Origin of the sequence: Pelagibius sp. (assembly GCF_028289705.1) — a bacterium.
In the GTDB taxonomy this organism is placed as follows: Bacteria; Pseudomonadota; Alphaproteobacteria; order Kiloniellales; family Kiloniellaceae; genus Pelagibius.
In genome coordinates, this window is the sequence record NZ_JANQOI010000086.1 from 1 (window position 1) to 56060 (window position 56060).

The following is a 56060-nucleotide window of genomic DNA, read 5'->3' on the forward strand; positions in this document are numbered from 1 at the left end:
GCTTGAGCATGTCCTTCCTCGTCGCTCCTAACCGCGGGCCAAATGCGCTCGGACCATGACGGCGAAATGAATGTCAACAGGCCCTAGTCGACAAGCGAAGAGCTGGCGGGCAGCTCGGTTCCCCAGTCACGCTGCCATTTGACCAGCACGCGGCGTGCCGTCTCCGGCGCCGTGCGGTCGTACATGCTGAGGATGGCGGCAATGCGATCGGGATCGCCGTCCGCATCGCCGCCGCGCAGATGGTCGGTAAGCAAAAAGATGGCACCGAAGAGCAGCTTGTCGACGCCCACCGCCCGGCAGGCGATGGCCAGATCCTCACCACCGCCACCGTAGACGACGCGCTGAAGCTGCGGGCTGCGCAGGTCCGTGAGTTCGCTGAACAGCAGCTCGAAGAGCGGCAGATTGCCCTTGCGCAGGGCCTTGACGATGGGATGGGCTGCCGTGCTTTCCTCGTTGCCGAGGGCTGCCGCCTGCACCGCCGCGGCGGTCTGCTCCAGGCTCGGCTCCTCCCCGCCCTCCCCAAGGCGCCCATTGGAGGCAGCAGCCTCGCTCCACTCACCCGGGGTCGTCGCAGCGCCGTTCCGCGCAGCGGCGGAGTCACTCTTTGCCGTGTCCGGTTCTTCGGCGCCTTGGTCGGCGCCGTTCTTGGCCTCGACGTCGATGACCGGCGACTCTGAGGTTTGTCCTTCCTCGGCACCCGGCCCCGGCAGCGGCGGGTTCAGCAGCAGCGGCGGCGGTGCGACCCGGGGCGGCCCCGCGGGCTGTTCATAGACCACCACCTGCCGTTCGCGGCGCCAGGCCCAGAGGATCAGCGTCAGCAGGAACATCAGACCGATGGCCGACATCATATAGAGCTGCCGCTCTTCGATTCGCGACACCGCCGGCGCGATCGAGGAAACCGGGTCACTCCGCGCTTCCGCCAACTGGGTCTCAAGCACCCGCGTCTCAGCCTCGCGAGCGTCCAGCGCGCCGCCGAGTTGATCCACCTGTGCCTGCAGCTCTGCGACCTGATCCTGGGCATCACCCAGTTCGCTCACCTGCGCCTGAAGCGTGGCAACTTGTTCCTCGGCCGCGTCCAGCGCGCTGACCTGCGCCTGCAGCGCGGCGACCTGCTGCTGAGCTTGGTCCAGCTCGCTCACTTGGTCCTGGAGTTCGGCCACCCGTGCCCGGGCCGCATCCAGCTCGCTCACCTGGGCCTGCAGTGCGGCAACCTGCTGTTGGGCCTCTTCCAGTTCGCTGACCTGGGTCTGCAACTCGGCAACCCGCGCCCGTGCCACATCCAACTCGCTGACCTGGGCCTGCAACTCGGTTACCCGCTGCTGCGCGGCGTCGAACTCGCCGACCTGAGCCTGCAGCGCGGCAACCTGCTCCTGGGCCGCATCCAACTCGACGACCTGGGCCTGCAGCGCGGCCACCTGGTCCTGCGCCGCGTCCAACTCGCTGACCTGGGCCTGCAGTGCGGCAACCTGTTCCTGCGCCGCGTCCAGCTCGCTGACCTGGGCCTGCAGTGCGGCAACCTGGTCCTGGGCCGCATCCAACTCGACGACCTGGGCCTGCAGCGCGGCCACCTGGTCCTGCGCCGCGTCCAACTCGCTGACCTGGGCCTGCAAGGCGGCGACCTGTTCCTGCGCCGCGTCCAACTCGAAGACCTGGGCCTGCAAGGCGGTGACCTGTTCCTGCGCCGCGTCCAGCTCGACGACCTGGGCCTGTAGCGCGGCGACCCGCGCCTGGGCTTCATCCAGTTCGCTGACCTGGGCCTGCAGTTCGGCAACGCGGGCCTGGGCGTCGTCGAGCTCGCTGACCTGCGCCCTCAGAATGGCAACCTCCCGTTCCGCCTCGTCCAGCGCCTCGACCCGTTCCTGCAAGGCCGCCACTTCCCGCTCGACCGGCTCAAGCTCGCTCACCCTGGCCGACAGCGCCGCGACCTGTTCCTCGGCGGCGCTCAGCGCGCGGTCGCGCTTGGCAAGTTCGGCTCTCGGGTCCGGCTGCTCGAGCGCCTCCTTCACCCTGGCAGCGAAGGCACGAAACTCCGCGGTCTCGGAGGGGCCGGGCCCCAGGTCCGGCTGCAGAAGCAGGGCCTGAAGCGGCAGCTGGTTGGTGACGGAACTCTGCAGCGCGCGCTGGGCCTCGAAGGCGGCGGCCTGCTCGACCAGGGCGGCCAGAGTCGGCCCGGCCGCGCTGGTTGCCGGGGCCGCCGGTTGGACCGCTGGCGGCGTGCGCGCCGCGAGCAGGCGATTGGCCGCCTGCTCCACGGAGTTGGGTTGCTGGCGCCGGCGAAGCTGGGACACCCGCAAGCTGGGATCCAACATCAGCCAGCCGCGCGTGACCGCAAATCCGTCGACCAAGGCGACGTAGCTAGACCAGTCACTGCGCAGGGTTTCGGCCGGAACCGCGCCGACGCGCTCGGCAAAGCCCTGACGCAGCGCGCGGACCTCCGTGAAGGTCCGCATCTGCCGCCGCGCCCAGTCATGGCGCCGCCCTGGGTCGCCCTCGGCGATGCGCCGCATGGAAAAGCTCAGATAGCTGTCTTTCAGGAAGAAGTAGCGGGCCAACTCGGGCCGGCTGGGCGCGCTGCCTGCCAGCGGACCGAGGGTGCCGGAGCGCCTGAGATGTTCGTCGAACCAGGGCCAGTCCTGCTGGTTGTTGATCTGCGACAAAGCCTGAATGAGCAACGGCAGCAGCAGGTCGCTCTGCAAGGTCTCGTTCTGCGCCCGCGTCCGCGCCGAGCGGATCAGGTTCGGCAGCCACGCCCCGTCGAGGTTCTTGTCCAGTTCGACCCGGTCTTCCGCCGTCTTCCAGGCGGAGCCTTCCGGCAGGTCGACGACCCGGAGGGCCCCCCGGCCCAGCAAGCCGGCCAACTGATCGGCAATGCCCAGGTAGTTTCCCTGCAGCCCGGTCCACTGCTCGCTGGCGAAGCTGTTGCGGTCCCGCTCGGCGATTTCGCCGTAGAAAGCGGCGAGGCCGCGAAGCTCGGCGATGGCCGCCCGCAGATCGCCGGCCCCCAGAGCATCGGCACGTTGCTGCGTCGACTGGGCGAAGGCCATGGAGGGCAGGGCAAGAGCGAGCAGGACGGCGAGCAGGCCCCCTGCCAAGGCACAACCGATCCGTGCCGCCGCGGCATTAGCAGACATCAGACAACGGCTCGATCGCGCCGACCCCATCGCACCTTGCACAGCCATCTTTTGACGGCAACTTTATCGGTTGTTCCCTCCGCTCGCCCCGGTCGGCGCCAGAATCCATCGCCGGGCGGGCCGCCTCATGCCCGCCAAACTATCGCATTTCCGCCGCTGCGGGTAGTGTCAGGGACGGGCGAAGCCGGATCAGCCGTCGCTTTCTATCGGCTGTTGAACGCCAAGGAAACTGCGCAACACAGCCGGTTCGGTCCGCGCCAGCAGCTCCGCAGTCGCACCCTCTGCGAGAACCCGGCCATCATGCAGAAAGGCGGTCCTGGCGGCGATGCGCAGCGCGTCCTGGGGGTTGTGGCTGACCAGGACCACCGTCAGCCCGTGCTCAATTCTCAGTTGATCGACGAGATCCAGCATGCCGAGGCGCAGGCCCGGGTCGAGAGCCGAGAAAGGCTCGTCCAACAGCAGCAGGGGCCGGCGCCGCACCAGGCTGCGGGCCAGGGCGACCCTTTGCCGCTGTCCGCCCGAGAGCTGCGCCGGCAGGCGCTGCTCGAGGCCCGCGAGCCCGACTCGCTGCAGCGCCTGGAGGACGGCATCGCGCTGGTCCGGGCGCAGGCGCAGGCCGGGATCGAGACCGAGACCGACATTCTGAAAGACCGTGAGGTGGGCGAAGAGGTTGTGCTCCTGAAACAGGCTGGTGACCGGGCGCTCGGCAGGGCTCAGCGCCGTCACCTCGCGGCCGTCGATGGCGATTCGTCCGGCAGTGGGCGTTTCGAATCCGGCGATCAGACTCAGCAGCGTGGATTTGCCCGCGCCGCTGGGCCCCAGCAACGCAAGGCATTCGCCGCGCGGGACGGTGAGGTCGAAGACCATGGTCATGTCTTCGTACTGAAAGCTCAGGTTCGAAACCTCAAGCACGGCCCTGCGCCCCATATCCCTGCGCCCCGTATCCCTGCGCCCCGTGTCGCGGCCACAGGCGGGCGCGCCCGAGGCCGTACTCGATGGTTAGGAACAGCAGCAGGCAGAGCAGCGACAGGACCGCCGCGATCACCGCTGCCTCAGCCATGCGGAACCCGCCCATGGCCTGATAGAGCAGCAGCGGCAGGGTGGTGAGATCCTGGCTGCCGAAGAGGGCGATGACCCCCAGATCCCCCAGGGACAGCGTCGCCGCCACCGCCAGCGCCAGGGCGACCGGGCGGCGCAGGTTGGGCCATTCGACGAGGCGCAGGCGGCTCCAGCCGGCGATGCCCAGGCTCTGGCAGAGCCGGTCGTGTTTTTGCGCTTCCTCCATCATCGGCCCTCCCAGGAAGCGCACCACGAAGGGCAGCGCCATCAGCGCGTTCACTAGGATCACCAGCGGCAGGCCCAGGGCGAAGACATCGGTGAAGGGGCGCAGCAGGACGAAAAGCCCGGTGGCCAGCACGAAGGGCGGCACCACCAGAATGAGCGAGGCGGAGAGCTCGAGCCGCGCGGCCGCCTGCGCGCGCAGCAGGCGGTGACGCAGAATCCTGCTGCTGACCAGCAGCGCGGCGCCCAGCAGCAGCGCCAGGCTGGCGGCGGAGAGTGCGATGATCAGCGACTGGCCGAGCGCCCGCCAGAGCCGCGGGTCTGTCAAAACCTCCGTCGCCTTTGGATTGAACCCGGCGACCGCCACCGCCGCCAGCGGCAGGACCACCAAGAACACAGCAAAGCCGATGACGGCGGCATCGCCGAGCCGTCCGGCCCAGCCGGCACGGTCCGGGCGTTCGTAGACCCGGCCCTCGGTCAGGGTCAGGCTTGCGGGCAGCGAGAGGCGCAGCAGCGCCAGGACGATGCCGCCGCAGAGCAGAAGCTGCACCAGCGCCAGGGCGACGGCGCGGCCGAGGTCGAAGTCGAAGCGCAGGGCCTGGTAGACGGCGACCTCCAGGGTCGTCGCCCGCGGCCCACCGCCGAGGGTCAGCACCACGGCAAAGGAGGTGAAGCAGAGCATGAAGACGAGGCCCGCCACCCCCGGCAGCACGCCGCGCATGGCCGGCCATTCGATGAGCCGGAAGATGTCGCGGGAGCGCAGACCGTACTGGCTGGCCACCCGCCAGCTTTCCGGCGGCACGCTCTCCAGGGCCTGCAAGAGCACCCGGGCGATGAAGGGCATGTTGAAGAAGCAGTGGCCGATGAGGATGCCGCCCAGGCCGTAGAGATAGTGGGTGCCGGAGAAGCCCATCAGTTCCAGGCCGTCGTTCAGCCAGCCGCGGCGGCCATGCACCGCGACGATGCCGAAGATGGCGACGATCACCGGCACCACCAGGGAGAGCGAAAAGAGCCGCAGCAGCAGGCCGCGTCCGGGAAACTGCCGCCGCGCCAAGGCACGGGCCAGCGGAATCGCCAGCCCCGCCGACAGCAGGGTGGAAAGAGCGGCCTGCCAGAGCGTGAACCAGGCCACCCGCCAGAGGTAGGCCTCCCCCAGGTTGTCGGCCAGGTTCAGGCTTCCGGCGGTGATCCCCAGCGCCGCCAGGGCGCCGCCTACCAGCAACAGCACCAGGCCCAGAGCGAGACTCGCCGGCAGCCACCAGGGCATGGTCCGTCTCGGCCTGTGCCGGGTCTATCGCAAACGGGTCAGCGGCTGACGGCCTGCAGCCATTCCTCGATCCAGGCCTTGCGGTTGTCGGCCACCTCTTGGGGGCGGAACAGCAGCGGGCGGGTGGGATCGACCAGCTTGTCGTAGTCCGCCGGCAGGCCCTCGGGCAGATCGATCACGGGATACATCCAGTTGCCGGTGGGAATCGCCTCTTGGAAGCCCGGACCGATCATGAAGGCGAGGAAGCGGCGGGCCAGTTCCGGCTCGCGCGCCGCCTTGGTCACCGCCGCCACCTCGACCTGCATGTAATGCCCCTCCTCGAAGGCGGCGGCCTGGTAGCGTTCGGTCTCCTCGGCGATCATGTGATAGGCCGGCGAGGTGGTGTAGCTCAGCACCAGCGGCGCCTCGCCCTCCAGGAACAGGCCATAGGCCTCGCTCCAGCCTTTGGTGGTGGTCACGGTCTTGCGCGCCAGCTTCTCCCAGGCCTCCGGCGCCCGCTCGCCGTAGACCGCCCGCACCCAGAGCATCAGCCCCAGGCCCGGAGTCGAGGTGCGGGGGTCCTGGACGATGATCTTCAGATCGTCCGGCGCCTCGACCAATTCCTTCAGGCTCGCCGGCGGCGCCTCCAGCGCCTCGGTGTCGTAGACGAAGGCGAAGTAGCCGTAGTCGAACGGCAGGAAGGTGTCGTCGGTCCAGTCGATGGGCAGCGTCAGCCCCTCGGTGGCGACCCCGTGGGGCGCCAGCAGGTCAGTCGCCGCCGCCTCGGCCATGAGGTTGAGGTCGAGCCCCAGGATGACGTCGGCCTTGCTGGAGGCGCCCTCCAGACGCAGGCGGCTCAGGATGCCGCCGGAGTGGTCGATGGCCACGAAGTCGAGCATACAGTCGCAGTCCGCCTCGAAAGCCTCCTTGATGCGCGGGCCCGGCCCCCAGTCGGAGGTGAAGGCGTTGTAGGTATAGACCGTCAGGCGCTTCTTCTCCTCGGCGGCCTCCGCCGGCGGGGACAGAACGGCCGCCAGCCCGAGGGCGAAGGCGGCGAGAGTCGTGAGGTGGCGCATGTCATCGCTCCATAACGCTATGGGGCGGCTGGTTTTGAGGTGGGGTCTTGGCTGGGGAGCCGTCCGCTCAAATCCCTCCGCCGGCATTACCCGGATCAGGTTCATCGGGTTGCCGGGCGGTCAGCCGCGCCGGTCTCTCAGCCCCTTATCGGGCACCCCGTTGAGTTCTACCTGAGACTAGGCTGCGCCTCCCGCCTTTGCAAGACCACGCTTGGCGCACTGGCCACGGCCGGCCTGTCGGTTGTATCCAGCCGACCAGCATCCATATTTCGATAAGCAGCGAAACATAGATCGGCGTTGCTGTGCTCTAACGGGGCCGCGAACAAATGGGAGCCCTGGCCATGATCACCTGCTTCATCCGCTACGAGATCGACCCTTTCAAGAAGGAACAGTTCGAGGCCTACGCCCGCACCTGGGGCCAGGCCATTCCGCGCTGCGGCGCCAACCTCATCGGCTACTTCGCCCCCCACGAGGGCTCCGCCACCACCGCTTACGGGGTCTACAGCATCGCCAGCCTGGCAGACTACGAGGCCTACCGCGCGCGGCTGCAGGCCGACCCCCTGGGCCAGGAGAACTATCGCTTCGCCCGCGAGGAGCGCTTCATCCGCCGCGAGGAGCGCATCTTCCTGCGCCTCGCCTCAGCCCCCCACGCCGAGCCGGGCTGAGTGGTCCTCACCCTTTTTCCGATCTGGCCCTTGCCCGGCGGACCGGCGGAGGGCATCTGGGGAGCAGCCGCGCCAGACGAGCCCGCTTCACCATGCCCGACGACCCGAACCCTACCGACCTGCCCCTGGGAGCCCCACTGCCCGGTTGGACAGCGCGCCCGCGCCCGCCGCGCAGCCCCATGGAGGGCCGGACCTGCCGCATCGAGCCGCTGGACCCCGCCGTCCACGGCGCCGACCTCTTCGAGGCTTATCGGGCGGACCGTCAGGGGCGGGTCTGGACCTACCTGCCCGCCGGGCCCTTCGCCACCATGGAGGACTTCCACGCCTGGCTGACCGAGACCTGCCTGGGCGACGACCCCTTCTTCCACGCGGTGATCGACCGGCAAAGCGGCAAGGCCCTGGGGGTCGCCAGCTACCTGCGCATCGAGCCGGCGGTGGGGGTGATCGAGGTGGGCTACATCACCTTCTCCCCCGCCCTGCAGCGCACGGTGATGTCCACCGAGGCCATGTATCTGATGATGCGCCGGGTCTTCGACGAGCTGGGCTATCGCCGCTATGAGTGGAAGTGCAACGCCCTCAATGCCCCCTCCTGCACCGCTGCCGAGCGCCTGGGCTTCACCTTCGAGGGCATCTTCCGCCAGGCCACCATCTCCAAGGGCCGCAACCGCGACACCGCCTGGTACTCCATCCTCGACAAGGAATGGCCCCGGGCCAATGCCGCCTTCGAAGCCTGGCTGGACCCGGCCAACTTCGACGCCGAGGGCCGGCAGATCAGATCGCTGGCGGCGATCCGGATGGCGCTGAACCCCTGAAGGTAGACGTGCCACCGGTGTTTCTTCGCGTTCCCGGTAAGCCACAGCAAATCAGAAGCTGTGGGAGCGTTTCACGGCATGACTTCTCGCAAGCGCGAACAACAGCATTCTCAACGATGTTGTGGGAATTACAACACTCTGTGCTTTGACAGATCGAGAGCCTTAATGCCTAAACGCCTCCAAGTGATTTCATCCAAAAGGTGCCTTCATCCAACCAGTTACGGTCTGCTTGAATGCCAATGTCTCAAGTTGATACGGTTGCTGGCGATCTTCAATCGCTGCGCGTATAGTGCAGTGCTATGCACTCATCTCCGATCCGAGTCGCCAGATGCCTGTCCCACTAGCAGATCTCAATAAGTTAGACTCAAACACATTTGAGCACATGGTCAATATGCTTGCCCTAAAGGTCCTGGGGTCCGGTCACACTGGGTTTGGGCCGGGCGCCGATGGTGGACGCGATGGATACTTCGAGGGAGATGCGCCTTACCCGAGTTCAACGGAAAGATGGTCCGGACGATGGTATATTCAATCCAAGTTCCGAAGCTCCTCAACAGGAGGCTCGCCTCAGAAGTGGTTGATCGCGAAGATCAAAGAAGAGATCGCGGAGTTCAAGAAGGAATCGACTGACCGACAATGGCCTGATGTTTGGATCTTCGCAACAAACATAGACCCTTCGGGAAAGCCAGAAACAGGCGCATTCGATCAGGCAAGAAAGCTGGTACGCGAAGCGCAGCCGAGGCTTGCGCATCGATTCGCAATTTGGGGGGGCCGCAAGATTTTGGATCTATTGGCTCTACATCCTGAGGTCGCGCAACACTATGGTGAATTCCTGACAGCCGGTGACGTGCTCTCACGACTTATGAGTGAGATGAAAGATAGCTATGCTGAGATAGAGAGCATTATTCGTTATCTCGTTGTCACCCAACTAGAGGAACAGCAGTACACAAAACTCGAGCAGGCCGGCTCAACCACAGACACGCGGCCCGGAATTCAAAAGCTCTTTACGGACCTTCCCTTCGTTGATTCAAGTAGTGGCGAGAGGGGAATGGCCGCAGCCAACCTCGCCAAGGCTAGTGCTCAACTGCATCGCGTTGACACCAGCACCGTCGCCGGCGACAGATGGCATACATGGAATGTCGCACCTCGACGAGCAAGGGTTTGGTTTGTGAAGGGCGGTCCAGGTAACGGGAAGTCAACGCTAACTCAATATATCTCCCAAATACAGCGCGCCAGCTTAGTCCGCACCGGAAAGGTGGCACGAGTAGGGCGTAGGCATCGCGAGATCGCTAAGGACGTATGTAAGCACGCGGAACAGGGCGGTCTGCTCCCACTAGCCGCCCGGATACCGGTAACGGTCGAGTTAAAAGAATTTGCGCAATGGTATAGTCGACGAACCGACGACGATTCGAAACGCCTAGTTGCCTTTGTCGCACACGACGTCTCGATCGGAATGGCGCAAGACGTTCCTGTTGGTAGATTGAGGCGAGCATTTGAGACATCAAGGTGGATGTTCGTATTCGATGGCTTGGACGAGGTTCCCGGTGACGTCAAAGATGTAGTCGCTTCTGAGGTTACACATTTCATAAATGACTTCTTAATTGATTGCAATTCTGACGCATTTGTTATTTGTACTTCTCGGCCGCAAGGATACTCAGGCCAATTCGCTGCACTTGAAGCATCACAGGTCACTCTTACGCGGTTGTCCCCAAATGAAGCTCTGACGTGTGCCGAACCATTGCTTCGTTTCGACAGATCAGAATCAGAGGCTAGAGTCTATATTGAGAGACTTTCCAAAGCTCTGAAGTCTCCCGTAATGCAGGAGATTATGACAACTCCTCTCCAAGCGCACATCATGGCCGTCGTTGTCAGAAACGGGGAGAAGCCTCCTGAGCGAAAGTGGCAGCTGTTTGAGAACTTTTATCAAACGATCAAGCGCAGAGAGGCAAATCGCGACTTGCCCAACCAAGCGATTGCGACACTACTTAGCGAAGAGGATCATCTACTCAGAGCACTTCATAATCGTCTTGGATTTTCCCTACATGAAAGAGCTGAGCTAAGCGCTAACGCGGTGACTTCGCTAACCCGAAGTGAGTTTCGTATTCTCGTACGTGAAGTCGTCGAATCGCTGAAAGAGCGTGACATCGAATCCCTCGTTCGGACCCTTGACGAGGCCACAACCCAGCGGCTCGTCTTGGTGAACACCCCGGAGTCCGGAGAGAAAATTCGCTTCGATATCCGACCGCTGCAGGAATTCTTCGCCTCTGAATATCTATGCGATGTTGATGATCCCCAAGAATTGGGAGAACGCCTTCGCGTCCTAGCTGCCGACTCACATTGGAGGGAAGTATTACACTTCTTGTTTAGTGGATTGGTAGAAAAAAGGCGCAATGCTGAACTGACCATTGGGGTATCGGCACTACGGGACCTCGACAACGGTAACGGGGATTCCCTCCTTCGTCCATTCTTCAGACGCCTTGCAGTTGGAGCAATAGTTGCCGCGCGACTTCTACAAGAAGGTGTTCTTGAGCAAGACAAGCGCGTCCGCGCCAAATTTCGGGATGTGATAGGATCACTTTTTGCGTGTCCAGAGATTCTGAATTTGGTTGAGGATTTTACTGCACCGTCATCCAAAGCTTGGTTTGAGGAGCTATTATTCTCCGCAATCAGCGAAAACTCGCATACTGAAAACATAGGGACTGTAATTCTCGCTACCCAAATTATTCCTGACGGCCATCCTCGGACAGATGAAATAACTTCGTTTGTCGTCAATTCTCCCAAACCCTACCAGTCATTCTTCTTTTCAATCCAAGAAGATCGCACTTACAGATATCGACATGTAAGCACAAAAAACAAAACTGAAATAAAAGAACCTTGGAAGTGGTTTGTCACTTGTGCGCTGAAGGTTCTTATCGATCCACATTGGCTCGAGCTGAGCCCTGCCGGTCTTCGTGGCGCTCTCTTTGTTCTCGAAAAAGGACAGAAACATTTAGATGAAGTAGTAAGCAGCATTGGCATTGACCAAGATACCTCTGAAATATTACGAAAATTTATCGGTATCGGCAGAAGGACCCATCGCTTGAATGCCGAACATGAAGTTCATTCTGGTGTTCTTACAGTACGACACTATGACCTTGAGAAGGATGTCGAATGGAATCAAATTCTTGACAAAGTTATGCTGAGGTTTGAATTCACTACCGGTATACTTCGCGCAATATATCTGGCAACCAAGGTATTGCGCACAAAAGAACGGCGAGATGAAAGAGCTCTGCAGGAATTTCTTGGTGAGAGTCCGTACATTCTAAGAATCCTGTCTATTAGATTGTCATCATACTTTTGTTTTTCCCAACAGCCGCAATCAGCAGAGATTAAACTTAATAGGGGAAAGCCGTTTCTGAAAAACGTACTCATTCGAGAGAGAGTGCCAGATGGAGATGATTGGTCAATGGTGCTCTTAGAGTACCCAGGTGTGGCATTGAGTGTTATCGCGGGAGACCTTGGTGTTCTCAATTCATATGAGAATCTTGAAAGATATATCTCATCCAATGATTCTTCGATTAAGCTTAGCGCATTTACCGGGGAGGTCATTCTTCAGAAACCTGGAGCATGGAGTTTTCTTTTTAATCTTCCAGAGATCGGAGATCGTTTCCGAAAAGAGACAATTGAAGCCGCGATGAACGGCAGGAAAATTCCTTACGATATTCCAGCATTAGAAATTCGCCCATTTGATGTTGTTTTTCCAGGAGATATGCCACTTTTACCATATCTGATTGTAGTCTTTACGTACTGGGCAAATGCGCGAGGTCGACAAAGGGTGATCGGAGAAGAAAAACGTTCGAGCGTTAATCTTATCAGATCGCGTATGAGGGATTTTAAGATAAAGATTGACGATGTGAGAAAGTTCCGATTATCTAAAGACATACCAATCGGCCAACGGGCGGCGGCTAACGTTTTCTATCTTGCTACGAGATTAGAGAAGGATAGTGCGTCAGATAAGGATTTTTCGGAGATTCCACAATTCTATTGCCCGACGGAGTCAGCTTGGTATCCCTATGCGATTGCAACGTTGCTAAGAGAATCTGTGGCGGAGAATTTCTATCCGTCGCTTGCAGCGGTAGCATCACTTCTTGAGCTCTCAAAGACAGATTTGGAGGCAAGAACTGCTTTGAGCGAAGTGTTTTCGGATTGGAGGCAAGTGGCGCGTGCGCCAGTTTATAACTCAGAGCAGCACATGTGGATTCGAGAATAACTAAATGTGTCGCGTGGCGTGATCTGAGTGTTAACTCAAGGGTCATTTTGATGTCTGCTTTCCCAGCGCGGCTTGACGAACCGAGGTCCCCGAGGACGCTGGTCTCTCAGAGGCCAGCAAGCGGTGGTAAACGCTTCCATCTGGCGCTATCCGCGCATAGGCAATGTCATCCCGGACCGAACCTTCAATACAGTTCGGCCGCGGAGTCATGCAGCGAAGCGATCAACCAGCAGGCTGCGGTTGACGGCTCATGGAGGCCAGAGCCGACGTTCGGCTTGACCGGGGTACCGATGGAGATGAGCAGCAGTACCCACACCTTGGAGAGGCTGGCTAGGGTATAGAAGGTCTTGGCGTCGTTGATCTTCGCCTCCTTCTCCGACCCCTCGGGCAGCTTTTCACCGAGGACCTCCATGAACCAGCCGCGCAGCGCTTGCCCATGCGCCCTTGCCCAGACCCCCGGCGTGCCCATCGACAAATGACCCCTGCCCGGCTATAAGGCGCGCCGTTGTGGCGGGGTGTGCGGCTTTGGCCGGCCCCCGCGGAACTCTCGATTTCGAGCATGACCGACCTGACCGAAGCCGTCGCGCGGCGGCGCACCTTTGCCATCATCTCCCACCCCGACGCGGGCAAGACCACGCTGACGGAAAAGCTGCTGCTGTTCGGCGGGGCGATCCAGATGGCCGGCGCGGTCAAGGCCCGCGGCGAGCAGCGGCGTGCCCATTCCGACTGGATGAGGGTGGAGCGCGAGCGCGGCATCTCCGTCGCCTCCTCGGTGATGACCTACGACTACGCCGGCAAGACCTTCAACCTGCTGGACACGCCGGGCCACGAGGACTTCTCCGAAGACACCTACCGCACCCTGACCGCGGTCGACTCCGCCGTCATGGTGCTCGACGCCGCCAAGGGCATCGAGGCCCAGACCCTGAAGCTCTTCGAGGTTTGTCGTCTCAGGGACATGCCCATCATCACCTTCGTCAACAAGCTGGACCGGGAGGGCCGCGATCCCTTCGAGCTGATCGACGAGGTGGAACAGCGCCTCGCCCTCGACGTGGTGCCCGCCTCCTGGCCCATCGGCATGGGCCGCTCCTTCCTCGGCTGCTACGACCTGCTGCGCGACCGCCTGCTGCTGGTGGAGCGCAGCCGCGACAAGAAGGGCGCCGAAGGGGAGTCCTGCTCCGGCCTCGACGATCCCAAGCTGGACGCCATGCTGCCGGCCGATGCCGTGGCCAAGCTGCGCGAGGAGGTGGAGATGGTCCGCGGGCTCTGCCCGGAGTTCGACATGAAGGCCTACCGCGAAGGCACCATGACGCCGGTCTACTTCGGCTCGGCGCTCAACAACTTCGGGGTCCGCGAGTTGCTGCAGGGGGTGGCGGACATGGCCCCTGCCCCCCGCTCCCAGCCCGCGGTGAACCGTGAGGTGGAGCCGACGGAAAACAAGATCAGCGGCTTCGTGTTCAAGATTCAGGCGAACATGGACCCCAACCACCGCGACCGCATCGCCTTCCTGCGGCTCTGCTCCGGCCACTTCAAGCGCGGGGTCAAGCTGAAGCATTCGCGCAGCGGCAAGACTATCAACGTGCACAACCCCGTGCTCTTCCTGGCCCGCGACCGCGAGCTGGCGGAGGAGGCCTGGCCCGGCGACATCATCGGCATCCCCAACCACGGCAACCTGGGCATCGGCGATGCGCTCACCGAGGGCGAGGAGTTGAAGTTCACCGGCATCCCCTCCTTCGCCCCGGAATACCTGCAGACCGTGCGCCCGATCGATCCGATGCGGGCCAAGCACCTGGGCCGGGCGCTGCAGCAGTTGGCCGAGGAAGGCGCGGCGCGGGTCTTCAAACCCACCATCGGCGCCGACTGGATCGTCGGCGTCGTCGGGCCGCTGCAGTTCGACGTCCTGGCCGACCGCATCCGCACCGAATACGAGATCCCCGTGCGCTTCGAGCCCACCACGCTGCACACCGCACGCTGGGTCGAAGCCGACGATCCGCAGAAACTGAAGCGCTTCACGGACTCGAACCAGGGTGCCACCGGCACCGACCATACCGGCGCGCCGGTGTTCCTGGCGCGCAACGCCTGGCACCTGGACCGCGCCGCCGAAGACCACCCCGATCTGCGCTTCCTCAAGACGAAAGAGCAGATCTGATGGAGGCCCGGCCTTGAGCGATTGGCAGGCCGACGGACGCCTGCCGGCCGAGCTGTGGATCAAGGCGCACCTGCGGCGCTGTTTCGCCGAGGGCATGCCCGCCACGGTCATTCACCGCGGTGAAAAGAACAGCGGCACCCTGATCCTGAAGATCAACCAACTGGAGGCCGGCTGCCGGGTGCTGAACCAGACCCGCGACCTCGACGGCGCGCTGGCCTGGATCGCCGCCCTGGACGGCGCGCTGGTGGAAGAGAGCGCCGCCGATGCCTACATTGAGCGGGCCGTGAGCCGCGACCCCGACGTCTGGGTCGTGGAAATCGAAGACCGCGACGGCCGCCACCCCTTCGAGGGCAAAATCCTCTAAACCCGCAGTCCGGGAGCCATCCGCCATGTCCAACCGCTCCATCACCCTGACCGACGCCCTCTACGACTATCTGCTGGCCAACTCCCTGCGCGAGCCGGAGGTCATGCGCCGGCTGCGGGAGGAAACCGCGAAGGTCCCCGGCGCGATGATGCAGATCGCCCCGGAACAGGGCCAGTTCATGGCGCTTCTGGTGCGCCTGATGGGTGCCAGGCGCTGCATCGAGGTGGGCACCTTCACCGGCTACAGCGCCCTGGCTGTCGCCCTCGTCCTGCCGGAGGACGGCCGCATCGTCGCCTGCGACGTGAACGAAGAAACGACCGCGGTGGGGCGCCGCTACTGGCAGGAGGCCGGGGTCGCCGACAGGATCGACCTGCGGCTCGCCCCGGCGGCCGAGACCCTGCAGCAGATGGTCGACGCGGGAGAGCGCCAGAGCTACGACTTCGTCTTCATCGACGCCGACAAGACCAACTACGACAGCTATTACGAGCTTTCCCTGGAGCTATTGCGACCCGGCGGCCTCATTGTCGTCGACAACGTGCTCTGGGGCGGCGCGGTGGCCGACCGGACCAAAGATGATGCGGACACCCGCGCGATTCGCGCCCTCAACGAAAAAGTGGCAAGTGACAAACGGGTGAATTGTTCGCTGCTGCCCGTCGGCGACGGTCTAATGCTTGCAATTAAACAAAATTGTCAAGGTTCGTAATCAAACGTTATGCAATGGCGTTAACGATCACTTAAGTGAAAGTTAAGCCCATCTTCATTCGCGCGTGAAAAACTTGTCACATCGGCGAAGAGGGTTTCGCTGAACGGCAATTGAAGATGAGGCCAACCATGTGGAAGATCTTAGCGCTCAGTGCGGGACTCGCTCTCGTCAGCACTAGCGGCGCCGCGGCGCAGCCTCAGTGCGATCAGCGTGACTCGGTACTGAAAATCCTTCAGCAGAAGTACAAGGAATCTCCTGTCGCGCTGGGCGTGACGCACAATGGCGGACTGGTCGAGGTGCTGAGCACCGGCAATGGTACGACCTGGTCCATCATCGTCACCACCCCGCAGGGCATGAGCTGCCTGGTTGCGGCCGGCGAAGGCTGGCGCGCGATGGAGCAGGTTGCCGCCGATCCGGAGGCCTAAGTCAGGTTCTCAGGAAACTGGGCCAGGAAACTGGGCATTGTATTTGAGGTCGGTGCTCTCAGGATCCTGACTTGAACGCAGGGTGTATGACCCGGTCGCCGGGTTTGATGGAGAGACGCGATGACGTCCCTGCGTTCAGCTCCAAAACCGCGCTGACGGCTTGTCCGGAAGCGATCGCCTGCAACGACTGGGGTACGCTGCGCTCGTGAATGCGCACAATGACGCCGCCCTGGTCGATGAAGAGCATGTCCAGCGGAATGAACGTGTTCTTCATCCACATCGCACGCTCTCTGGACCCTTCGAATAAGAACAGCATGCCCGCCGTCGCCGCCATGCTGCGCCTGAACATCAGGCCCTGAGCGCGCTGCTCGGGTGAGACCGCAAGCTCAACCTCGAAAATGTGCCGATCACCCGCCGCAGTTTCGATGGCGATCTCGTCCTTGTCGAAGGTGACGAGGCGGCCGGACGACTGGGCCTGCGCCTGCCCCGGCACTACGACGGCAAGGACTGCGGCGAACAGAAGGGCCAGGAGCGAAGGTCTGCGCATGGACCGAAGCTTTAGCCCCAGGCGGATCGCCAAACAAGAGACATAAATCGCCCGGGCTCCGCTCAAGCGGCCATCACCGCTTCGGCGATCGCCCGCACCTCCTCGCGCAGCGGCCCCTCGCGCGGCGGGTCCGCCAGGGTGGTGAACCAGGTCTCCGGCGGGTTGCGGCCCTGACGGTGCCGCCAAGACAGACCGCGCAGGACGGCCTCGGCCTCGGGCGGCAGGCGCTCGGGGATCTCCAGACCATTGAGCGTCGCCCAGACCCCGGCCCAGGCGCGGCCCACGGACCAGGGATTGTAGCCCCCGCCCCCCAGAACCAGCAGCCTCGGCGCGCAGTCGCGCACCGCCGACACCACCCGCCAGAGCGCCCGGTTGGAGAGCGACAGTTTGCTCATGGGGTCGTCCGCCAGGCCGTCGACCCCGCATTGCAGCACCAGGGCCTGCGGCGCGAAGCCGTCGATCAGCGGCAGGACAGCCTGGTCCATGAGAAAGGCCAGTTCGCTGTCATTGAAGCCGGGCGGCACCGGCAGGTTGCGGGCAAAGCCGCCGGCGCGGTCGGCGACGCTGCCCGGCACGATCCGATTCTCCGACGCAGCCGGAGTCATCGGCCAGCGCATGTCCTCGTGGATCGAGAGGGTCAGGACCCTGGGGTCGTCGTGAAAGGCGGCCTGCACGCCGTCGCCGTGGTGCGCGTCGACATCCAGGTAGACGATCCGGGAGAGCCCGGCATCGAGCATGGCGAGGATGCCGAGGACCGGATCGTTGAAATAGCAGAAACCGCTGGCGTGGTCCGGGCGCCCGTGATGGGTGCCGCCGGCAGGGCTGTGGACGATGCCCGCTTGCGCAAGCAACTGCCCCGCCAGGATCGAAGCGCCGCAGGCCGTCGCCGGACGGCGAAAGACCTCCGGATAGATGGGGTTGCCGTTGCGGCCGATGTTGAAACGTTTCTGCTCGTCCTCGCTCAGGCGTAGCTGGCGCTCGGCCTTCTGAACCGCGGCGATGTAAGCGGGCGCGTGGAAGCGCGCCAGCGCCTGCGGTGTCGCCAGAGGGCTGTCGATGTAGGCTTCGTCCGGCAGCCACTGCAGTGCGCGGCAGAGGTCGATACAGGTGGAAACCCTTGGAATCGCGAGGGGATGGCGGCCGCCATAGGTCGAGCGGCGGTAGATTTCGCTGCCGATGAAGCGTGGCCGCGGTGGATCGCTGTCTCTGCTCAAGCAGACTCCCAAAGGCTTGCATCCGAAGGTCCGGCAGCCCAAGGATTGATCGATCTCCGGGCCTATGGCAAGCGGCGGAAGGCGGAGCCCGAGCCCCGCCAGCGGTTGCACTGGGCCCCGGCGGCGGCTAGCTTCGCTGGTCACGGGGCCGGTCCGCCGGCGGGGGGCGAGGAGCAGCCATGAGTATCAAGTCCATTCTGGTTCATCTCTCCGATGACGAGAACCACGAAGCACGGCTGAAGACCGCGATCCTGATCGCCGCGCAGCACGGCGCCCTGGTCAATGCACTGTTCATCGCCAATCCCATCAGCATGCCCGGCCAGATCACCGGGCGCGGCGCTTCCGCCGCCTATCTGGCCGCCGCCCTGGAGACGGCGAAGACGACTGCGGAAAGCCTGGCCGAGGAGTTCAAGTCCGCGTGTCAGAAGGAAGGACTGGACTGGAACTGGATCGGCGAGGAAGGCGATCACATCGCGCTCCTGGAGCGCCACTCCCATGCCGCGGACCTGATCCTGGTGAGCCGCATCGAGGCCGAACACCTGGAAGACCACTTCCTGCTGAACATGGCCGAGCAGTTGATCATGAAGGCCGGCATTCCGGTGCTGCTGCTGCCCCTGGACTATAAGCCCGCCGCGCCGGGCAAGAGGATCCTGGTGGCCTGGAAAGGCACCCGCGAAGCGGTGCGCGCGGTGCGCAATGCCCTGCCCTTCCTGAAGTCGGCAGAGCAGGTCATTGTGCTGACCATCGGCGCCACCGCCGAGGACGCCCTCTCGGAGACCGAGGTGGTCCAGTACCTGGCCCGCCACGGCGTGACGGCCGAGGCACGCAACGCCGAAGAAGGCAAGGAAGACGTCGGCGAGGCGCTGCTGTCCTACGCGGCGGCCCACGACTGCGACATGATGGTGATGGGCGCCTACGGGCACTCGCGCCTCAGGGAGATGCTGATCGGCGGCGTCACCCGGCACGTGGTGGGGAACACCGAAATCCCGGTCCTGATGGCCCACTAAAGAAGGCTAATGCGGCGGCGGCCGACCGCTTCCTACGGCAGCCGTGCCAGGCGGCTTCGGATCAATTCGTAGAAACCTTCGGCGTCGATCTGGTTGATCACGTGGCAGTTGGCCGGGCGGTCGGTCACCCCCCACCAGTCGACCACGGTCATGCCCATGGTGAGATCGGACCGGGTTTCGATCGCCACGTTGCAGTCCCGGCCCCGGAACAGTTCCGGCTGCAGCAGGTAGGCGATCACGCAGGGATCGTGAAGCGGTCCCCCCGCCTCCCCATACTTCTCCATGTCGAAGCGCTCGTAGAAATCCAGCATCGCCGCGGCGGCCTGCCCGGTGGCGCTGCCCAGCGCCCGCAGGGAATCGATCCAGGCTCTGGTCATCAGCGCTTTATGTGTCACGTCAAGCGGATGCATCGTCATCTTGACACCAGACGTGAAGACCACATGGGCGGCATGGGGATCGACGTAGATGTTGAACTCCGCCGTCGGCGTGACGTTGCCGACCTCGAAGTAGGCGCCGCCCATCATCACGATCTCGGCGATCCGGGGGACGATGTCCGGGGCCTTGACCATCGCGGTGGCGATGTTGGTCAGGGGGCCAAGGGTGCAGAGGGTGATGCTGCCCGCGGGCGCGGCGCGCAGCGTATCGACGATCCAGTCGACGGCATGGCCCTCCTGCAGGGGCATGGTGGGGGCCGGCAGTTCGGGGCCGTCGAGACCCGTCTTCCCATGGACCTCTTCCGCCGTCACCAGGGAGCGGACCAGCGGCCGCGCGCAGCCGGCGAAGACTTTCGTTTCCGGCCGTCCCGCCAACTCACAGATCTTGCGCGCGTTGGCCTCGGTGAGAGCCAGCGGTACGTTGCCGGCGACGGCGGTGAGGCCGAGCACTTGGAACTCCTCTGACGCCAGCGCCAGCAGGATGGCGATGGCGTCGTCCTGGCCGGGGTCAGTGTCGATGATGATGGATCTGGGGGCCATGGGTTCCCTCCCCGAGAACGGACTCGATTCGGCAGTGGACCTCGGCGTGGCGCAGCCGGCGCGCCCACGCGATGCTCTGGTTTGCGGCGCCTTAGAAGAAGATGCCCTAGAAGAAGATGAACGTCACGATCACGAAGAGCGGCATCAGGATCAGGCAGGACCAGACCATGTAGCCGAAGAAACTGGGCATGGCGATGCCCCGCTCTTCGGCGATGGCGCGGACCATGAAGTTGGGTGCGTTGCCGATGTAGGTGTTGGCGCCCATGAAGACGGCGCCGGCGGAGATCGCCAGCAGCGTGTTGTTCATGGGTCCCATCAAAGCCTGGGGGTCGCCGCCGGCGGTGTTGAAGAACACGAGATAGGTGGGCGCGTTGTCCAGGAAACTGGAGAGGATGCCCGTCGCCCAGAAGTACATCGGATTGACCGGCTCCCCGCCCGGGCCGCTCACCGACTCGATGATGATGGCCAGCGCGCCGTCGGTCCCGGCCTTCAGGATGGCGATGGCCGGCACGATGGTCACGAAGATGCCGGCGAAGAGCTTGGCCACCTCGACAATGGGAAACCAGCTGAAGCCGTTGGCCTTGCGGCTTTCGGAATCGGTCAGCTTGAGGGACAGCAGCGCGATTCCGATCAGCAACAGATCGCGCGTGACGTTCTGCAGTTCGACCGTGACATGGAAAATGTCGACACTGATGCCCGGCCGCCAGATCCCGCTCATCAGCACCGAGGCCACGACGCCGCCCAGCAGCAGGATGTTGACCGTGCCCTCGAGGCCCAGTTTTTCCGCCTCTTCACCCTCAGGCTGGGGAGCCGCCGAGAGATCTTCCTTGCGGAAGAGATAGCTGTCGAAAGCATAGAAGATCAGCAGCAGCGGAATCGCCACCACCAGCATCGGCACGAACATCTCGGTGGTCGGCCAGAAGAACTCGACCCCCTTCAGGAATCCGAGGAACAGCGGCGGGTCGCCCAGCGGCGTCAGGGAGCCGCCGATGTTGGCCACGAGGAAGATGAAGAAGACGATGATGTGGACGCGGTGGCGGCGCCACTCGTTGGCGCGGATGATGGGCCGGATCAACAGCATCGCCGCACCGGTGGTGCCCATCCAGCTTGCGATTACCGTGCCGATCAGGAGGATCAGGGTGTTGACCGCCGGGGTGCCCCTCAGAGTGCCCTTCAGCCGCACGCCCCCGGCGACGGTGAAGAGCGACAGCAGCAAGATGATGAAGGGAATGTACTCAAGGAGCGCGACGTGCAGCAGCTCGAAGAGCGCCAGTTCCCAGCCGAACAGCAGCGTGAAGGGGGCCAAAAAAGCGACCGCCCAGAAGGCCGAGATCTTGCCGAAGTTGTGGTGCCAGAAGGTCGGCGCGACCAGAGGAAAGACGGCGATCGACAGCAGGATCCCGACGAAAGGCAGCACCCAGATGGGGCCGAGATCGGCACCCTCCAGATGCGGCGCCCCCGCTGCCGCGGCACCTGCCGAACTGTAGGAGAGTCCCCAGACCAGGACGGCGAACAGACAGCCGAAGGCGATCCGAGCCACGGCAAACAAGCGATCTGACAAGCGAGCCCCCAGCAATCTTTCTTCTTGTCTTGGAAAGACCGATTATCGTTTGGTCATCCGATCGGAAGCCGCCGCCGACTCCCTTCCCAGAAGCTTGGCAGTATGCCGGAACCCCCGGGGCAGGCCAAGGTTCATCTCCCTTGGACGGCGCGACCTTTCTGCGATGCTGCGCCGCAGCACGGGTGCGGCGGCGGGATGTCGAACTGCCCCGGATGGAGGGTTGCTTCACCCTGCCACCTCTCTATTATTCCTGGCCAACTGCAACGCATACGTAGCAGAGAACCAAAAGCGCAATTGCTTGGACCAAAGGGAGGAAATCCAATGAAATCCATTGCCAAGTCAGGCAAGACCCGGGGTCTTGCCAGCTTGCTGCTGGCCGGGGCCGCCACAGGCATGCTGGCAACCGGCGCCGCGGCAGCAGAGTGCGAGCCCCTAACCCTCGGCTCGGCAATCTCGCTTACCGGCAAATATGCCACCAACGGCGTGCATGCCAAGAACGGCTATGAGTTCGCCATCCAGAAGATCAAGGAAAACGGCGGCATCCAGGTCGGCGACAAGTGCTACGACTTCAACGTCATCTATTACGATGACGAGTCGAAGGGCGACCGCGGCGCCACCCTGGCCGAGCGCCTGATCAACCAGGACGGCGTGCAATACATGCTCGGCCCGTACTCCTCCGGCCTGACCAAGGCGATTGCGCCAGTCACCGAGAAGTATCAGATCCCCATGGTGGAAGCGGAAGGCGCCTCGCGCTCGCTCTTCAACAAGGGCTACAAATACCTCTTCGCAGTGCTCTCGACTTCGGAGCAATATCTGGCCTCGGCCATTACGCTCGCGGCCCAGGTCGCCGAGAAGAACGGCAAGAGCCCAGCGGACATAAAGGTCGCGGTGGCGGTCGAGAACGATCCCTTCTCGCTCGATATCCGTGCCGGCGTGCTCGACGACGCGGCGAAGTACGACATGAAGGTCGTGATCGACGAGAAGCTGCCGCGAGACCTGTCGGACATGAGCGCAATCCTGACCAAGGTCAAGCTGGTCAAGCCCGACGTGCTGATCGTCTCCGGTCACTCCAAGGGCGCGGCGACGGCCGTGCGGCAGATCGGCGAGCAGAGTATCGCCGTGCCAATGATCGCGGTCACCCACTGCGAGGCCGCCGACGTCACCGGCAATTTCGGCAAGGCCGCCAACGACATTCTCTGCTCGACGCAGTGGGCCGAAACGTTGTCCTATGAGGATCCCATCTTCGGCACTGCCGCAAACTATGAGCAGGAGTTCAAGGCTGCCTACCCCGAATATAAGAACAAGAAAGTGCCGTATCAGACCGCTCAGGCCTCGGCTGCGGTTTATGTGTTCAAGGATGCCTTCGAGCGCGCAGGCTCACTTGACAAGGAGAAGGTGCGCGACGCCATTGCCGCGACCGATCTGATGACCTTCTATGGCGCCATCAAGTTCTCTGAGGCCGGCAACAACATCGCGAAACCGATGGTGCTGCGCCAGATTCAGAACGGCGACTATAACGTGGTGGCACCGGCCGAGTTCGCGTCGCACGATCTGAACTGGCCGCGCAAGCCGCAGTAGGCGCTCAACAAGTGGCGACGCCCCGATCAAGCGGTCGGGGCGTCCCTTGTTGTGCGATATTGAGCCATGAACGGCGAAAAGCGCCTCGGCGCTGTCGACGCCGCCTCTTTACTTATGCGGGTTGGACCTTGGGCGCTGCGACACGACTCGGCCAAGACAACGTCCAGACTCGCGACCGTTTGTAAAACCCCGGGGGGACGTCCGGCGCATGGACCAGATCATCGGTAACTTCCAGCTGCTGCTGGACTACCCCATCGTGAACCTCAAGATCATCATCGACGGGGTCATGATCGGCGCGCTCTTCGCGCTGGCGGCCTATGGCCTGGCGCTGGTTTGGGGCGTCATGAACGTCAAGAACCTGGCCCAGGGCGACTTCGTCATCGCCGGCGGATACATCGCCTGGTGGCTCGCACAGCACGGTGTCCACCCCTTCATCGGCGTCGTCGCCGCCTTCGTTGTCATGTGGGGAATCGGCTGGGTCGCCTACAAGCTGGTCATCTCGCGGGTCATCGAGCGCGACCTCTTCACCTCGCTCCTGGCCACCTTCGGCCTCGCCATCATGATGGCGCAGATCATGAACCTGCTGTTCGGCTCCGACACGCAAAGCGTCCAACTCGACTATGCGACCTATCATTTCGCCGACGGATTAATCGACGTGCCCGCCGCGAAGCTGATGGGCGTGATCATGGCCATGTCGCTGGCAGTGGGCGTCATAATCTTCATGAAGCGCAGCCGCATGGGCCAGGCGATCCGCGCAACCTCCCAGGACAGGCGCGCGGCAAGGGTCATGGGCATCGACACGGAGCGGGTCTACTCCTTCACCTTCTCGCTCAACTCCGCGATCTGTGGCGCGGCGGGGGCGATCATCGTCATGGCCTGGGTCATCCAACCCTTCTACGGCATCACCTACTCCGTGCGGGCCTTCGTGATCGTCACCGCCGCCGGCCTCGGCAACCTGCCGGGCGTGATCGCGGCCGGGTTCGGCATCGGCGCGCTCGAGCAGTATGGCAGCCACATCCTCGGCATCGGCTATCAGCAGGCCGTGGCGGTGCTGCTTCTCCTGCTGGTGCTCCTGGTTCGCTTGATGCAGCAGCGCCGCCAGCGCCAGGTTCTTCGATAGGGAGGGGCCGGCCATGATCATCCCAAAACCGGTCCTCTATATCGGGCTGCTGGCGCTGACGGTGGCGGCGCCCTTCCTGTTTCCGGCCTACATGACCCAGCTGGCGACTCTCTGGCTGATGATCATCGTGGCGATGACCTGGGACATGACCGGCGGCCAGATGGGCTACAACTCGCTCGGCAACATCTTCTTCTACGGCACCGGCATGTATGTCGCGGCCGTGATCACCATCGGCATGGTCTACGATGTCCGTGAATATACCGACGCGGCGGGCGGCGGCATCTTCGCGTTCACGGAGGGTCAATACTTCACCGGCCTGGTGCTCGGCAGCATCGGGGCCGGGCTGTTCTGCGCGCTCTGCGCCCTGGCGGTCGGCTGGCTGACCTTCGGTCTGCGGGGCCCCTACTTCGCCATCGGCACGCTCGGCGTCGCCATTGCCGCGGGCGAGCTGGTCTCGAACTGGGAGTGGATCGGCGCCGGACAGGGCATTTCCATGCCGAACTACCCCGGCGAATTCGACGAGTTCAAATTACTCATCTACTTCGTCTTCGCCGGCGTGGGCGTGCTCCTGTTCATCTTCCTGAACTGGCTCTACACGACGCGCTTCCGCTCGGCGATCAATGCCATCCGGGACGATGAGGACAAGGCGGAGGCGATGGGCCTTCGCACGCTGAGATACAAGCTCGTCTCCTGGTCGATGGCGGCCTTCTTCGTCGGCGTCGCGGGCGGTGTCTCGGCTTTCCAGCTTATTCATTTCGAGCCCCTGGAGACTGCCTATCAGACGATCAACCTCGGCATCTTCATGGTCGTCTGCGTGCTCTTGGGCGGCAAAGGCACGCTTTGGGGGCCGATCATCGGCGCGGTGATGTTCCACGTCATCAAGGAGGTGACCTGGAACTACTTCCTCGGCTGGCAGTGGGTCGCGCTCGGCGCGATCATCATCGTCACCGTGGTGTACTTTCAGGATGGTTTGTTGGGCTGGCTCCGACTTAAGAAACCGGAGTGGTTCGGCATCCGCGTCACGAAGAAGGACGAAGTCGTCACGGGGCCGGCGGAATGAGCGCGATCATCGAAGTGAAGAAGGTCTCGAAATCCTTCGGCGGCGTGAAGGCCAACACCGACATCTCCCTCACGGTGCAGGAGGGTGGGATTACCGGGCTGATCGGCCCGAACGGCTCCGGCAAGACGACGCTTTTCAATTCGATCGTCGGCTATCACCCGATCGACGGAGGCTCCATCAAGTTCCGGGGCCGCGAGATCTCGAAGATGCTGGTGCCCGAGATCGCCCGCCTCGGCCTGCTGCGCACCTTTCAGCAGACGCGCATCTACGCAAAGATGAACTGCGTCGAGAACATGCTGATCTCCCTGCCGCACCGCAAGGCCGGCTTCTTCGATATGTTCAGACGGCACGACACGGAGGAGCAGGAGCGTGCCGAAGCCCTGCTCGACTTCGTCGGCCTCTATGAAAAACGGTATCTGCGCAGCGGCGACCTTTCCTTCGGCCAGCAGAAGCTTCTGGAGTTCGCCATGGCGCTGATGAACGAGCCGGACGTCCTCCTGCTCGACGAGCCCACCGCGGGCATCAACCCGACCCTGATCAACGGCCTGATCGACCGTTTGAAGCGCGCCAACAGCGACTTCGGCATCACCTTGCTGGTCATCGAGCACAACATGCGCGTCATCATGAATATGGCCGACACGGTCTACTGCCTGGCCCATGGCGAGTTGCTCGCATCCGGTACACCGGAGGAGGTGCAAAACGACCAGGACGTCATCGACGCTTATCTGGGGGCACACTGATGGCAGAGCCGCGCAAGCCGGGCCGCACCAGCGGCTATCACATGGGCCAGGTCGACACGGTCATCTCGGTGGAGGAGGTGACCAAGCAGGTCGAGGCCATGCGCAGCGACATAGCCGTCGACACCCTGGACGCGCTCGCCAACAACGACCCTTTTGTCGAGATCGAGTCGCTGCGCGCCGGCTATGGCAAGATGGAGATCCTGCACGGCATCAACTTGAAGGTCGGGCGCGGCCAGTCCCTCTGCATGATCGGGCCCAACGGTGCCGGGAAGTCCACCGTGCTGCACGCGATCTTCGGCTTTAACAACATCTTCTCCGGCCGTATCCGCATCGGAGACGGCCCGGACAAGCAGGACATCACCAAGCTGTCGCCGGAGAACAAGCTGAAGAGCGCCGGCGTCGCCTACATCCTGCAGGACAAGTCGGTCTTCCCTGGCATGACGGTGGAGGAGAACCTCTGGATGGGCGGCTATCTGAAGGACAGCCCGGCCGAGGCCAAGGCCGCGGCCGAGGAGGTCTTCGACAAGTACCCGCGCCTCGCCGCCCGCCGAAAGCACCAGGCCAAGGTGCTCTCCGGTGGCGAGCGCCGCCTGTTGGAGATTTCCCGCGCTCTGGTCATGAAACCGGAGGTGCTTCTGGTCGACGAACCCTCCATCGGCCTGGAACCGCGCTTCATCGACACGGTCTTCGAGATCCTCCACGATCTGCAGAAGGTCGAGGGCAAGACCATCATCATGGTCGAGCAGAACGCCAAGAAGGGCCTGGAGTTCGCCGATATCGGCTATGTCCTGGTCTCCGGCGAACTGGCCATGGCCAACGCGGGCGACCGTCTGCTGGAAGATCCGGAGGTCGGCCGCCTCTTCCTCGGCGGCTAGGAAAAAGACGGCGCAAACCCGCAAGGGGGGCGAACGCGGACTTGAACGGCCCGCGCGAAGCGGCAATTCTGCAACTCGGCGCGGGACCAGATCGGGCGCCCGCCCGCCGCCGCCAAGATCACCGAGCCCTCCGCGCAAAAAGGAACGCAGCACGCCATGCAGATGACCGGCCAATATCGGATCGAAGCATCCCGTCAAGCCGTCTGGGAGGCGCTGAACGATGTCGAGGTGCTGCGCGCCTGCATTCCGGGCGTGGAGGAGATCGAAAAGACCTCGGACACCAGCTTCACTGCCAAGGTGCGGGCCAAGGTCGGCCCGGTCTCGGCGCGTTTTGCCGGCGAAGTCACCCTCAGCGACCTCGATCCGCCCAACGGCTATACTATCGCCGGCGAGGGCAAGGGCGGCGCCGCCGGCTTTGCCAAGGGTGGCGCTAAGGTGCGCCTGGAAGACGACGGCGGCGCGACCCTGCTGAACTATGACGTCGACGCCCAGGTCGGCGGCAAGCTGGCACAAATCGGCTCCCGCCTGATCGACGGGACCGCGAAGAAGCTGGCCGACGACTTTTTCGCGCGCTTCGCCGAGACCGTCGGCGGCCCGGCGGAGACCGCCGCCGAAACCGAACCCGCCGAACCCGAAGCGGCGGCAGAGCCAGTGGTTGCGGCGCAGCAAGATGCCGACCCCGATGCCGACCCCGATGCCGACGTGGGCGCCGGCGCTTCGGTGGGTGTCTGGGTCACCGGACTCTTGGTCGCGGTGCTCATCCTCATTGCCATCTTCGCGCTATAAGCCTAGGGCAACAAAAAATTTCATCCTCTTCCCGCGCCGCGCCCCTTGACCTGAAAGTCTCGCGGCAACAGACTTACCGCCGCAGGTAAGGCACTCTTGCCCGGTATCGCAGGGAAACCGGGTACTAGCGAAAAAAATAGAAGCCGGACGGATGGTTCGGAGGTCAAGGAAGGGAGAGTCCCCATGCCCACTGTTTCGATGACAGTCAATGGGCGGGCGGTTACGGGCGAGGTTGAAGGCCGTACACTGCTCGTTGAGTTCTTGCGCGAACAGCTTTCGCTCACCGGGACGCACGTCGGCTGCGACACCAGCCAGTGCGGGGCCTGCGTCGTTCACGTCAACGGCGAGTCCGTCAAGAGCTGCAGCATGCTGGCCCTGCAGGCCGACGGCGCCGGCGTCACCACCATCGAGGGGATCGCCCAGAACGGCGAACTGCACCCCATGCAGGAAGCCTTCCGCGAGCACCATGGCTTGCAATGCGGCTTCTGCACGCCCGGCATGGTGATGTCGGCCATCGACCTTCTGAACAAGAACCCGAGCCCCGATGAAGGCGAGATCCGGGAGTGGCTGGAAGGCAACATCTGCCGCTGCACCGGCTACCACAACATCGTCAAGGCGATTCAGTCCGCCGCCGCGAACATGAGGGGATAGGGGCATGTCAGACACAGGAATCGGCGCCAGCGTCAGGCGCAAGGAAGACTTCCGCTTTCTCACCGGACAGGGCCGCTACACCGACGACATCAACCGGCCGGGCCAGCTCTACGCTTTCTTCGTCCGCTCGCCCCATGCCCATGCGCAGATCAAGGGCGTGAACAAGGCCGCCGCCGAGGCGGCAGAGGGCGTGCGCGCCGTCTTCACCGGCGCCGACATGGAAGCTGACAACGTCGGCTCCCTGCCCTGCGGCTGGGTCGTGACCGACCGCCATGGCGAGGCACACAAGGCGCCGCCGCACTTCCCGCTGGCACGGGACAAGGCCCGCTACGTGGGCGATCACGTCGCCGTGGTCGTCGCCGAGAGCTATGCCGCCGCCAAGGCCGCGGCGGAGCTGGTCGAGGTCGACTATGGCGAACTGCCGGCGGCGGCCGAGACCGGCAAGGCCAGAGACGCCGATGCCCCGCAGGTGCACGACGATGCGCCGGGCAACCTCTGCTACGACTGGGTGCTGGGCGACGAGGCCGAGGCCGATGCGGCCTTTGCCAATGCCCATCACGTGACCAAGATCGATCTGGTCAACAACCGGCTGATCCCCAACGCCATGGAGCCGCGGGCCGCCATCGGCGACTACGATGCAGGCACCGACAGCTACACGCTCTACTCGACGAGCCAGAACCCGCACCTGCTGAAGCTGATCCTCTGCGCCTTCGTGCTCGGACTGAACGAGAACAAGCTGCGGGTCATCGCCCCGGACGTGGGCGGCGGCTTCGGCTCCAAGATCTTCTGCTACGCCGAGGAGACGGTCTGCACCTGGGCCTCCAGGAAGGTGAAGGCGCCGGTCAAGTGGACGGCCGAGCGCTCCGAGAGCTTCACCTCCGACGCCCACGGGCGCGACCACATCACCCATGCCGAACTGGCCATGGACGAGAACGGCAAGTTCCTCGGCATGAAGGTCGACACCACGGCGAACATGGGCGCCTATCTGTCCAGCTTCGCGACCTCCGTGCCGACCTATCTCTATGCCACCCTGCTGGCCGGCCAGTACACCACGCCGGTGATCTTCGCCAACGTGAAGGCGGTCTTCACCAACACCGCGCCCGTGGATGCCTATCGCGGCGCCGGGCGGCCGGAGGCCACCTTCGTCGTTGAGCGTTTGGTCGAGGTGGCGGCCCGCGAGATGGGCATAGACCCGGCGGAAATCCGCCGCCGAAATTTCATCCAGCCGGATCAGTTCCCCTACCAGACGCCGGTGGCGCTGCAGTACGACACCGGCAACTACGGGGCCTCCATGGACATGGCCCTGGAGATGATCGACTACGCCGGTTTTGCCGGGCGGCGGTCGAACTCCGAGGCCAACGGCAAGCTGCGGGGCATCGGCTTCTCGGCTTATATCGAGGCCTGCGGCATCGCCCCCTCGGCGGTGGTCGGCTCCCTGGGCGCCGGCGTCGGCCTCTGGGAATCGGCCCAGGTGCGCTTCAACGCCACCGGCTCGGTCTCGGTTTTCACCGGCTCCCACAGCCACGGACAGGGGCATGAGACCACCTTCTCCCAGTTGGTGGCCGATACCCTGGGCATTCCCATCGAGAACGTGGAGATCGTGCACGGCGACACCGGCTCGATCCCCATGGCCATGGGCACCTACGGCTCCCGCTCGCTGGCGGTCGGCGGCTCGGCAATCGCCCGGGCCTGCGACAAGATTATCGAGAAGTCGCGCAAGATCGCGGCCCACCTGATGGAAGCCTCTGTGGAGGACGTGGAGTTCGACAACGGCACCTTCCGGGTTGCCGGCACCGACAAGGAGAAGTCCATCGCCGAGGTGGCCTTCACCGCCTATGTGCCGCACAACTATCCGGAGGGCGTGGAGCCCGGCCTCGACGAGACCGCGTTCTACGATCCGCTGAACTTCACCTATCCGGCGGGCGTGCACATCTGCGAGGTGGAGATCGATCCGACGACGGGCGTCACCGAGATCGTCGACTGGGTCGCCGTCGACGACTTCGGCAAGGTGATTAACCCGATGGTGGTCGAGGGCCAGGTCCACGGCGGCATCGCCCAGGGCGTCGGCCAGGCGTTGCTGGAGAACTGCGTCTACGACGGCAGCGGCCAGCTTCTGACCGGCTCCTACATGGACTACTGCATGCCGCGGGCCGACGACCTGCCGTCGTTCCGCGTCGGACTGACGGAGACGGCCTGCACGCACAATCCCTTGGGCGTGAAGGGCTGCGGCGAGGCCGGTGCCATTGCGGCCCCGGCGGCGACCATCAACGCCATCACCAACGCGCTGGGCATCCTGTCCATGGACATGCCGGCCAGCACCGAAAAGGTCTGGCGCCTGGCCAACACCCAGCAGATGGCCGCGGAATAAGGAGAGGCAGACAATGTACAACTTCAATCACCATCGCCCCGGCTCGGTCGACGAGGCGGCGGCGGCCCTCTCCGGCGCCGACGACGGCAAACTGCTGGCCGGGGGCATGACCCTGATCGCGACCCTGAAGCAGCGTCTGGCCAGTCCGTCGGACCTGGTCGATCTGGGGGCGATTGCCGATCTCAAGGGCATCCGCGAGGACGGCGGCGCCATCGTCATCGGGGCCATGACCACCCACGCCACCGTGGCCGGCGATGCGAGCGTGAAAGCGAAGATCCCGGCGCTCGCGGCCCTGGCCGACGGCATCGGCGATGCCCAGGTCCGCAACTGCGGCACCATCGGCGGTTCCATCGCCAACAACGACCCGGCGGCGGACTATCCCGCGGCCCTGGTCGGCCTCGGCGCCACGGTGCACACCAACAAGCGGGAGATCGCGGCGGACGACTTTTTCACCGGCATGTTCGAAACCGCCCTGGCCGATGACGAGATCATCACCGCCGTGGCTTTTCCGGTGCCGGAGAAAGCGGGCTATCAGAAATTTGCCAACCCCGCCTCCCGCTACGCCATCGTCGGCGTGATGGCGAGCTCCGGGCCGGCGGGCGTGCGCGTCGCCGTCACCGGGGCGGGCCCTTGCGTATTCCGGCTGGCCGATGCCGAAGCCGCCCTGGGCGGCGGCTTCTCCGCCGATGCGGTGACCAACGTCGGCGTCGCCGCCGACGGCCTCAACAGCGACCTGCATGCCTCGGCAGAATACCGTGCGCATCTGGTCGGCGTGATGCTGCGCAGGGCGGTCGCCGCCGCGGGTTGATCTTCGACAGCAGAGTTTGTTACGGGGCCGGCCAGCTTTTGGCCGGCCCTTGCTTTTCCGGTTCCGAACCCAAGGGGCCTTGAGCTAGCCTCAGCCTATGGCCCCGACACACCCGCAAGTCCCAAAAGGTCGTCGCTGGCCGAGGCGTCTGGCTTACGGGCTCGGCCTCTCCCTTCTGATCGCGATCACCGGCGGCCTCCTGTTTCGCCAGGAGCTGACGACCTGGCTGTTGCGCGACCGTTTGGAACGCGAAGACATCACAGTCGCCTCCCTGAAGGTGCGCGCGCTGACCCATCAGCGCATCGAACTGGGCGAGGTCGTTCTCGGTGACTCGGGCGAGATCTCGGTCGAGCGTCTGCAGGTCGCCTTCGCACTGGACCTCGAAGCGCCGCGGATTGAGGAAGTCGTTGTCGAGGGACTAAGAGTCAGACTCGACCTCACCGGCGAGGGCCCCCTGCTCGGCAGCCTGCAGCATCTCCTGGGAGCTTCGGCGAAGGCAGGCGGTGATGGCGGCTTCGACCCGGCGATGATTCAGGGCGTTCCCCGCGTCCGCTTGGACGCAGCGGAGATTCTTACCGAAACCCAGGCGGGGACGATGACGACGGTCCTCACCGCTTCCGTCGAACCCCAAGCCAACGGCGCGGTCTTCGGCCGCCTGACCGCCGACGCCGAGAGCGAGATCGGCCAACTCTCGGCGGAGCTGGAAGGCGGCCTCGATCCGCAGGGTGCCCTCTCCCTGGGCGCGAGCATCGGTCAGGGACGCATCGACTGGCGCAACCTCGCCATCGGGGAATTTGTGGGCTCGCTCGCGGTGAACCAGTCCCCGGGAGAAGCACCGCAGATCGCCGCCGACCTGACCCTTGCAGACCTCGCCTACCGGTCCGCCGTGGGAGAGGCAATCGCCTTCGCCCAGGGTGCGATCATGGCCAGCGGCACGCCGGCTGACTTCACGCTGGCAACCTCGTTTGGCGGCGGTGAGGAGCAGATCAGTCTCGACCTGAAGACCACGCTCGCGACCGAGGGAGAGAGCCAGAGAATCGAGGCCGACCTTGCCGTCGAAGCGAGCTCCGCCGGTGCGCTCGCCGGGCAGGTTCCGGTGCCCAGCGCGACCCTGGAGCGTGGCCGAATGACCTTTGTCGCCGATCTGGCGGCCGTGCTGCCCGGAGAGGCCGAGACACCGCGCTCCTGGCAGGCGCTGGCCGCCCTGCTGCGAGAGGCCGAAGGCCGCCTGGATGGCGATCTCATCCTCGCCGACCTGGCTCTGGCCGACGGCAGCGAAGGGATCTCGGCCCACCTTCCCCTGACCGCGCGCCGTGAGGGCGACAAGGTGACGGTCGGTCTCACCGAGGATATGGAGATCCGTGTCGAGCAGGCCGCGACGGAGCGCTTGGCGGCCCTCGGCCTGGCCCGCGAATACCTGCCGCTGTTCGAGTCCGATCTCTCTCTTGTGGTGGCGGCCGGGGGATCCAGACCCGCCGCCCTTTCCATGGATGCGGCCTGGCCACTGCGGGCCGCGGATCTGCAGGCAGAGATGCGGTTCTCCAACCGGCGCGGGCTCGCTGTCGAAGCCGACATTGTCGGATCGGGAGCACTCACTGAAGACGGCCTGCCGGCGCAGTTCTCCGGTGACGTGTTGGTCGGCTTTCTGGCCGAGCGCCTGCCCCTTGCCGAGGCCGAGGCCCGCGGCCTCGAACTGTCCCTCCCCCTTGCCCTCACCTACAACGCCGAGGGCTTGGGGGCGGCGCTGAAGAGCGCCGGCAGCCTTGCCATTGCGCAGTTGGCCCGGGACCTGCCGTTGCGGCTGAAGCGTCAGCTTTCCCTCAGCATCGACGAGGCTGAGTTTCGCATGGCTCCGTCACAGCAGAGCTACAGCTACCGTCTCCAAGGACAGGGCAAGGCAACGGACGCGCAGGTCCTCACCACCGCAGACACCCCGCTCGAAGTCCGCCTGGGCAGCAGCAAGTTTTCTGTTACCGGTAGCTTCGAAAGCGGACGCGGGCACGACGCAACCGCCGAGACCGCGGTCGCATCGCTTGGCGTGCCGGCCTACGGTATCACTGCTGAGACGGTCATCGCGCGGACGGCCCTCGACGCGGAGCTGGCGCCGCTCGAAAGCCGCTTCTCCGTGGCGAGCCTGCACAGCGATACCGATCCTCCCCTCGTCGCGCCCCTGGCCATCGACGGGGAGCTGCAGCGGCGTGGTGCCGGTTACGATGTCGCCGCCGATGTGACCCTCACGACAGGTCCGAGGCTCGGCCGGCTGGAAGTGCGCTACGACGATGCCGGCACGGCCAAGGCCCGATTCCAGAGCCGGTTCCTCCGCTTCGCGCCCGATGCGCTTCAGCCGGCCGATCTCTCCCCTCTGCTCGCCGATCTGGAGGACGTCGAGGGCCGGTTGTTCGCTGAAGCCACCTTCGTATGGCCACAGAACCCCGCGGAAGAGAGCGCCAGGCTGGTTCTCGAAGATCTCTCCTTCCGCAGCCAGGGGGTCGCGGTCGAAGACCTGTCACTGGACCTTGCGCTGCGGGCGCTCCTGCCGCTGCGCAGCGAACCCGACCAAAGGCTGAGCATCGGACGGATCGATGCCGGCGCGCCCCTTGAGGACATGACGCTGCGCTTCGAGATGGCCGCCGATCCGCAGCCGCAGCTTCAGGTCGCCGGCGGCGGCTTCACGCTGGGCGGTGCGCAGTGGCGGCTGGGCGCAACCCGGCTGGACCCCACCGCGCCAGACAACAGCCTCCTCCTTGCCACCGACAATCTGGATCTGGCGACCTTCTTCAGGCTCATCGAGGTCGAGGGCCTCTCCGGCCGCGGTCTGCTCGCCGGGCAGATTCCGATCCTTTTCGACGGAGAGAACCTGGTGGTGAGCGATGGGCGGCTGACCGCCCAGGCCCCGGGGCAGCTTTCGATCCGATCCCAGGCGCTGGCCTCGGCCCTGTCCGGGGGTGGAGAAACGGTGGAACTGGCGGTGAAGGCCCTGGAGGACTTTCGCTACGAGGATCTCTCCATCACCGTGAACATGTCCGCAAACAACGATGCCCAGGTGCTGCTGTCGTTGCTGGGCCAGAACCCCGCCGTCCTGGATGGCCAGCCCTTTCGGTTTAACATCAACCTCGAGAGCAACCTGACCAGTGTGCTGGAGGCGCTGCGCCAGGGCTATTCCCTCTCCGACGAGGCCCTGCGCCGCGCCTGGCAACTGCGCCAATAGCGCAAAGCAGATGCGAACACCGGGGATGAAACGCCGGCGGGCCGCGTAGGATCAAAGGGCCGTTGGTCGGCTCCCGCCAGACTGGTATGGTTTCATTCGCTTTCGGATCGAAGGCGACAGATTGCTAGGGGAGAGAGTTTTGAGCCTCGTATTGATTCGGAGCTCGGCCTATGCCGTGGCCCTGCTGGGGCTGGTTCTCGGCGCCTGCACGCCCAAAGTCCAGGTGGAGGCGCCGAAGGAGCCGATCACCATAAACTTGAATGTTAAATTAGATGCCGAAGTCCGCGTAAAGCTTGAAGAACAGGCCGACAAGGACGTTGAGAGCAATCCGGATATCTTCTGACCGTGGCGGTCTTGAGATCGGCTGGCACCCTGGCAAGGGACCCGCTGATGCCAATGCGAAGGAATAGTCCATGACAAGGTTCTGGTTCTCCCTGATCGCCCGCCTGGCCGCCGTGGTTCTGGTCCTGCCGCTTCTGGCCGTACCCGCAGCGGCCCAGTCGCTGGACGATCTGCGTGCCGCCGGCAAGGTCGGCGAGCGCTTCGACGGCCTGGCCGTCGCCCGCGATGCCAGCGTCGCCGACTTCGTCGAACAGGTGAACGCCAAGAGGCAGGCGATCTACGCGGAACAGGCTCGCAAGCAAGGCGTCTCTGCACAGCAGGTCGGGGCCGTCTACGCCAAGGAAATCCTGGGTCAGGTGCCTGACGGCACTTGGTTTTTGACAGAGCAGGGTGAATGGCGGCAAATGTAGGGACCCTGGGCAGACGCCCGCGACCAATCATCCAAGATCCCGATCCGAACAAGAGAGTCTGAGCGATGGGCGAGCAGAGCCCCCTTCCCGCCTCGGTCGACGAGGCGCTCGCGCTCCTGTCGCGCGGCAACTACGTCGGCGAGCGCAGCCTGGCCACCGTGCTCTTGCTTGCTCTGAAGCTGGGGCGCCCGCTGTTTCTTGAGGGCGAGGCCGGCGTCGGCAAGACGGAGATCGCCAAGGTGCTGGCCGAGACCCTGGGCCGGCGGCTGGTACGGCTGCAGTGCTACGAGGGCCTCGACGTCTCCGCCGCCGTCTACGAGTGGAACTATCCGCGCCAGATGGTGGAGATCCGTGTCGCCGAGGCGGCCGGCGGCAGCGACCGCGAGGCCCTGGCCAGCGATATCTTCGACCCGCGCTTCCTCATCGAGCGGCCCCTGCTGCAGGCGCTGCGGCCCGACGCCCAGGGTGCCCCGGTGCTGTTGATCGACGAGTTGGACCGCACCGACGAGCCCTTCGAAGCCTTCCTGCTGGAAGTGCTCTCCGACTATCAGATCACCATCCCGGAACTGGGCACCATCGCGGCGGCGGCCCCGCCTATCGTGATCATCACCTCCAACCGCACCCGGGAAATCCACGATGCGCTGAAGCGCCGCTGCTTCTATCACTGGGTCGACTACCCGACGGCCGCGCGGGAGTTGGAAATTCTCAGAGTTAAGGCGCCCGAGGCACCGGCACTGCTGTCACAGGAAATCGTCGCCTTCGTGCAGGCCCTGCGCCGGGAGGATCTCTTCAAACTGCCGGGCATTGCCGAGACCATTGACTGGGCCGAGGCCCTGACCCAGTTGGATAAGGTCGCCCTGGACCCGCAGGCCATCGACGACACCCTGGGCGTGCTGCTGAAGTATCAGGACGACATCGCCCGGATCCAAGGCAGCGAAGCGGCACGTCTGCTCAACGAAGTGAAGACGGAACTCACCGGCGCCGCCTTCGCCTGACAGGCTTCCATCCATAGCCAGCGGTATGTTCGGCGCCCTTTCGCGCATGAGCCCGCCTGCCCCGAATTTGACGCAAGGATTGAATTAGAGCCGCCTATCTAACCCTGGCGTTCATTAGTTTTTCATGCAAACCTAAAAAGAAAAGAATCACATTCTTCAAACAGGGGCGGCTCGCCGCGATCGGCAGACCGCCGAAAAAGAGGCAGAGTTAAATGACTAACAGCTTGCTGGTCGGGGTGGACGGCAGCGACGGGGGATCGCGGGCCGCGGATTTTGCCGCGAGCCGGGCCGCCGAAAGCCAAACGCAGTTGGTGGTGGCCTATGTGATCGAGTGGTCGCCCTACAGCTTCAACACACCGCAGGAAAACGAAGAGCGCCACAAGCGGCGCGAAGAGGAGATCACCCGCGCCGAAAGCGACGTGGTTCAGCCGCTCCTCGAGTCCTTGAAGGCGCGCGGCGTCGACGCAAAGGGCATCGTGCGCCACGGCCACGCCGCCGAAGTGTTGAGCCAACTCGCCAAAGAGGAAGGGGCCAGCCAGATCTTCATTGGCCGGCGCGGTCTGACCAAGCTGCAGGCCCTGCTGTTCGGCAGCACCGCCGGCAGCCTCGTGCAGATCTCGCCGGTTCCGGTCACGGTCATTCCCTAGACGGCGGGCGGGAGTACAGCCCGATGAAAGCGCGTTCCGAGACCACTGATCGGAGCGGCGAGCCGCGGGGGGATCGCGGCGCAAAAACCAAAGTGAGGCTTCCATGAAAAAGTTGCTAGCGGCCTTTTTGACCGCAGTGCTCTGGGCACCGGCATGCTGGGCTCAAGACGCCGCCGGTGCGGAGATGGGACTGGATGAACGCATCAATCAGGCCATCTCACCGGTCACCAATGCCATCGCCGGAGTGATCTTCTATTCGGTGCCGGTCAGCGACGAGATCGGGCTTCCGGTGATCGTCGTCTGGCTGGTGGTGGCCGCCCTCTTTGCCACCTTCTATTTCAACTTCATCTCGGTGCGGGCCTTCAACCACGCCATCGCGCTGGTCCGGGGCGACTACTCCAATCCCAAGGACGCCGGCGAGGTCTCCCACTTCCAGGCTCTGGCGACGGCGCTCTCCGGCACCGTCGGCCTGGGCAACATCGCCGGTGTAGCCATCGCCGTTTCCGTCGGCGGGCCGGGCGCGACCTTCTGGATGATCCTGGCCGGGTTCCTCGGCATGTCGCTGAAGTTCGCCGAGTGCACCCTGGGTGTGAAGTACCGCAACGAATATCCCGACGGCACGGTGTCGGGCGGACCGATGTACTACCTGAGCAAGGGGCTCGGGGAGAAGGGCATGGGCGGCCTCGGCAAGGTCCTTGCCGTGTTCTTCGCCATCTGCTGCATCGCCGGCGCGCTGGGCGGCGGCAACATGTTCCAGGCCAATCAGTCGTTCCAGCAGTTCGTCAACGTGACCGGCGGCGAAGGCAGCTTCATGGCCGACAAGGGCTGGCTCTTCGGCCTGATCATCGCCGCCCTGGTAGGCGTCGTGATCATCGGCGGCATCAAATCCATCGCCAGGGTCACCGAAAAGGTCGTCCCCTTCATGGCGATCATCTACTGCACCGCGGCCCTCATCATCATCATCATGAACATCGGCCAGGTGCCAGCGGCCTTTGGCGCCATCATCGGCGGGGCCTTCAGCCCCGAGGGTGTGGCCGGCGGCTTCATCGGCGCCCTGATCCAGGGCTTCCGCCGCGCCGCCTTCTCCAACGAGGCGGGCATCGGCTCGGCCTCCATCGCCCACTCGGCGGTCCGCACCAAGGAGCCGGTGACCGAAGGGCTGGTGGCGCTGCACGAGCCCTTCATCGACACCGTGGTGATCTGCACCATGACCGCCCTGGTCATCGTCATCACCGGCACCTACACCGCCGGCGGCGGCATGAGCGGCGTCGAGCTGACCTCCCTCGCCTTCGAGAGCGCGTTCTCCTGGTTCCCCTACATTCTGGCGGTGGCGGTGATCCTCTTCGCCTTCTCGACCATGCTGTCCTGGTCCTACTACGGGGTGAAGTGCTGGACCTATCTCTTCGGCGAAAGCAAGTCCATGGACCTGCTGTTCAAGGTGATCTTCTGCGTCTTCGTGGTGATCGGCGCGTCGATGAACCTGGGTCCGGTGATCGACTTCTCCGACTCGGCGATCTTCGCCATGTCCATCGCCAACATCATCGGGCTCTACATCCTCTTCCCGGTGGTGAAGGAGGATCTGGCCTCCTACTGGTCACGGCTGAAGAGCGGCGAGATCAAGAAGTACGGCGGCCATTAACCGGGCCCCAAAACCGAACCGGGCCCCAGCGCCCGAAACCGAAACCGGCGGCCAAAAGGCCGCCGGTTTTCTTTTGCCGGAGAACCCCTCTCACTCAGCGTGCGTAGCCGGTCCACTTGCCGCGGCCGTCGAAGGGTGCGGAATGCGCGCCCTGCGGCTGTTCGGCCACAGACCCGGTCCCGGCAACGGGGGCGGTGTTGAGGTTCACCACGGCCAGCAGCCCGAGGGCCAGGAGGGCCGCTACGGCAACGCTCCAGCGAATGCGGCGCCCCAGCGCCTTGGGTCCGCCGTCGGTGGTATCGAATTCCGCATGGTGGCCGAAGGGCCGGGACTCGAAGGACGGTTGGATACTGGACATCAGACTGCTCCTCCTTGGCGGGCGAGACACAGGCCGTCACGGCTGCGCGAGACCTGTATCCCGCTGTCTCTCACTCCTCACATGAGGTAGACGTGCGCTCTTAAGTTCCTATTTTCAAACGACTTTTCCTTATTCGAGGAATTAGGGAATCTAATGACCCTGCCTCTGTGCCCGCGCCGGCCACTGGGGTAAGCTGCGGCCATGAACACGGCAGAGAGCATCCCCGATCCACGGGACGGGCGGCTGGCGGAGAACATTCTCTACTTCGCCCGCACGCTGCGGGCCGCCGGCTTGCCGGTGGGCCCGGGCAAGGTGCTGGACGCGCTTGAGGCGGCAGCGGCGGTCGGGCTGGCCCGGCGGGAGGACTTCTACTGGACCCTCCATGCCGTCTTCGTAAACCGCCGCGACCAGCAGGAGATCTTCGATCAGGCGTTCCATGTGTTCTGGCGCAACCCGGAGATCCTCGAACGGATGATGAGCCTGCTGTTGCCGGACATCACCCCTCTCGCCGGCGGCCGGCCGCAAGGCGGTGAGGAGTTAAGCCGGCGCCTGACCGACGTGCTGCGGCCCAAGGACGACGGCTCGCCGCCCGGCGAAGCGGAAGAGCAAACCGAGATCGACGCGGTCATGACCTTCTCCAACAAGGAGGTCCTGCAAACCATCGATTTCGAGAAGATGTCCGGCGAAGAGCTGGCCGAGGCCAAACGCGCCATCCAGGCCATGCGCCTGCCGATCATGGAGGTCCCGACGCGGCGCTTTCGCACGGCACGGCAGGGACAGCGCGCGGACCTGCGTGCGACCATGCGCGCGGGGCTGCGCAGCGGCGGCGACACCATACCACTGCGCTGGAAGCGGCAGCGCCGGCGCCATCCGCCGCTGGTGGTGATCTGCGATATCTCCGGGTCCATGAGCCGCTACTCGCGCATGCTGCTGCACTTCATGCACGCCATCACAAACGACCGCGACCGGGTGCACAGCTTCGTCTTCGGCACGCGCCTTACCAACATCACCCGGCACCTGCGCCACAAGGACGTGGACGTCGCGGTGGAGAAGGTCTCCGAGTTGGTGGTCGACTGGTCCGGGGGCACACGGATCGGTGCCTGTCTTCAAGACTTCAACGTCACCTGGGCCAGGCGCGTTCTGGGACAGGGGGCCCTCGTCCTGCTGATCTCCGACGGGCTGGACCGGGACAACGCGGAGGGCCTGGCCGGCGAGATCGAGCGCCTGCACAAGTCCTGCCGCCGCCTGATCTGGCTCAATCCCCTCTTGCGCTACGATGCCTACGAGCCAAAATCTATGGGGGCTAAGGCGATGATCGCCCACGTGGACGACTTTCGCGCCGTTCACAACTTGCAGAGTCTCACGGAGCTTTCGGCCGTGCTCACCCGCCCTGCGGCGCGGCGCGAGGAAGGACTGACGTCATGGCAAAGCAGGAACCCATAACCGCCGGGGCCGCGGACCTGCTGGCGGAGGCCCTGCGCTGGCGGGACGAGGGCCACAGCGTGGCCGTGGCCACCGTCGTCTCGACCTGGGGTTCCTCGCCCCGCCCTGTCGGCAGCCAACTGATCGTCGACGACCAGCTACGCCTGCAGGGCTCGGTCTCCGGCGGCTGCATCGAGGGCGCGGTGGTGCATGAGGCCCAGGCCATCATGGCGGGCGCGCCCGGCAAGCTGCTGGAATTCGGCGTCTCCGACGAACAGGCCTGGGAAGTGGGGCTCGCCTGCGGCGGCACCATCCGCGTTTTCGTCGAGGCCGTCGAATGAAGCGGGCCCTTCTGGAAGCGCTGCAGGCGGCGCGCCGGGCCAAGCGGCCGGCGGCCCTCGTCACCGACCTGCGCGACGGCCAACAAGCCTTGATCGTAGACAGCGACCGGCAAGGCGACCTTGCATTGGACGCGGGCCTCTTCGCAGCCGTCGAGGCCGCCATCCAGGCCGACCGCAGCGGTCCCCTGGCGGAAGATGACGGGATTTTCGTTCACGTCTTCAATCCGCCCCTGCGCCTGATCACCGTCGGCGCCGTCCACATCAGCCAGGCCCTTGTGCCCATGGCGCAACTGGCCGGCTACGAGGTGCTGATGGTGGACCCGCGCAAGGCCTGGGCCAACACGGAGCGCTTTCCCGACGTCACCCTGGTGGAGGGCTGGCCCGACGAGGCCCTGCGCAGCCTGCAGCCGGATCACCGCACCGCGGTCGTGGTGCTGACCCACGACCCGAAACTGGACGACCCGGCCCTGACGGTCGCCCTGCGCTCCCCGGCCTTCTACATCGGTGCCCTGGGCAGCCGAAAAACCCATGGCAAGCGCCTGGACCGCCTGCGCGGTGAAGGCCTGGAGGAGGCGGCCCTGGCACGCATTCACGGCCCCATCGGTCTGGCCATCGGCGCCAAGAGCCCGGCGGAGATCGCCATTGCGATCCTTGCCCAGATGACCCAGGTCCTGCACGGGGCATCGCCCCTGGTCAAAGCGAGGCCGCCGGGCCAGCGCCAGGGCCAGGGCGCCGAGGCCGCACAATGATCTTCGGCGAAGTCCCGACCGGCGAGGCGGCGGGTGCCATCCTCGTCCACTCCCTGAAAGCCAAGGGTCTGGCCTTCAAGAAGGGGCGCCGCCTGTCGAAGGCCGACCTCGCCAAGCTAAACAAGGCCGGGGTCGGGCGCATCGTCGTGGCGCGTCTCGAAGCCGACGAGGTCCATGAGGACGAAGCGGCGACGGCGCTGGCCGCTGCGATCTGCGGCCATGGCCTGACGGCCAGCGAGAGCTTCACCGGCCGCTGCAACCTGATGGTCCAGACCCGCGGCCTGCTGGTGGCGGAGCGGGACCGTATCGATGCCTTGAACCTGGTCGACGAAGCGGTGACCCTGGCGACCCTGCCGCCTTGCGACCTGGTGGAACCGCGCCAGATGGCCGCGACCATCAAGATCATTCCCTTCGCCATCACCCGCCACGTGCTGGAAGCCTGCCTGGCGGTCATCGGCCGGGGCGAACCGCTGTTGTCCGTTGCCGCGCTCATGGCGCGCAAGGTAGGGCTGCTGCAGACCGAACTGCCGGGGACGAAGGCGAGCCTGCTGGACAAGACCCGCGATGTCGCGAACCAGCGCCTGGCCATGCTCGACTGTGCGCCGGCGGTCGAGCGCCGCTGCCCCCACGAACAGGCCCCCGTGACCGCTGCCCTCGCGACCCTGGTCCGGGAGGATTGCGAGATCATCTTGATGTCCGGCGCCTCGGCCATCGTCGACCGGCGGGACGTGCTGCCGAGCGCCCTTACGGCGGCGGGCGGCAGCGTCGACCATTTCGGGATGCCGGTGGACCCCGGCAATCTGATCCTCCTGGGGAAGCTGGAGGACCGTCCGGTGGTCGGCCTGCCGGGCTGCGCGCGCTCACCCAAGCTCAACGGTTTCGACTGGGTGCTGCGGCGCCTGGTCGCCGGCCTGGAGGTTACCCCGGAAGAGGTCATGCGCATGGGCACCGGCGGCCTTCTGAAGGAGATTGCCAGCCGGCCCCTGCCCCGCGCCGAGGCCGTGGAGCGCGCCGAAGGTCCGCCCCGGGCGCCGCGCATCGCCGCGGTGGTTCTGGCGGCCGGTCAGTCGCGGCGCATGGGCAAGCGCAACAAGCTGCTGATCCCCGTCGACGGCACGCCCATGGTCACCCGCGTGGCGGACTGTCTGCTGTCCTCCCAGGCCGCACCCCTGGCCGTGGTGACCGGCCACGACTATGCGGCGGTGGAAGCGGCCCTGCCCGAAGGGCGGTTTACCTTGACCCACAATCCGGACTTTGCCAGCGGCCTTTCCTCCTCCCTGAAGCGCGGGCTCGCCGCCCTGCCGGAAGATATCGACGGGGTGCTGGTCTGCCTGGGCGACATGCCGCGCCTCTCACCCAAGGCCGTCGACCGCCTGATCGCCGCGTTCGATCCGCTGGAGGGCCGCGCCATCTGCGTGCCCACCTGGCAGGGCAAGCGCGGCAATCCGGTGCTCTTCGCCAAGCGCTTCTTTGCCGAGATGCAGGAGGTGGCCGGCGACGTGGGCGCGCGGGCCCTGATCGGCGAGCACGCCGAGGCGGTCTGCGAAGTGCCCATGGACGACGATGCCGTGCTTGTGGACGTCGACACGCCGGAGGCCCTTGCCGCCCTGGGCGCGTAGCGGCCGGCAGAGCCGGCCTATTGGGGCTGTGCCGTTGTTTCCCGGATGAAGGCCATCACCGCCTCCACCACCTCGCGGTAGTCCAGCAGGTCGGTGTGCATGGCGGTATCGTGGAACAGGGCCTGCTTCGGCTCGCTGGCCGCTTCGAAGAGCTTCCGGCCGAAGCGGGCGGGCACCACGCGGTCGCGGGCGCCGTGCATCAGGAACAGCGGCACCTTGATGGAGCCGATGCGCGAGTGCGAGTCCCAGGGGTCGCGGATCAGCAGGCGCACCGGCAGATACCAGTAGTGGGCGGCAGCCACATCGGCGATGGAACTGGGCGGCGCTTCCAAGACCAGTGCCGCCGGCGGCCGCTCGCTGGCCAGCTTCACCGAGACCGCGGTGCCCAGGGATTCTCCGAAGATGACGATCTGCCCGGGCTTGTAACCCTGGGCCAGGAGCCAGTCGTGCACCGAGCGGGCATCGGCGCTGAGGCCGGTCTCGCTGGGCCTGCCGGGATTGCCGCCGTAGCCGCGGTAGCCGGTGAGCAACAGACCGAATCCCGCGTCGATGAAGGGTCGCATCTTGGCCACCCGGTCACCGCGGTGGCCGGCATTGCCATGAAAGTAGAGGATGACCGGCTGGTCCGGGTCGGCCGGCGGGTGGAACCAGTGGGTAAGGGTCAAGCCCGGTTCCGGCTGCGTCTCGATGGCGCCCATGCCCGGCAGGCCATGGTCCGACAGCCGGGGTGTATTGGTCGCCGCGGGATAGAGCAGGCTGCGCTGGGCCAGAAACATGACCACCAGCAGAGCCAGATAGGCTGCCAGTAAACCCCAAACGAATCCCATCAGTCCTTTTCCCATCCTCCGCTCCGACACCCTTGTGAAAAGGCGGCCGTCATCGACGCGAAACTGCTGGCCAAGTGTAGCTCAAAGGCATTTACGGAGGTTAACCAACCGCAACCATTGCGAGATCGATTCCGAAGACGCATTATACCTAAAGTAGGATTCCGGCTCCGCGACTGCGCAGCCGCACTGCTTGGTGTCTTGATGCCGAACACAGGGAAGAAACAAACATGAGACCACTTCACTGGCTCCTTGCGATCCTCTCGCTATGCATCGTCGAAATAGACGGGGCAAGGGCATTCGATTTGCCGCGATACGGCGATCCGAAGGAACCAATAGAGCAGATGCTCAAGCCTTTGCTTGAAACGGACCGCGAAGGTTTCGCAGAGACCATGAAGAAACACTATGGTGATCAAGGACGCCAAGTTGTCGGCTGGGTTTTCGACAGCTTTCTGGTGGACGATGAAAAGGTGAACTATGTGGATCAACTGGAATCCGAGGAGCTCGGGGATACGCTGAAGCGCTATATCTACGTCATCCGCACATCATCCGATGACTTCCTCTTTCTGCAGTTCTTTCTGGCGAAGGCATCGGGCGGCTGGGTCGCTCACAACATAGACATTCAAACGGAAATCAGCGAGTTCATCCCGGGATGGGAGTCTCCCTAGCGAGACCGCTTGCGAACGGACCCATGTCTACGGCCACTCCTTCGCGCCCTCTTCGAAGCCGGGGCGCTGCGGCCTGACGACACAGAAGCGGTGGCCGCTGGGCGCCTCCATGATCCACCAGGTGCGAACCTGGGCGATGCGCTTGGCCCCCAGCTTCTCCAGCCGCTGCACCTCCGCCTCTATGTCGTCGGTCTCGATGTCGAGATGGGCGCGGCTGGGATGGTCGACCTGCTGCAGAAGCAGCTTGGGAAACTCCACAGGCGTCGCGAGATCCCGGTAGCGTGGATCCTGCCCCTCTCGTAAGGGGGCCGCCTCCCAGCCGAGAGCAGCCCCCCAAAAGGCGGCGTCCCGTTCGAAGTCATCGCTTTGACAGTCGAGGACAACGGCGGCAAGGCGGCTCTTGTGCATCGGCAGACCTCTCTCTCGCTTGCTGGGTCTCAGTTCACGTAGGTGGCGTCCTCGGCATCGAGCAGGCGCTTCAGCGCGGCGAAATGCGCGTTGGCATAGCGCTGCTCGACATCGGGCTTGGTGAAGGTGGTCGCGGCAATGTTGTCAGTGACCCGCTTCAGCGGGCGGCCCGTGGACAGCGCCAGCACCTGCAACTGGCAGGCCTTCTCCAGGTAATAGAGATCCTCGAAAGCCTTGGCGACGCTGCCGCCGACCACGACCACGCCATGGTTGGCCAGGAACAGCACCCGCTTGTCGCCCAGGGCGGCCGCCATGCGCTCGCCCTCGTCCACATCTCCGGCCAGCCCGTTGTAGGAGGGGTCATAGGCCACGTCGTTGTAGTAGCGCAGCGCGTTCTGGCTGATCGGCTCCAGCGGCGTGTCTTCCAGGGAGGTCAGGGTGGTGGCATAGGGCATGTGGGTGTGCAGCACGCAGGTGGCGCGGGGATGGCGCATGTGGATGCGCGAATGGATGCAGAAGGCGGTGGTCTCCAGCTCCCCGTCGCCCTCGAGCACGCGGCCGTCGTTGTCTACCAGAAGCAGATCGCTGGCCCTGATCTGCGACCAGTGGAGGCCGAAGGGATTGACCAGGAAACAGCCCGGCCGTTCCGGCGGCGCATAGCTGAAGTGGTTGCAGATGCCTTCGTTCAGATCAAAGCGCGCCGCCAGCCGCAGGGCGGCCGCCAGATCGACACGCGCCTGGCTCAGGGAGTCGTCCATCAAGCACTCCTTCGATACCCAAGGGCCCTTCGCGGGACCCCGTCACTCTCTTATCCTAATGCCGGCCCCGCCACAAAACCTAGCGCGGCACGCGGCCCGGGAGTGGCGGTCAGCCGGCAGTCATCCTAGACTAGCCTCACAATCAGTCGATTCTCAAAATCGTTCCTTTGGGGGAAGCTACATGGACGTGCGCGCAGCGGTGGCCTTTGAGGCCGGCAAACCCTTGTCGATCGAAACGGTGCAGTTGGAGGGCCCCAGGGAGGGCGAGGTCCTGGTGGAGGTCAAGGCGACCGGGGTCTGCCATACCGATGCCTTCACCCTGTCCGGCGAAGATCCGGAAGGCCTCTTTCCGGCAATCCTCGGTCACGAAGGGGCCGGCGTGGTGGTCGACGTCGGGGCCGGCGTCACCTCGCTGAAGAAAGGCGACCACGTCATTCCGCTCTATACCCCCGAATGCCGCCAGTGCGAATACTGCCTGAACCCCAAGACCAATCTCTGCCAGGCCATCCGGACCACCCAGGGCCAGGGCCTGATGCCCGACGGCAGCAGCCGCTTCTCCCTGGACGGCAAGCCGGTGCTCCACTACATGGGCTGCTCCACCTTCTCCAACTACACGGTCCTGCCGGAGATCGCCCTGGCCAAGGTGCGCGAGGACGCGCCCTTCGACAAGATCTGCTACATCGGCTGCGGCGTCACCACCGGCGTCGGTGCCGTGGTCAACACGGCAAACGTCGAGCCGGGCGCCAACGTGGTGGTCTTCGGCCTCGGCGGCATCGGCCTGAATGTGATCCAGGGCGCCCGCCTGGTCGGCGCCAACATGATCGTCGGGGTCGACACCAACCCGGCCAAGAAGGCGCTGGCCGAGCAGTTCGGCATGACCCACTTCGTCAATCCCAAGGAGGTGGAGGGCGATATCGCGCCCTATCTCGTCGATCTCACCGGTGGCGGCGCCGACTACAGCTTCGAGTGCATCGGCAACGTCAATACCATGCGCCAGGCCCTGGAGTGCTGCCACAAGGGCTGGGGCGTGTCGGTGATCATCGGCGTCGCCGGCGCCGGCCAGGAGATCGCCACCCGCCCCTTCCAGCTCGTCACCGGGCGCGTTTGGAAGGGCACGGCCTTCGGCGGCGCGCGCGGCCGCACCGACGTGCCGCGGATCGTCGACTGGTACATGGAGGGTAAGATCAACATCGACGATTTGATTACCCACACCATGCCGCTGGATGAGATCAACAACGCCTTCGACCTGATGCACGAGGGCAAGTCCATCCGCAGCGTGATCGTGTACTAGAGCTTCCAGCTCACCGAGAGTTCGACAGGCCGGCGCGCCTAGGGCAGACCGGCAAAAAGCGATATCATGGGTGGATTCGCCGGGCACGCGCTGTGTGGGGGAGCGCTGCCCATTCGAGGGGCTGCCAAGGGGCCACATAGAAAAGCCCCTGCCCCCAAAAGAACAGTCGGGGTGGGAATGGATCTAACCATCGTCAGCCAGCAGCGCTGCTTCGAGGGCACGCAGGGCTTCTACAGTCATGCCTCCGCCGTCTGTGGCGGCGCCATGAACTTCTCCGTCTTTCAACCGCCGCAGGCCAGGGGCGGCACCAAGGTCCCGCTGGTCACCTTTCTTTCCGGCCTCACCTGCACGGAGGAAAACTTCACCGTGAAGGCCGGCGCGCAGCGGGTGGCCGCGGAACTCGGCCTCATGCTGCTGGTGCCCGATACCTCGCCGCGGGGCTGCGGCTACCCGGGGGAAGACGACGACTATGATTTCGGCAGCGGCGCCGGGTTCTACCTCGATGCCACCGAAGCCCCCTGGTCCGAACGCTATCGTATGTACAGCTACATCACCGAGGAACTGCCCGCCCTGCTGGCCGAGCACTTTCCGGCCGACTTGGGCCGCCAGGGCATCCTCGGGCATTCCATGGGCGGGCATGGAGCGCTCACCCTCCATCTGAAGAACCCGGGGGTCTATCGCTCGGTCTCGGCCCTGGCGCCGATCTGCGCGCCCAGCCAGTGCCCCTGGGGCCGCAAGGCCTTCACCGGGTACCTGGGGGGCGACGAGGCGGCCTGGGCGGACTACGACACCTGCGCGCTGATCCGGCGCCAGCCCTCCGACGCCCAGCTCTTCATCGACCAGGGGGCCGAGGATCCCTTTCTCAGCGAGCAACTGATGCCGGATCTGCTGGTGGAAGCCTGCGAGGAGGCGGGCCAGCACTTTGAGTTCCGCATGCAGCCGGACTACGATCACAGCTACTACTTCATTCAAACCTTCATCGAGGATCACCTGCGTCACCACGCCAAGATCCTGGGCTGAGGAGTTCGCGACGGCGATGGAGGAAGAGGTCTATCGCAATTCCGGGATCGACAAGCGGGAGCTGAAGGCGCTGTCGCGCCGCAGCGACGCGAAGGGGCTGCTGCAGCTCGCGCGACACCTGGGGCTGCTGTCGGTCACCGGCGCGGCGGTTCTCCTGGCCGGCCATCCGCTGGTCTATGCCGCCGCGCTCCTCGGTCACGGCATCGCTCTCGCCTTTCTCTTCGCGCCGCTGCACGAGACGATCCACCGGACCGCCTTTGAGAGCCGATGGCTGAACGACGGACTGGCCCGGATTTGCGGCCTGGTGCTCCTGCTGCCGCCGTCCTATTTCCGGCTGTTTCACTTTCAGCATCACCGCTTCACCCAGGACCCGGAGCGCGATCCGGAACTGGCGCGCCCGGCCATCGACAGCCTGCGGGCGTATCTGCTTCACGTCTCCGGCCTGCCCTACTGGCGCGAGCGCATCGGCACCCTGTTGAAACACGCCCTGGGGCGGGTAGACGAGGGTTTCATTCCGGCAAGACAGCGGCGTGAGATCGCCAACGAGGCGCGGGCCTACCTGGCAGTCTATTGCCTGCTGGCGGGAGCAAGCCTCGCGGCCGGCTCAATGCTGTTGCTGGCGCTTTGGGTGCTGCCGCTGCTGCTGGGCCAGCCGGCGTTGCGGCTCTTCCTGATGGCAGAGCACGGGGGCTGCCCACGCAGCGCCGACATGCTGGTGAACTCCCGCACGACCCACACCCTTCGCCCGCTGCAGTGGCTGTCCTGGAACATGAACCGGCACAGCGCGCACCATGCCTATCCCGCGGTGCCGTTCCACGCCCTTCCGGATGCCGACGGCATGTTGGCCGGGCAGACTGTTTTCCGCAGTGAGGGATACATAGAGGTCCACCGCGCCCTGCTCGCCGCCCTCTGGCGGCGGAACGCGGAGCAGCCCGCGGCGTTCTGAACTCTCGACCGTCCTGGCTTTACTAAATTGTGGTAAAGACGGCCAGCAAGACTTTGATTTCAGGCGACATCCTCGTCGGCGACCAGCGCGGGGATCAAGCCGACGTCGCCGCGGATCTGGCCGCCCGTCCTGATCATGATCTCCGAGTAGCGGATGGTGCCGCTGACCCGCCCGGTCGCTTCGATGGTCAGCAGACCCCGCACCGTCAGTTCGCCTTCGGTCTGGCCGGCGACGGTTGCCGTTTCGACGCTCGCCTCGCCCTCGAAGACCCCGTCTTTATGAACCTTCAGATCGTCGGCTTCCAGCGCGGCCTCGACGCGCCCTTCGACAACCAGGGTGTGACAGGACTCGATCTCGCCTTTGACGAAAATGCCCTTGCCGACCACCAGGGTGCCGCCTGATTTGTCGTCCGAAGCCGCCTTCACCCCCGCTGCCTCGGCCTTCGCAAGGCCCAACACGCCCGCACTCGGGCGCACAGCCAGCGCCGGCTCGGCCGCGGTCACGGTCCGGCGCGGTTGAAATGTCTTTGCCATTGACGCCACGTTCTCCCAATCGGCGGCTGTGCCGCCCTTTCTCGTTGTGAGCCTAGGCAAGCACAGCTGGCGCTGGCTGACAAGGAGACCTTGGAAAAGGGACGTGGGTTAGGCGCTGGGCGCGGCGTCTGGCTTCGGGCGGGAGTAGGTCCAGGGACCCACCGGCAATTCGCTCTCGCGGCCGCCCAGCAGGAAGATGGCGCAGCCGATGAGGACGTCGATCACCCGGCCGTCGCTGGCAAGGGGCAGCAGCAGGCGTCTGATTCTCCAATGCTCCCGCCCCGCCACCAGCATGTTGCCCTCGCGGTAGCGCGGCCCACCGCCCCGCGCCACTTCGACGTGATGGGCGACCGGGATTGGGATACCGGCCTGTCGTTGGATCTCGGCGATCGACCGGCCGCGCAGCGGCATGGAGAAAGCATCCTCCACCAGCGTGCCCGCGAGCCGGAACACGAAGTCATCGGCATCGCCGACGACATCGAGTAGGAAGATGTTGGGCAGCAGGTCGGGAATCTCGACCGGATCGATGTCGCGCCGCGAGGGGATTTGTCCTTCGCGGCACAGTCCCTGCCAGTAGCCAAAAAGCCTTAGCAGCTTGTTGTCCGGCAGGTAAGCCGGATCAAAAGCCTCCCCCACGGCAACGCCCCTCATATACCCCCAACAGCGAGACTATATACTATATGTTGTGGCTATGGCGAGGCCAAAATTCCGCAGTGGCGGTCATGGGTAATTCCCCCTGCGGCACGGGCGTTTGCCGTAGCGGCGCCGGGCCGGTTGTCCGACCGCGAAGATGCTATGCCGACTTCCCGACTACACGCGGGGGCTCGAAGTCGACCTCCTGCGGACAGACCCGGTCCTGCGGGAAGTTGATGGTGACGCAGGTCCCCCGCTCGGCCTGACTGGTCAGCGTCAGGCTGCCGTCGTGGAGATCCACGAGCCGACGGGTCAACGGCAGGCCGAGCCCGGTGCCTTCGTATTTGCGGCTGAGCGAGGAGTCGACCTGCCCGAAGGGCGCCATCGCCTTGGCGATATCCTCCTCGGCGATGCCGATCCCCGTGTCCTCGACCTGAATGCGCAGGCCGCCGTTGCCGGCCAGTTGGGCACTCACCACCACGCGGCCGCCGGCGTCCGTGAACTTCACGGCGTTGGACAGGAGGTTCAGCAGGATCTGCTTGACCGCGCGGGGGTCGGCCCGCAGGCGGGGAAGCTTGGGCGGCACATCGAGTTCCAGCGTCACCCCCGCCTCCTCGGCCCGGTCGCGCATGATCCGGAACGACGACTTGGTCGCCGCCTCGAAGTCGATGGGCTCCTCATGAAGCTCGAACTTGCCCGCCTCGATCTTCGACAGGTCGAGGATGTCGTTGATCAGGCTCAGGAGGTGCGTGCCGCTGTCGTGGATGTCGATGGCGTACTCGCGGTAGCGCTGGTTGCCCATGGGCCCGAAGAGCTGATCCTTGATGATCTCGGAGAAGCCGATGATGGCGTTCAGCGGTGTGCGCAGTTCGTGGCTGACATTGGCCAGGAAATCCGATTTCGCGCGGCTGGCGAGCTCCGCCTCCTCCTTGGCGCTGCGCAGTTGGCGTTCGGCGCTGTAGCTGCCGGTCACGTCGTCATAGGTGGCCAGGGACCCGCCGCCGGGCATCGGGCGATGCAGAACGTTGATAACCCGGCCGTTGGACAGGAAGTCCTGCAGCTTGGCCTGCTTAACGCTGGCGGCAGCACCCATGCGGCGCTGGCGCATGGTGTTGGCCTGCTCCGGCGTCAGCCCTTCCAGCTTGGCCGTGTAGTCGAGGATCTCGACGAGATCGGTCCCCGGCTGGCCCATGCTGGCCGGCAGGTTGTAGAGGTCGAGGAAGCGCTGATTGCAGATGATCAGCCGCTGATTGACATCATACATGGCGAGGCCCTGAACCATGTTGTCCAGAGCGGCATCCAAGAGGACGTTCTTGTGACGCAGTTCCTCGCCGATGTTGCGCAGCTCGGTCTCGCGGCGGCGCAGCTCGGTGATGTTGGTGCTGATGACGACGAAGCCGCCATCGGCGGTGCGGCGTTCGGCAACCCTGAACCAGGCACCGTCGCGCAGTTCGAGCTCGAAGGGCGGGCCGGGATTGCGGAAGTGCTGCAAATGCTCCTCCACCCAGAGATCCCAGCGTTCGCCGGCCTGGGGGAAGTTGCCGGCGCTGGCTGCCGCAGTGACGATCTCCTCAAACCGCATGCCCGGCACCAGGAGGTCCCGCGCCCCGGCGTAGAGGTCGCCATAGCGCCGGTTGCACAGCACCAGGCGCTCGTTGGCATCGAAGAGGGCAAATCCGCCGGCCAGGGATTCGATGGATTCCCTGAGACGCTGCTGGGCAGCGGCGGCCGCCAGTTCGGAACGCCGTTCGCGGAAGATGAAGGCCACCAGCACGACGGTCAGCGAGGCCACCACGATGACCACCAGGATCAGCGCGCCGCGGAAGCGCTCCAGGTTGGCGGCCTCGGCCTGCAGGATGGCCAGGGCATTGCTGTTGGCCTCCCCGAACAGCTTGGCGATCTCCTGGCGCGCCGCGCCCACCCGCTCCAGAGCCAATTCCAGCACCACCTCGGAGTCCGGCGCCAAGCCCTGAACGCCGTCGCTCAGCCAGAGCTTCAGGTCGGCGGCCACCGGCTTCAGGGTTGCGTACATTGACGCGACCCCGATCTGGCTGCTGAACTCATAGGACTTGTTCAGCTCTTCGACGCGGCGCTCGATCAACTCGATGCGGCCGATGATGGCCTGCCGCCGCTCGGCGGTCGGCAGGTCGCGGGCCTGGCGGATGGCATCCTGCAGATAGACCAGGTCGTCGATCATGAAGACAACGTCCCGCTCCTGGCGCAGCACCTCCACCGGCAGAACCTGCTTCAACTGGGAGATGCTGGCTTCGACATAGAGCACGAGCGCGGTGGTGCCGATCAGGACGGCGGCGATGAACGCGGCCGGCCAGCGCGACAGCAGCGGGCGCTTGGTACTCTCTGTCCGGTTCATCTCAGTCCGCATCGCACCACGACATCCCTTTGCCTTGCGGCCGGCAGGGCCGCAGCGGCACTTGGGTCTTCTCTGCGCCCAACCCGCCCGACTCGTCCAAGGACAACAGGTGTGCGCCGATGTTGTTCGAAGTATCCTTAATCCACATCGCCGCCTCCCCCGCCAGACCGGTCCCTCGGACAAGCCTGACGCTACGGTGGACAAAGGAAACAAATACAAACAAATTCAAATATTTATCGTTTTTTCTTGTGACCCTATCTACTCGCATCCTAACAGTTTATTAATAGGCGGATGGCGTTAACAATTCGTAAAGGCGCCCCTGAGGCAGCAGGGCAATTTTGGGGCAAGTTCCCGCGCAAATGAGGAGAAAGCCTTGGATATCAGCAAGATTCCGGTCGGCACCAACCCGCCCTGGGACGTTAATGCGATCATCGAGGTGCCTATGGGCAGCGTTCCGGTGAAGTACGAGATGGACAAGGATTCCGGGGCGATCTTCGTCGATCGCTTTCTCCACACCGCCATGCACTACCCCCTGAACTACGGGTTCGTGCCGCACACCCTGTCCAATGACGGCGATCCGGCGGACATCATGGTGGTGAACGCCGTTCCGGTGATCCCCGGGGCGGTAATCCGGGTGCGCCCCATCGGCGTGCTGATCATGGAGGACGAGTCCGGCGAGGACGAGAAGCTGCTGTCGGTCCCGGTGGACGAGCTGCATCCCTTCTATGCCAACGTCTCCTCTTACCGCGGCCTGCCGCGCATCCTGCTCGATCAGATCGCCCATTTCTTCGCCCACTACAAAGACCTGGAGCCGGAGAAATGGGTGAAGGTGAAGCGCTGGGGCGAAGCGGACGAAGCCTGCAAGCTGATCGAGCAGGCCATTGCCCAGGCGGCCGCACAGAATGCCTGACGCCGGCGCCAGGGCGGACCTGGAACGGGCGCTCGCCGCTCAGCCGCGGCTCAGCCTGGCCCACCTGCCGACGCCCCTGGAGCCTCTGGACCGGCTCAGCGCCGAACTCGGCGGCCCCAGGATCCTGGTCAAGCGCGACGACTGCAGCGGCCTGGGACTGGGCGGCAACAAGACCCGCAAGCTCGAATTCCTGATGGCCGAGGCGCGCGCGCAGGGCGCCGACACGGTGATCTCGACCGGCGGGATCCAGTCGAACCACGTGCGCCAGACCGCAGCGGCGGCGGCCAAATTGGGCCTTGCCTGCGAACTCGTTCTGACCCGCGTGGTGCCCTGGGGCGGCGCGGACTACGAACTCAGCGGCAACATCCAGTTGGACCGCCTGTTCGCTGCGCGGCTTCATCTGCACGACGGCGATACGGACCGCGGTGCCGCGATGGAGGCGCTGGCCGAAGCGCTGCGGCGCGAAGGCAGGACGCCGTTCGTCATTCCCACCGGCGGCTCCAACACCACCGGGGCGCTGGGCTATGCCGCTGCGGCGCTGGAGCTCCATCGCCAGCTCGCGGAGCTGGACCTTCGTGCCAACGCCATCGTGCACGCCACTTCCAGCGGGGGCACGCAGGCAGGTCTGACCGCCGGCTTCGCCGCCCTCGATCCCTCTGTTGAGATCATCGGCATCGATGTCGATGCCAATCCCGCCGCGGTGCTCGCGGAGGTCCGTCGGCTCGCCCAGGCGGTCTGGGACCGGCTGGCATTGGACGGCCAGGTGCCGGAAGAGGCCTTCAGGCTCGAAAGCGGCCATGCCGGAGCGGCCTATGGCGTCCCAACGCCCGAGATGCGCGATGCGGTCAGGCTCTCAGCGCGGCTGGAGGGGCTTCTGCTCGATCCGGTTTACGGCGGCAAGGCCATGGCCGGGCTCATGGCTCTGGTCGCCGCCGGACGCTTCTCGGCGGCAGACCATGTCATCTTCCTGCACACCGGCGGCATGCCGGCGTTGTTTCCCTATCGCGAAGCCTTGGAGAGCTAGTGGAAAGCCAGGCGCGCGACAGCGGCAGGCGGTTGGTAGACCTGGCGCTAATCGCGGGCGAAGGACTTTTTCAGACGGTCCTGCCGTTCGAGAGCCAGGGCGTCCAAAAGCTGCACGGCGGAATCGTGCTCCTGCGACCAGCGATGCGGCTGTGTTGCCCGCAGGAGTTGGTTCTGCCGCTGGCCCTCCTCCAGGGCCAGCGATTCGGCCCTCGCATGCGCCGCTGCGAGCAGTGTGCCCCGCTCGCGGCAGAACTTGCGTTGCAGGCGCCGGATCAGGCTTGGCCTGTGGCCGGCGAGAACGCGCACGGCGCCGGCAACGTTCCTCGCCCGCCCCTCGACCAGCAAGTCGGCGATGTGCTGCAGAGCTTCGCTGTCATCGATTTCCGATCCCTTGGGCCGGCCGCGCCGTTTTCGCTGCATATCGGTCATGACTGGGCTCCTTGTGCTGGCCAATAGCGTGGGCCTCCCTACTCAAATTGGCAAGCGACAAGAATTACGTAGACCAAGAAAATCTGCGACAAAAAATACGGTAGAAAAGAAAAACGACGACAAAAAATAGCGACTCGTAGATTTCCTGCAGAGACCAAGCCTCTAGAGGAAATAATTCTCCTGAAGGACTATGGGCGACCTAAAAACGCACGCGGCCAAGACCACCCCCAGCTTGCGATACCCCGCAGGCGATACAACGCCATACCAACCGGCCGCGATCCCTGATAGCGTGCTGGCGCTGGCGGCATGGGGAGCAGGCGATGACACGAACGCGAAGCATCTTGTTTCTTCTGGTGCTGTTCGGGGGGCAGACCTTCGCGATCCAGCCAGCCCTGGCCGAGGCTCCGGCCCTGCAGCGCTCGGAGCGGGTTCTCCTGGAAACGATGAAAGCGCTGGAAATGGGTTCCCTGGGCCCGTCAGCCGCCCGGAAGACCTGCCGTGCCGAGGTCGCCGCGTCGAAGTCCGTGCGGTCCATCCGCGAAGTCTCGACAGGACTTTTCCAGGTCGCTGAGCAGGACGCGCTGGGCGCCTTTTGCGCTGCCCTGGTCGCCGCCGTCGAGTCCGGCCAACTCACCAGCGGTTTCATCGAAGGCTCCATGAGCGGAAACGACGAGGCTCGATCCCTGGGCGTGGGTCGTGTCATACGGGCGCTTTACTATGCCCACCGGCAGAGCGCCGCGCAGTCCGCCCAGGAGGCCCCGCGATGACGGCATCCGGCGGGAGATTGCCTCTGATGCGCCGCACGCCGGCGTCGACCCTGGTGGTCGCTGTCTGCGCCGTCAGCCTCCTCGGCTGCGCCACCCCGGAGAGTCCGCCGACAGAACGTTCCAGCGCGGGGTCCAGCCTGGTGGAGGTCATCGAGCGGGTGCGGGCCAACCCGGAACGGCGTGCTCAAAGCGTCACTGCCTGCACCCGATCCCTCCGCGATTCCGTCGAAGGGTTCAGATACGAGCCCTTCATGGCCGGCCTGTTCGACGTCCCGGTCGAGGAGGCAGGAACAACCTTCTGTAGCGCTTTGATCGAAGCCGTCATCTCCGACGCGCTCACCGCCGCCGACCTGGCCGTCTTC

Annotated in this window: 52 protein-coding genes and 1 riboswitch (1 of these 53 running past the window's edge); of the genes, 35 read left to right on the forward strand and 17 right to left on the reverse strand. The window is 64.6% G+C overall.

What is annotated here, in order from left to right; all coding sequences use genetic code 11:
* Positions 1-83: 83 nt before the first annotated feature.
* The 4 genes from Q0996_RS10295 to thiB form a co-directional block, all read right to left on the reverse strand.
* Positions 84-3131: a hypothetical protein gene (locus tag Q0996_RS10295; protein WP_299618633.1), complete on the reverse strand. Its 3048-nt coding sequence runs from the start codon at positions 3129-3131 to the stop codon at positions 84-86.
* 189 nt (positions 3132-3320) lie between these two features.
* Positions 3321-4043 carry a thiamine ABC transporter ATP-binding protein gene (gene thiQ, locus Q0996_RS10300; protein ID WP_299618636.1) on the reverse strand — a complete coding sequence of 241 codons (723 nt, stop codon included), beginning with the start codon at positions 4041-4043 and terminating at the stop codon, positions 3321-3323.
* Positions 4036-5679: a thiamine/thiamine pyrophosphate ABC transporter permease gene (gene thiP, locus Q0996_RS10305; protein ID WP_299618639.1), complete on the reverse strand. Its 1644-nt coding sequence runs from the start codon at positions 5677-5679 to the stop codon at positions 4036-4038. Before thiP ends, thiQ begins: the two co-directional genes overlap by 8 nt.
* Positions 5680-5717: 38 nt before the next feature.
* Positions 5718-6734 carry a thiamine ABC transporter substrate binding subunit gene (gene thiB / locus Q0996_RS10310; protein WP_299618642.1) on the reverse strand — a complete coding sequence of 339 codons (1017 nt, stop codon included), beginning with the start codon at positions 6732-6734 and terminating at the stop codon, positions 5718-5720.
* Positions 6735-6788: 54 nt separating this feature from the next.
* Positions 6789-6904: riboswitch (TPP riboswitch) on the reverse strand.
* 171 nt (positions 6905-7075) lie between these two features.
* Here thiB and Q0996_RS10315 point away from each other — a divergent pair.
* The 3 genes from Q0996_RS10315 to Q0996_RS10325 all read left to right on the forward strand — a co-directional run bounded on the left by Q0996_RS10315 (position 7076) and on the right by Q0996_RS10325 (position 12457).
* Positions 7076-7399, forward strand: coding sequence for an NIPSNAP family protein (locus Q0996_RS10315; RefSeq protein ID WP_299618645.1), 324 nt, complete (start codon positions 7076-7078; stop codon positions 7397-7399).
* 92 nt (positions 7400-7491) lie between these two features.
* Positions 7492-8211 (forward strand): GNAT family N-acetyltransferase, encoded by a 720-nt coding sequence (locus Q0996_RS10320; protein WP_299618648.1) that lies wholly within the window; start codon positions 7492-7494, stop codon positions 8209-8211.
* A 574-nt stretch (positions 8212-8785) separates the two neighbouring features.
* A complete protein-coding gene (locus Q0996_RS10325; protein ID WP_299618651.1) occupies positions 8786-12457 on the forward strand; it encodes an NACHT domain-containing NTPase in 3672 nt (1223 codons plus the stop codon).
* Between the two features lie 184 nt (positions 12458-12641).
* Here the strand turns inward: Q0996_RS10325 and Q0996_RS10330 are convergent, their stop codons facing one another.
* Positions 12642-12926: a hypothetical protein gene (locus Q0996_RS10330; protein ID WP_299618653.1), complete on the reverse strand. Its 285-nt coding sequence runs from the start codon at positions 12924-12926 to the stop codon at positions 12642-12644.
* Between the two features lie 90 nt (positions 12927-13016).
* Between Q0996_RS10330 and Q0996_RS10335 the strand changes: the two genes are divergently transcribed.
* From Q0996_RS10335 to Q0996_RS10350, 4 genes are all read left to right on the forward strand, one after another.
* Positions 13017-14603, forward strand: a complete 1587-nt coding sequence (locus Q0996_RS10335) for a peptide chain release factor 3 (RefSeq protein ID WP_299618655.1) — start codon at positions 13017-13019, stop codon at positions 14601-14603.
* 13 nt (positions 14604-14616) lie between these two features.
* Positions 14617-14967 carry a DUF1491 family protein gene (locus Q0996_RS10340; protein ID WP_299618657.1) on the forward strand — a complete coding sequence of 117 codons (351 nt, stop codon included), beginning with the start codon at positions 14617-14619 and terminating at the stop codon, positions 14965-14967.
* Between the two features lie 25 nt (positions 14968-14992).
* On the forward strand, positions 14993-15670 hold the full coding sequence (locus Q0996_RS10345; RefSeq protein WP_299618660.1) for a class I SAM-dependent methyltransferase: 678 nt from the start codon (positions 14993-14995) through the stop codon (positions 15668-15670).
* Between the two features lie 128 nt (positions 15671-15798).
* On the forward strand, positions 15799-16095 hold the full coding sequence (locus Q0996_RS10350) for a hypothetical protein (RefSeq protein WP_299618662.1): 297 nt from the start codon (positions 15799-15801) through the stop codon (positions 16093-16095).
* Positions 16096-16153: 58 nt separating this feature from the next.
* Here Q0996_RS10350 and Q0996_RS10355 read toward each other — a convergent pair whose 3' ends face one another.
* Together Q0996_RS10355 and Q0996_RS10360 are read right to left on the reverse strand one after the other, a co-directional pair.
* Positions 16154-16642 carry a DUF192 domain-containing protein gene (locus tag Q0996_RS10355; protein ID WP_299618665.1) on the reverse strand — a complete coding sequence of 163 codons (489 nt, stop codon included), beginning with the start codon at positions 16640-16642 and terminating at the stop codon, positions 16154-16156.
* Between the two features lie 62 nt (positions 16643-16704).
* Positions 16705-17856, reverse strand: a complete 1152-nt coding sequence (locus Q0996_RS10360; RefSeq protein ID WP_299618668.1) for an acetoin utilization protein AcuC — start codon at positions 17854-17856, stop codon at positions 16705-16707.
* A 179-nt stretch (positions 17857-18035) separates the two neighbouring features.
* Here Q0996_RS10360 and Q0996_RS10365 point away from each other — a divergent pair, with 179 nt between their 5' ends.
* Positions 18036-18863, forward strand: a complete 828-nt coding sequence (locus Q0996_RS10365; RefSeq protein WP_299618671.1) for a universal stress protein — start codon at positions 18036-18038, stop codon at positions 18861-18863.
* Between the two features lie 32 nt (positions 18864-18895).
* On the opposite strand, the gene Q0996_RS10370 is transcribed toward Q0996_RS10365, so the two are convergent.
* The gene (locus tag Q0996_RS10370) at positions 18896-19837 is read right to left on the reverse strand and encodes a nucleoside hydrolase (RefSeq protein WP_299618674.1); all 942 of its coding nucleotides are present in this window, start codon (positions 19835-19837) and stop codon (positions 18896-18898) included.
* Positions 19838-19943: 106 nt separating this feature from the next.
* Positions 19944-21398, reverse strand: a complete 1455-nt coding sequence (locus Q0996_RS10375) for a sodium:proton antiporter (RefSeq protein WP_299618677.1) — start codon at positions 21396-21398, stop codon at positions 19944-19946.
* Between the two features lie 321 nt (positions 21399-21719).
* Between Q0996_RS10375 and Q0996_RS10380 the strand changes: the two genes are divergently transcribed.
* The 15 genes from Q0996_RS10380 (at position 21720) to Q0996_RS10450 (ending at position 38625) form a co-directional block, all read left to right on the forward strand.
* The gene (locus tag Q0996_RS10380; RefSeq protein WP_299618680.1) at positions 21720-22976 is read left to right on the forward strand and encodes an amino acid ABC transporter substrate-binding protein; all 1257 of its coding nucleotides are present in this window, start codon (positions 21720-21722) and stop codon (positions 22974-22976) included.
* 208 nt (positions 22977-23184) lie between these two features.
* Positions 23185-24096, forward strand: coding sequence for a branched-chain amino acid ABC transporter permease (locus Q0996_RS10385; protein WP_299618683.1), 912 nt, complete (start codon positions 23185-23187; stop codon positions 24094-24096).
* 13 nt (positions 24097-24109) lie between these two features.
* Positions 24110-25156, forward strand: a complete 1047-nt coding sequence (locus Q0996_RS10390; protein ID WP_299618686.1) for a branched-chain amino acid ABC transporter permease — start codon at positions 24110-24112, stop codon at positions 25154-25156.
* Positions 25153-25896, forward strand: coding sequence for an ABC transporter ATP-binding protein (locus Q0996_RS10395; RefSeq protein ID WP_299618689.1), 744 nt, complete (start codon positions 25153-25155; stop codon positions 25894-25896). The genes Q0996_RS10390 and Q0996_RS10395 overlap by 4 nt, the downstream gene beginning before the upstream one ends.
* Complete coding sequence (locus Q0996_RS10400; RefSeq protein WP_299618692.1) at positions 25896-26771, forward strand: ABC transporter ATP-binding protein; 876 nt, start codon at positions 25896-25898, stop codon at positions 26769-26771. The genes Q0996_RS10395 and Q0996_RS10400 overlap by 1 nt, the downstream gene beginning before the upstream one ends.
* Positions 26772-26927: 156 nt before the next feature.
* Positions 26928-27557, forward strand: a complete 630-nt coding sequence (locus Q0996_RS10405; RefSeq protein ID WP_299618695.1) for a carbon monoxide dehydrogenase subunit G — start codon at positions 26928-26930, stop codon at positions 27555-27557.
* Between the two features lie 183 nt (positions 27558-27740).
* The gene (locus Q0996_RS10410) at positions 27741-28208 is read left to right on the forward strand and encodes a (2Fe-2S)-binding protein (protein ID WP_299618697.1); all 468 of its coding nucleotides are present in this window, start codon (positions 27741-27743) and stop codon (positions 28206-28208) included.
* 4 nt (positions 28209-28212) lie between these two features.
* Entirely contained in the window at positions 28213-30576 is a 2364-nt protein-coding gene (locus Q0996_RS10415; protein WP_299618699.1) for a xanthine dehydrogenase family protein molybdopterin-binding subunit, read from the forward strand.
* 13 nt (positions 30577-30589) lie between these two features.
* The gene (locus tag Q0996_RS10420; protein ID WP_299618702.1) at positions 30590-31384 is read left to right on the forward strand and encodes a xanthine dehydrogenase family protein subunit M; all 795 of its coding nucleotides are present in this window, start codon (positions 30590-30592) and stop codon (positions 31382-31384) included.
* Between the two features lie 97 nt (positions 31385-31481).
* On the forward strand, positions 31482-34592 hold the full coding sequence (locus Q0996_RS10425; RefSeq protein ID WP_299618705.1) for a YdbH domain-containing protein: 3111 nt from the start codon (positions 31482-31484) through the stop codon (positions 34590-34592).
* A 139-nt stretch (positions 34593-34731) separates the two neighbouring features.
* Complete coding sequence (locus Q0996_RS10430; protein WP_299618708.1) at positions 34732-34935, forward strand: YnbE family lipoprotein; 204 nt, start codon at positions 34732-34734, stop codon at positions 34933-34935.
* Between the two features lie 70 nt (positions 34936-35005).
* Positions 35006-35344, forward strand: coding sequence for a DUF1318 domain-containing protein (locus Q0996_RS10435; RefSeq protein ID WP_299618711.1), 339 nt, complete (start codon positions 35006-35008; stop codon positions 35342-35344).
* Between the two features lie 65 nt (positions 35345-35409).
* Positions 35410-36339: a MoxR family ATPase gene (locus tag Q0996_RS10440; protein ID WP_299618714.1), complete on the forward strand. Its 930-nt coding sequence runs from the start codon at positions 35410-35412 to the stop codon at positions 36337-36339.
* Between the two features lie 212 nt (positions 36340-36551).
* Complete coding sequence (locus Q0996_RS10445) at positions 36552-36986, forward strand: universal stress protein (protein ID WP_299618717.1); 435 nt, start codon at positions 36552-36554, stop codon at positions 36984-36986.
* A 103-nt stretch (positions 36987-37089) separates the two neighbouring features.
* The gene (locus Q0996_RS10450; protein ID WP_299618720.1) at positions 37090-38625 is read left to right on the forward strand and encodes a sodium:alanine symporter family protein; all 1536 of its coding nucleotides are present in this window, start codon (positions 37090-37092) and stop codon (positions 38623-38625) included.
* Positions 38626-38719: 94 nt separating this feature from the next.
* On the opposite strand, the gene Q0996_RS10455 is transcribed toward Q0996_RS10450, so the two are convergent.
* Entirely contained in the window at positions 38720-38983 is a 264-nt protein-coding gene (locus Q0996_RS10455) for a hypothetical protein (RefSeq protein ID WP_299618723.1), read from the reverse strand.
* Positions 38984-39184: 201 nt separating this feature from the next.
* Here Q0996_RS10455 and Q0996_RS10460 point away from each other — a divergent pair, with 201 nt between their 5' ends.
* Genes Q0996_RS10460 through Q0996_RS10475 form a run of 4 tightly spaced genes read left to right on the forward strand, consistent with a single transcriptional unit; the run spans position 39185 to position 43114 of the window.
* Positions 39185-40426 (forward strand): VWA domain-containing protein, encoded by a 1242-nt coding sequence (locus tag Q0996_RS10460; protein ID WP_299618726.1) that lies wholly within the window; start codon positions 39185-39187, stop codon positions 40424-40426.
* Positions 40405-40746: an XdhC family protein gene (locus tag Q0996_RS10465; RefSeq protein ID WP_299618730.1), complete on the forward strand. Its 342-nt coding sequence runs from the start codon at positions 40405-40407 to the stop codon at positions 40744-40746. The genes Q0996_RS10460 and Q0996_RS10465 overlap by 22 nt, the downstream gene beginning before the upstream one ends.
* Positions 40743-41495 (forward strand): XdhC family protein, encoded by a 753-nt coding sequence (locus Q0996_RS10470; RefSeq protein ID WP_299618733.1) that lies wholly within the window; start codon positions 40743-40745, stop codon positions 41493-41495. Before Q0996_RS10465 ends, Q0996_RS10470 begins: the two co-directional genes overlap by 4 nt.
* Entirely contained in the window at positions 41492-43114 is a 1623-nt protein-coding gene (locus Q0996_RS10475) for a molybdopterin-binding/glycosyltransferase family 2 protein (protein ID WP_299618736.1), read from the forward strand. Before Q0996_RS10470 ends, Q0996_RS10475 begins: the two co-directional genes overlap by 4 nt.
* A 17-nt stretch (positions 43115-43131) precedes the next feature.
* Here Q0996_RS10475 and Q0996_RS10480 read toward each other — a convergent pair whose 3' ends face one another.
* The gene (locus Q0996_RS10480; RefSeq protein ID WP_299618739.1) at positions 43132-43941 is read right to left on the reverse strand and encodes an alpha/beta hydrolase; all 810 of its coding nucleotides are present in this window, start codon (positions 43939-43941) and stop codon (positions 43132-43134) included.
* Positions 43942-44168: 227 nt separating this feature from the next.
* Here Q0996_RS10480 and Q0996_RS10485 point away from each other — a divergent pair, with 227 nt between their 5' ends.
* Positions 44169-44606, forward strand: a complete 438-nt coding sequence (locus tag Q0996_RS10485; protein WP_299618741.1) for a hypothetical protein — start codon at positions 44169-44171, stop codon at positions 44604-44606.
* Positions 44607-44633: 27 nt separating this feature from the next.
* On the opposite strand, the gene Q0996_RS10490 is transcribed toward Q0996_RS10485, so the two are convergent.
* Positions 44634-45014 (reverse strand): VOC family protein, encoded by a 381-nt coding sequence (locus Q0996_RS10490; protein WP_299618743.1) that lies wholly within the window; start codon positions 45012-45014, stop codon positions 44634-44636.
* A 29-nt stretch (positions 45015-45043) separates the two neighbouring features.
* Positions 45044-45775, reverse strand: a complete 732-nt coding sequence (locus Q0996_RS10495) for an aldolase (protein WP_299618746.1) — start codon at positions 45773-45775, stop codon at positions 45044-45046.
* A 178-nt stretch (positions 45776-45953) separates the two neighbouring features.
* On the opposite strand from Q0996_RS10495, the gene Q0996_RS10500 reads away from it, so the two are divergent.
* From Q0996_RS10500 to Q0996_RS10510, 3 genes are all read left to right on the forward strand, one after another.
* Positions 45954-47063: an S-(hydroxymethyl)glutathione dehydrogenase/class III alcohol dehydrogenase gene (locus Q0996_RS10500; RefSeq protein WP_299618749.1), complete on the forward strand. Its 1110-nt coding sequence runs from the start codon at positions 45954-45956 to the stop codon at positions 47061-47063.
* A 177-nt stretch (positions 47064-47240) separates the two neighbouring features.
* Positions 47241-48083 (forward strand): S-formylglutathione hydrolase, encoded by an 843-nt coding sequence (gene fghA, locus Q0996_RS10505; protein WP_299618752.1) that lies wholly within the window; start codon positions 47241-47243, stop codon positions 48081-48083.
* 16 nt (positions 48084-48099) lie between these two features.
* On the forward strand, positions 48100-49029 hold the full coding sequence (locus tag Q0996_RS10510; protein WP_299618755.1) for a fatty acid desaturase: 930 nt from the start codon (positions 48100-48102) through the stop codon (positions 49027-49029).
* A 59-nt stretch (positions 49030-49088) separates the two neighbouring features.
* On the opposite strand, the gene Q0996_RS10515 is transcribed toward Q0996_RS10510, so the two are convergent.
* The 3 genes from Q0996_RS10515 to Q0996_RS10525 form a co-directional block, all read right to left on the reverse strand.
* Positions 49089-49562 carry a polymer-forming cytoskeletal protein gene (locus tag Q0996_RS10515; protein ID WP_299618758.1) on the reverse strand — a complete coding sequence of 158 codons (474 nt, stop codon included), beginning with the start codon at positions 49560-49562 and terminating at the stop codon, positions 49089-49091.
* A 108-nt stretch (positions 49563-49670) separates the two neighbouring features.
* A complete protein-coding gene (locus Q0996_RS10520) occupies positions 49671-50198 on the reverse strand; it encodes a PAS domain-containing protein (protein WP_299618761.1) in 528 nt (175 codons plus the stop codon).
* Positions 50199-50355: 157 nt separating this feature from the next.
* On the reverse strand, positions 50356-52566 hold the full coding sequence (locus Q0996_RS10525; protein ID WP_299618764.1) for a PAS-domain containing protein: 2211 nt from the start codon (positions 52564-52566) through the stop codon (positions 50356-50358).
* A 373-nt stretch (positions 52567-52939) separates the two neighbouring features.
* Here Q0996_RS10525 and ppa point away from each other — a divergent pair, with 373 nt between their 5' ends.
* Together ppa and Q0996_RS10535 are read left to right on the forward strand one after the other, a co-directional pair.
* Positions 52940-53476 (forward strand): inorganic diphosphatase, encoded by a 537-nt coding sequence (ppa, locus tag Q0996_RS10530; protein ID WP_299618767.1) that lies wholly within the window; start codon positions 52940-52942, stop codon positions 53474-53476.
* Complete coding sequence (locus Q0996_RS10535; RefSeq protein WP_299618770.1) at positions 53469-54500, forward strand: D-cysteine desulfhydrase family protein; 1032 nt, start codon at positions 53469-53471, stop codon at positions 54498-54500. Before ppa ends, Q0996_RS10535 begins: the two co-directional genes overlap by 8 nt.
* Positions 54501-54547: 47 nt before the next feature.
* Here Q0996_RS10535 and Q0996_RS10540 read toward each other — a convergent pair whose 3' ends face one another.
* Positions 54548-54931 (reverse strand): hypothetical protein, encoded by a 384-nt coding sequence (locus tag Q0996_RS10540; protein ID WP_299618773.1) that lies wholly within the window; start codon positions 54929-54931, stop codon positions 54548-54550.
* A 320-nt stretch (positions 54932-55251) separates the two neighbouring features.
* Here Q0996_RS10540 and Q0996_RS10545 point away from each other — a divergent pair, with 320 nt between their 5' ends.
* Both Q0996_RS10545 and Q0996_RS10550 read left to right on the forward strand, forming a co-directional pair.
* Positions 55252-55698: a hypothetical protein gene (locus Q0996_RS10545; protein WP_299618775.1), complete on the forward strand. Its 447-nt coding sequence runs from the start codon at positions 55252-55254 to the stop codon at positions 55696-55698.
* A protein-coding gene (locus Q0996_RS10550) for a hypothetical protein (protein ID WP_299618778.1) crosses the window boundary here: on the forward strand, positions 55695-56060 show its 5' portion. 132 nt of this gene lie beyond the right edge of the window; 366 of the gene's 498 nt are visible here — the first part of the coding sequence; the start codon lies at positions 55695-55697; its stop codon lies off the right edge, out of view. The genes Q0996_RS10545 and Q0996_RS10550 overlap by 4 nt, the downstream gene beginning before the upstream one ends.

What these genes read in the sequence shown, in the direction of transcription:
- Q0996_RS10295 (WP_299618633.1), bottom strand. Translation starts at nt 3,131, where the DNA reads ATGTCTGCTAATGCCGCGGCGGCACGGATCGGTTGTGCCTTGGCAGGG.
- thiP (WP_299618639.1), bottom strand. Translation starts at nt 5,679, where the DNA reads ATGCCCTGGTGGCTGCCGGCGAGTCTCGCTCTGGGCCTGGTGCTGTTG.
- thiB (WP_299618642.1), bottom strand. Translation starts at nt 6,734, where the DNA reads ATGCGCCACCTCACGACTCTCGCCGCCTTCGCCCTCGGGCTGGCGGCC.
- Q0996_RS10315 (WP_299618645.1), top strand. Translation starts at nt 7,076, where the DNA reads ATGATCACCTGCTTCATCCGCTACGAGATCGACCCTTTCAAGAAGGAA.
- Q0996_RS10320 (WP_299618648.1), top strand. Translation starts at nt 7,492, where the DNA reads ATGCCCGACGACCCGAACCCTACCGACCTGCCCCTGGGAGCCCCACTG.
- Q0996_RS10330 (WP_299618653.1), bottom strand. Translation starts at nt 12,926, where the DNA reads ATGGGCACGCCGGGGGTCTGGGCAAGGGCGCATGGGCAAGCGCTGCGC.
- Q0996_RS10335 (WP_299618655.1), top strand. Translation starts at nt 13,017, where the DNA reads ATGACCGACCTGACCGAAGCCGTCGCGCGGCGGCGCACCTTTGCCATC.
- Q0996_RS10345 (WP_299618660.1), top strand. Translation starts at nt 14,993, where the DNA reads ATGTCCAACCGCTCCATCACCCTGACCGACGCCCTCTACGACTATCTG.
- Q0996_RS10350 (WP_299618662.1), top strand. Translation starts at nt 15,799, where the DNA reads ATGTGGAAGATCTTAGCGCTCAGTGCGGGACTCGCTCTCGTCAGCACT.
- Q0996_RS10355 (WP_299618665.1), bottom strand. Translation starts at nt 16,642, where the DNA reads ATGCGCAGACCTTCGCTCCTGGCCCTTCTGTTCGCCGCAGTCCTTGCC.
- Q0996_RS10365 (WP_299618671.1), top strand. Translation starts at nt 18,036, where the DNA reads ATGAGTATCAAGTCCATTCTGGTTCATCTCTCCGATGACGAGAACCAC.
- Q0996_RS10370 (WP_299618674.1), bottom strand. Translation starts at nt 19,837, where the DNA reads ATGGCCCCCAGATCCATCATCATCGACACTGACCCCGGCCAGGACGAC.
- Q0996_RS10380 (WP_299618680.1), top strand. Translation starts at nt 21,720, where the DNA reads ATGAAATCCATTGCCAAGTCAGGCAAGACCCGGGGTCTTGCCAGCTTG.
- Q0996_RS10385 (WP_299618683.1), top strand. Translation starts at nt 23,185, where the DNA reads ATGGACCAGATCATCGGTAACTTCCAGCTGCTGCTGGACTACCCCATC.
- Q0996_RS10390 (WP_299618686.1), top strand. Translation starts at nt 24,110, where the DNA reads ATGATCATCCCAAAACCGGTCCTCTATATCGGGCTGCTGGCGCTGACG.
- Q0996_RS10395 (WP_299618689.1), top strand. Translation starts at nt 25,153, where the DNA reads ATGAGCGCGATCATCGAAGTGAAGAAGGTCTCGAAATCCTTCGGCGGC.
- Q0996_RS10400 (WP_299618692.1), top strand. Translation starts at nt 25,896, where the DNA reads ATGGCAGAGCCGCGCAAGCCGGGCCGCACCAGCGGCTATCACATGGGC.
- Q0996_RS10405 (WP_299618695.1), top strand. Translation starts at nt 26,928, where the DNA reads ATGCAGATGACCGGCCAATATCGGATCGAAGCATCCCGTCAAGCCGTC.
- Q0996_RS10410 (WP_299618697.1), top strand. Translation starts at nt 27,741, where the DNA reads ATGCCCACTGTTTCGATGACAGTCAATGGGCGGGCGGTTACGGGCGAG.
- Q0996_RS10415 (WP_299618699.1), top strand. Translation starts at nt 28,213, where the DNA reads ATGTCAGACACAGGAATCGGCGCCAGCGTCAGGCGCAAGGAAGACTTC.
- Q0996_RS10420 (WP_299618702.1), top strand. Translation starts at nt 30,590, where the DNA reads ATGTACAACTTCAATCACCATCGCCCCGGCTCGGTCGACGAGGCGGCG.
- Q0996_RS10425 (WP_299618705.1), top strand. Translation starts at nt 31,482, where the DNA reads ATGGCCCCGACACACCCGCAAGTCCCAAAAGGTCGTCGCTGGCCGAGG.
- Q0996_RS10435 (WP_299618711.1), top strand. Translation starts at nt 35,006, where the DNA reads ATGACAAGGTTCTGGTTCTCCCTGATCGCCCGCCTGGCCGCCGTGGTT.
- Q0996_RS10440 (WP_299618714.1), top strand. Translation starts at nt 35,410, where the DNA reads ATGGGCGAGCAGAGCCCCCTTCCCGCCTCGGTCGACGAGGCGCTCGCG.
- Q0996_RS10445 (WP_299618717.1), top strand. Translation starts at nt 36,552, where the DNA reads ATGACTAACAGCTTGCTGGTCGGGGTGGACGGCAGCGACGGGGGATCG.
- Q0996_RS10450 (WP_299618720.1), top strand. Translation starts at nt 37,090, where the DNA reads ATGAAAAAGTTGCTAGCGGCCTTTTTGACCGCAGTGCTCTGGGCACCG.
- Q0996_RS10455 (WP_299618723.1), bottom strand. Translation starts at nt 38,983, where the DNA reads ATGTCCAGTATCCAACCGTCCTTCGAGTCCCGGCCCTTCGGCCACCAT.
- Q0996_RS10460 (WP_299618726.1), top strand. Translation starts at nt 39,185, where the DNA reads ATGAACACGGCAGAGAGCATCCCCGATCCACGGGACGGGCGGCTGGCG.
- Q0996_RS10465 (WP_299618730.1), top strand. Translation starts at nt 40,405, where the DNA reads ATGGCAAAGCAGGAACCCATAACCGCCGGGGCCGCGGACCTGCTGGCG.
- Q0996_RS10470 (WP_299618733.1), top strand. Translation starts at nt 40,743, where the DNA reads ATGAAGCGGGCCCTTCTGGAAGCGCTGCAGGCGGCGCGCCGGGCCAAG.
- Q0996_RS10475 (WP_299618736.1), top strand. Translation starts at nt 41,492, where the DNA reads ATGATCTTCGGCGAAGTCCCGACCGGCGAGGCGGCGGGTGCCATCCTC.
- Q0996_RS10480 (WP_299618739.1), bottom strand. Translation starts at nt 43,941, where the DNA reads ATGGGATTCGTTTGGGGTTTACTGGCAGCCTATCTGGCTCTGCTGGTG.
- Q0996_RS10485 (WP_299618741.1), top strand. Translation starts at nt 44,169, where the DNA reads ATGAGACCACTTCACTGGCTCCTTGCGATCCTCTCGCTATGCATCGTC.
- Q0996_RS10490 (WP_299618743.1), bottom strand. Translation starts at nt 45,014, where the DNA reads ATGCACAAGAGCCGCCTTGCCGCCGTTGTCCTCGACTGTCAAAGCGAT.
- Q0996_RS10500 (WP_299618749.1), top strand. Translation starts at nt 45,954, where the DNA reads ATGGACGTGCGCGCAGCGGTGGCCTTTGAGGCCGGCAAACCCTTGTCG.
- fghA (WP_299618752.1), top strand. Translation starts at nt 47,241, where the DNA reads ATGGATCTAACCATCGTCAGCCAGCAGCGCTGCTTCGAGGGCACGCAG.
- Q0996_RS10510 (WP_299618755.1), top strand. Translation starts at nt 48,100, where the DNA reads ATGGAGGAAGAGGTCTATCGCAATTCCGGGATCGACAAGCGGGAGCTG.
- Q0996_RS10515 (WP_299618758.1), bottom strand. Translation starts at nt 49,562, where the DNA reads ATGGCAAAGACATTTCAACCGCGCCGGACCGTGACCGCGGCCGAGCCG.
- Q0996_RS10525 (WP_299618764.1), bottom strand. Translation starts at nt 52,566, where the DNA reads ATGAACCGGACAGAGAGTACCAAGCGCCCGCTGCTGTCGCGCTGGCCG.
- Q0996_RS10535 (WP_299618770.1), top strand. Translation starts at nt 53,469, where the DNA reads ATGCCTGACGCCGGCGCCAGGGCGGACCTGGAACGGGCGCTCGCCGCT.
- Q0996_RS10540 (WP_299618773.1), bottom strand. Translation starts at nt 54,931, where the DNA reads ATGACCGATATGCAGCGAAAACGGCGCGGCCGGCCCAAGGGATCGGAA.
- Q0996_RS10545 (WP_299618775.1), top strand. Translation starts at nt 55,252, where the DNA reads ATGACACGAACGCGAAGCATCTTGTTTCTTCTGGTGCTGTTCGGGGGG.